The following is a 57,023-nucleotide window of genomic DNA, read 5'->3' on the forward strand; positions in this document are numbered from 1 at the left end:
TTCTCCTCGGGGGGGCGGAAGAGGCGCTGGCCCTTGCCGCGCATCCGGCCGTCGCCGCGGTGACGCTTACCGGGGGCACGGCGGCGGGCGAGGCCGTCGCGCGCGCGGCGGGCGCCAAGCCGTTCCTGGGCGAACTCGGCGGCAACTCCGCCAATATCGTCTGCGACGACGCGGATATCGAGGATGCGGCCGCGCGGATCGCGCCTTCCGCCTATGAGGCATCCGGTCAGCAATGCATATCCACCCAGCGGATCATCGTCGATCGGCGCGTGCGTCCGGCCTTCGAGGATGCGTTGCTGGCACGGATCGACGCGTTGTCCGCCGGCGACCCGGGAAAGCCGGAAACCGATCTGGGGCCCGTCGTTCATGCGCGCGCGGCCGACCGTATCATGGCGATGGTCGAGGCGGCGGCCGCCGACGGCGCGCGGCTCCTGCGGGAGCCCCGGCGCGAAGGGTGCCTGATCCATCCAACGCTGGTGTGCGATGCCCCGCGCGACGCGCGCGTGGTGCGCGAGGAGGTTTTCGGTCCGGTCGCCGTTCTGATGGAGGCCGATGGCTTCGAGCAGGCGGTCGCGATCGCGAATGATTGCGAATTCGGCTTGCAGGCCGCCTGCTTCACCGCGCGGCTGGACCGCGCGATGGCGGCGGGCCGGATGTTGCGGGCGGGGTCCGTGTGGATCAACGAGGCGAGCCGCTTCCGGCTCGACAATTACCCGTTCGGCGGGTTCGGAAAAAGCGGAACCGGCCGCGAGGGCATCAAATACGCCATGGATGAAATGACCACCTGGAAATTCCTCGGAATTCGTCTGCCGGGCGGGTATCCCGCGTGAACGGCCCGGTGAACAGCGGGGCACCCGCCGAGGGCGTCGTCACCGCCGCCGTCGACGCGGCGGCCGATGCCGGCGCGGCGATGCTGGCGGCGGGCGGGAATGCCTTCGACGCGGCCGTCGCGGCGGCCTGCGCGGAGACCGTCTGGCTTCCCATGAAATGCGGTCTCGCCGGAGATGTGGTCGCGCTCTTCTCGCGGGCGGGCGGGCCGACGCGCGCGCTGTTGTCGATCGGGCGTGGGCCGCTGGCGCTCGGCGCGGGCACGCGATTGGCGCGCACCGGGCCGCTCTCCGTCGGCGGGTTCGGCGCCCCGGAAGGATATGCCAGGCTGGCGGGGCTCGGGCAGTTGCCGCTCGACCGGTTGGTGGCGCCCGCCGTGGCGATGGCGCGCGACGGGGTTCGATGGGTGGATCAGGCGGTGCGCCTGACGGCGGAATCGCGTGACCTGATCGCACGCCATAACGATGTCACGCCTTACCTGCCCGGGGGCGGGCTTCCGGTGCCGGGCGAGGCGTTGCGCCTGCCGGGGCTCGCCGACCTGCTGGAGCGTTTCGGTCGGACGGGGGGCGCGCTTTTCCACGGCGAGGCGGGCGACGTCGTGCTGGCGCATCTGCGTGGTCTGGGCGGCATGTTGCAGCGCGACGATTTGGTGCGCGCGGTGGCGTGCGAGATGCCCTGCGCGCGGGTCGATCTGCCGGGCGGCGGTATCCTGGAGGTAACGCCGGCCCCGACTCACGGCCCCATTCATGCGGATGCCCTCGCGCGGGTTCTGTCGGGTGCGGCGGAAGTCGAGGCGATCCGGGCCGCCCGGGCCGGCTTCGATGCGCGCGCGGGCGGCGGTACCTCCGTCGTGACCGCCGCCGACGGGGCGGGGAACCGCGTGGTTCTGGTTCATTCCAATTCCTTCCCGCAATACGGCTCCGGCGTGGTCGTCCCGGAATTCGACCTGATCCTGAACAACCGGCCCGGCCGAGGGTTCGCGCTGGACGCGCCGGCCGGGCATTGGAACGCGCCCGACCCGCTGTCCGTGCCCGCGACAACGTTGAACGCCTGGCACCTCGGACGCCGGGAGATGGATGTCTGGGGTGGCACGCCGGGCGGCGAGAACCAGGCCGTCTGGAACATGCAAGTCACGGCCGCGCTGATGGGTGGGCACGATCCGCAACAGGCCATCGATCTGCCGAAGTGGCGGCTGACCTCCGACGGCGGCATCGCCTGGGAGGCCGATCACGCCGCGCGCGATCCGGCGGACGAGGCGGTCGAGGCGCGCGGCCTGCGCTCCGCCCTTCAGGCAATCGGCATCGATCGCCGCACGGGCGCATTCACGATTGGGGTGGATCCCAGAACCGGGGCCGCGGCGCGGTTCAACCCGGCACGGTGATCCGGTAAGCGAGAGAAACGAAGGAGGAACCAGAACCGATGGCCATCGCGAGACACAAGCGCCCGCCCGAACTCGAAGGAGTGGGGCTGCCGGAGATCATGGACAAATATGTCGCCCAATTCCGCAATCTGAAATCCGATTGGGAAGCGTTCGAGGACGCGAAGATCGAGGGCTTCAAGCGCGCGCAGCACCGCTTTATCGGTGCCGGCGGTTCGGGCAAGCATGGCGGAAGCGATTTCATTCCCGCGCGGGGCTTCACCCTCTCCATCATGTATGTGGAGCCGGGCCAGGGCAACGCGCCCCACACGCACGAAGTCGAGGAGGTGTTCTTCGTCCTCCAGGGGTTCCTGACCGTCTTCATCGAGGACGAGAACGGCGAGCGTCTCGCCCGTCGTCTCGGTCCGTGGGAGTGCGTATCCTGCCCGCCCGGTGTCATCCACGGCTATGTGAATGATAGCCTGGAGCCGGTCTATTTCCAGGTCATGCTTGGGCGTGGGCAACCGGATACCATGGGCTATGCCGACGATTCACTCTATGAACGTCGGAATGCGCATCTGGGCACGGAGTAACCGGACGTGCCCGTTGGGAACGGAGGAATGGGATGAAACCGGCGCCGTTTCGTTATCACGCGCCGGGCGCCTTTGATGAGGCGCTGGCGATGATGGGGGATCTCGACAACGCCAAGGCATTGGCCGGCGGTCAATCGCTGATGGCGATGTTGAACCTCCGCTACGCCATGCCGGACCATCTGGTCGATCTCAACGGGATCGAGGCGTTGCGGGGCATCTCGGACGGGCCGGATGGGATCGCCATCGGTGCCATGACCCGCCAGCGGGTGCTGGAGCGTGATTCCCTGTTGGCCATGCGCGCGCCGATCTTCGCCGAGGCCCTGCGCCATGTCGGCCACCTCCAGACCCGCAACCGGGGGACCATCGGCGGCAGTCTCTGTCATCTGGACCCGGCGGCGGAGCTGCCGGTGCTCGCCATGTTGCATGACGCGGTGTTGCGCGTGCGATCCGCCGCGCGGGGGGAGCGCAGCCTCGACATGGCGGCTTTCCCGGCCTTCTATATGACCCCCAGCCTGGAGCCGGACGAACTGCTTGTCGGCTTGAGCTTCATGCCCTGGCCGGAGGGGACCCGGCACGCCTTCCTGGAAGTCGCGCGCCGCCACGGGGATTTCGCCATCGTGGCGGTCGGCTGTCTGGTGGCGCTCGACGGAAAGGGCGCGATCGATCGCGCGGCGATCGTGCTCGGCGGTATCGGGCCGGCCCCGATCCGCCTGACGGCGGGCGAGGCGATGTTGCGGGGTGAACGCCCGGGCATCGAGCTCTTCCGCGCCGTCGGGGCCGAGGCGGCCGGGTTGGAGGCGATGGGCGATTCCGCCTATTCGGCCGGCTATCGCCAGCATCTGGCTGGCGTCCTGGTGCGTCGCGCGCTGCAACGCGCCTGTCCTTCCGAGGCGGGAGTGATTTCATGAACGACGGGACGATGACCGGGGACCAGGACGGGGGCGCGGCGCAGCGTTTCGACGTCACCATGACGGTGAATGGTATCGAACGAACAGCCAGTTGCGAGGGGCGGCGCAATCTCGTCGACTTCCTGCGTCACGACCTGCATCTGACGGGCTCCCATGTCGGGTGCGAGCATGGGGTGTGCGGCGCCTGCACCGTCCTGGTGGACGACCATGCGGTGCGCGGCTGCCTGATGCTGGCGGTTCAGGCCGAGGGCCGGCGGGTCGAGACGATCGAGGGGTTGAGCCCCGAGGACGGGCCATTGTCCGATCTGCCGCGCCTGTTCGCGGAACAGTACGCCCTGCAATGCGGTTTCTGCACGCCGGGTATCCTGATGACCCTGCGCGAGGTGATACGCGATACGCCCGATGCCGGCGAGACGGAACTGCGCGAGGCGCTTTCCGGCAATCTATGCCGCTGCACCGGCTATCAGAACATCGTGGACGCGGCATTGGCGGCGCTGGCCCTGATGCGCGACGGCGGGGAGGGCGCCTGATGGCGGAGCGACGCTATATCGGACAATCGACTCCGCGCGTGGAGGATGACGCGCTGCTGCGTGGCAAGGCGCGCTTCGTCGACGACCTGACGGCGCCGGGCGTGCTGCATGCGGCGTTCCTGCGCAGCCCGGTCGCCCATGCGCGGCTGCTCGGCCTCGATCTGGAGGAGGCGCGCGCCATCCCCGGGGTCGTGGCGATCCTGACGCTCGCCGATCTGAAGGACGTGCTGACGGAGGAGCGTCTGCCGCTGCAATTCATCAGCAAGACACTGCCGCCGGACATTACCCCCTATGTCCTGGCGAAGGACGAGATGCTTTATGTCGGCGAGCCGGTCGCCGTCGTGCTGGCGGATAGCCGCGCGACCGCCGAGGACGCGGCAAGCATTATCGGCATCGACCTGGAGGAGATGACGCCGGTCGGCGATCTGCGCGCGGCGGTCGAGCCGGACGCGCCGCCCGTCTGCAGCACGCGCGCCGGCAATGTCTGCGAGGCGTTCGAGGTCGGCTACGCCGATGTGGACGCGGCCTTCCGCGAGGCCGCGCACAGCGTCCGCCTGTCGATGAACCAGCATCGCGGCGGTGCCCACCCGATCGAGGGACGCGGTATCCTGGCGGAACCGGATGCGGGCGGCGGGCTCGTGGTCCGCTCCTCGACCCAGCTCGCGCACGAGGCGCGGGCCTTCCTGGTCGCCTTGCTGGATCTGGACGAGAACCGCCTGCGCGTGGTGACGCCGGATGTCGGCGGCGGTTTCGGAGCGAAGTTCCTGCTCTATCCGGAGGAGGTGGTGGCCAGCGCCGCCGCGCTGCTTCTCGGACGGCCGGTGAAGTGGATCGAGGATCGCCGGGAACATTTCCTGGCGGCGATCCAGGAACGCGATCAGCTCTGGGAGATCGAGGCCGCCTGCGACGCTGAAGGGCGTCTTCTCGGGGTGCGCGGTTCGATGATCCACGATGCGGGCGCTTATGTGCCGCAAGGGATCAATCTCGCCTATAACGCGGTGACGGCCTATCCGGGCCCCTATGTCCTGCCGGCCTATCACATGGATGTCCGGGTCGGGATGACCAACAAGGTTCCGACCATCCCGGTGCGTGGGGCCGGCTATCCGGAAGGCACCTTCGCGATGGAGCGCACGCTGGACGCGCTGGCCGCGCGGGTCGGCATCGACCGTGTGGAAATCCGACGGCGCAATCTGGTGCCGGCCGAGTCCATCCCCTACGCGACGCCGCTGAAATCGCGTTCCGGCGCCGGAATCACCTATGACAGCGGGGATTTCCCCGCGCTTCTCGACCAGGTGTTGGAAGCGATCGATCATGCCGGTTTCGAGGCGCGCCGCGCCGAGGCCGCGCGGGCCGGCCGCCGCCTCGGCATCGGGGTCGCCTGCGGCATCAAGGGCACGGGCCGCGGTCCCTATGAATCGGCGATCGTGCGCGTCGGCCGGTCCGGCAAGGTCACGGTCTTCACCGGCGCCATGCCGATGGGCCAGGGCTTGAAGACCGCGATGGCGCAGATCTGTGGCGACGCGCTCGGCCTGCCGCCGGACCGCATCGAGGTGATCTGCGGCGACACGGGCACGATTCCGCTTGGCATCGGCGGTTTCGCGAGCCGCCAGACGGTGGTCGCCGGGTCGTCCGTCGCGCGCGCCTCGGCGGCCGTGCGGGAAAAGGCGATCCGCATCGCCGCCCACCTGCTGGAAGCCGATGGCGGCGATATCGAACTGGTCGATGGGGAGGCCCGGGTGAAGGGCACCAATGTCGGCATCGATCTGCGCGCCATCGCGGCGAGCGCCCATGGCTCTCCCGGCTATGCCCTGCCGCCGGGCGTCGATCCGGGCCTGGAGGCGAGCGAGAATTTCATGCCGAAGGGCCTGACCTACGGCATGGGCGCGCACGCCGTGGAGGTCGCGGTGGACGAGGAAACCGGTCTCGTCACGCTCACCCGCTATGCCGTCGTCAATGATTGCGGGCGCGCGATCAATCCCCGGATGGTCGAGGCGCAAATCCATGGCGGCGTGGTCCACGGTATCGGCAACGCGTTGTTCGAATATATGGATTACGACGATCAGGCCCAGCCGGTTACCACGACGCTGGCCGATTACCTGATGGTGACGGCGCCGGAGGTGCCGCGCATCGATGTGCGTATCGCGGAATATCCAAGCCCGCTCAACCCCCTCGGCGTCAAGGGCGTGGGCGAGGCCGGGTGCCTGCCGGTGGCGCCGGCGATCGCCTCGGCGGTCGAGGATGCATTGGGTGTTCGCGAGGCGGCGATCCAGCGCGTGCCGCTCTCACCGCCGGATCTGATCGACTTGCTGCGGGCGCGGGCGGCGGACGCCGCCTGAGGGCGCCCGCAGCGCCCGCGCGGGACCGTCGCCGTCGGCTTCCTTCAGCGCCCCCCGCCGAAAAGCCGACGCAGCCGCTGGCGCAGCAGCCAGAGCATCAATCGGAAGCCCGAGATCGGGGCGCTTTGCCGGGCTTGCCGCCTTGGTTCGGGGGGGGCGTCCGCCGGGGTGGTGGCCGGCGCGTCCTCCGCTGCCGCGGATTGGTTTTCCGGCTGTTTCCCGGGCTGGCCCGCCGGCTGGCTATCCGCGATTTCCTGGCGCAGATTGTCGGCGAACTGCCCGACCAGATGGTTGGCCAGATCGTTGATCATGCCGGAGCCCCGGCCGTATTGCGCGACCGATCCGGTGAGGTTCAGATTGGTGGTGATCCGGCATTCGGTCCGCGCGCCGTCCTCGGCGGGCTCCAGGGAGAACAGCACGTCGGCGCTCGCGCCGCCGCGTCCCTTGGTGTCGCGCCCTTCCGCCTTGACGGTGGCGCGCCAGTTCTCGCGATCGAGGTCGGTGATCCGCGCCTTGCCCTTGAAGGCCAGGAGGACCGGGCCGAGGCGGACCTGCACCTCGCCGTTATAGACGCGGGCCTCATCGTCCGCGCCGGTCAGCTTCGCGCCGGGCATGCAGGGCGCGATACGAGGGATATCCAACAGGACGTCCCAGGCTTCCGCCGGAGGCAGGGGGACGGTGAATCGGCTCTCGATCTCCATGACTTTCCTCTAAAGCTTGATGTTGATGTTCTTGATGCGGGTGCTGTCGAGCAATTCGCCGATCCCTTCCTCGCGGCCCAGCCCGGATTGCTTGTAGCCGCCGAACGGGGCGCCGATGAAATGGGGGCCCGCGTGATTGACCCAGACATAACCTGCCTCGACCCGGCGTGCCGCCTTGTGGGCGGTCGCGAGGTCGCGGGTGAAGATGGCGGCGCTGAGGCCGTAGTCCGTATCGTTCACCTGGCGGAACATATCCTCTTCATCCTCCCATCGCAGGATGGAGAGAACCGGCCCGAAGATTTCCTCGCGCGCGATGCGCATCGTCATGTCGACATCGGCGAAGACGGTCGGGTCGATGAAGAATCCCTTCTCGAACCCTGGGGCGTTCGACGGTCCGCCGCCATGGACGAGGCGCGCGCCGTCCTCCTTGCCGTATTCGATATAGCGCATGGTCTTGTCGAACTGGGCCCGGTTGATCAAGGGGCCCATCGTCGTGGCCGGATCGGTCGGATCGCCGGGCCGATAGGCGGCGCAACCCGCGACGATCTTTTCCAGCACCGCGTCATGGTGGCTGGCATGCAGGAATACCCGGCTGGTCGATCCGCAGGATTGGCCGGCCCAGGTCAGATTCATGCCGGCGACCGCGCCTTGCGCGATCGCCTCCGGATCCTGGTCGGGATAGGCGATGAGGGCGTTCTTGCCCCCCATCTCCAACCCCACCGGCTTCACCGTGTCGGCGGCGGCGCGCAGGATCGCCTTGCCGGTCGGCACGCTGCCGATCAGGGCCACCTTGGCGATGTCCGGGTGGGCGGAAAGCGCCGCGCCGCAGTCCCGCCCGCCGGGCAGGACGTTATAGACACCGGGCGGCAGGATATCCTCCTCGCGGATGATCTCCGCCAGCCGCAGGGCGGAAAGCGGCGCCTGCTCCGCCGGCTTGACGATCACCGTGTTGCCCGCGGCCATTGGCGCCGCGCAGCGCATGGTGGCGAACATGATGGGATGGTTATAGGCGATGATGCGGGCGACGACGCCGAGCGGCTCGCGCGTCGTGTAATCCAGGAAGCCGTCGCCGACGGGAATGGTCTCGCCCTTGATCTCCGTCACCAGCCCGGCGAAGAGCTCCAGCCCCCGCGCGCCGCTCTCGACATCGCGGTACATCTCAGCGACCGGGTTGCCGCAATCGATGGCGTCCAGCAGGGTGAGCTCCTCGCCATGCCGCCGCAAGGCATCCGCCAACGCGCGCAGACGATCGCCGCGCAATTGCGGCGACATCGCGGCCCAGCCCGGTTGCGCCGCCGACGCGGCGGCCACGGCGGCATCCACATCGGCCGCGCCGGCTTCGGCCGCGGAACCAAGGGAGGTTCCGGTCGCCGGGTTGATCAACGCCGTTTCCCGGCCCTCGCGCGCATCGTGGAAAGCGCCGCCATAGAATAGGCGCCGTTCACGGGGAAGCCGGTCCCTTGGCGATGAATCCGTCATGGCGAGACCCTCCATGTTCCGGCCGGTGATTTCCGGCGTCTGGATTGCGATTGAATTTAACTAACAAGTTAGTACACTCATTGACCTGGGTAAAGCGTCACCGGGAGAAACGACAATGTGGGGGTCGGACCTCATCGCGGAGACGATCCGCCGGCTCGGGTTCCGCTTCGCGGCGCTCAATCCCGGCGCGAGCTATCGCGGCCTGCATGATAGTCTCGTCAATCACGAGGGCGGACGGATCGACCTTCTGACCTGTCTGCATGACGAGCATGCGGTCGCGCTCGCCCATGGCTGGGCGAAGGTGACGGACGCGCCGGCGCTGGCGCTGCTGCATTCCAATGTCGGGCTGCTGCATGCGGCGATGGCGATCCACAATGCCTGGGTCGATCGGGCGCCGGTCGTCGTGCTGGGCGCGAGCGGCGCGATGGACGCGACCCGGCGCCGTCCCTGGATCGAATGGATCCATACCATGCAGGACCAGGCGGCCATCGTGCGCCCCTATACCAAATGGGACGACCAGCCGGGTTCCGCCGTCGCGGCGGCGCGGTCATTGGCGGAAGGGACGTTTCGCGCGGGCCACGCGCCGCGCGGACCGGTTTATGTCTGCATGGATGTGGCCTATCAGGAAACCGATATCCCGGACCCGCCCCCGGCGGAGACCTTGGCGCGTCTGCCGCGCATGGACCGCCCCGGCCCCTCGGCCGAACGGGTGGCGGAGGTCGCCCGGCTGCTGCGCGCGGCGGAGCGGCCGTTGCTCGTCTTCGGGCGGGTCTCGCGCGGGCTCGACGATTGGATGGCGCGGATCGCGCTGGTGGAGAAGCTGGGGGCCCGGGTCGTGACCGATCTCCGCTCCGCCGCCGCCTTTCCCACCGACCACCCGGCCCATGTCGGTGCGCCCGGTTTCGCGCCCGACCGCGACCAACAGGCGGCCTTGGAGGCGGCGGATATGATCCTCGCGCTCGACCCGATCGATCCGGCGACATTGTTGGCCGGGCGGCCGGGGACGGCGGTTCTGGCCTCCCTCGATCACGGCGCGCACCGTGGCTTCGTGAAGGATTCCCATGCCCTGCCCGGCGCGATCGACTGGATCGCGTGCGATCCGGACGCGATGATATCGGCCCTGGCCGCGCATTGCCGTGGCGGATCGGAGGCGCCCGCACCGGGTGGAATCTGGTCCTCGGCGATGCCGGGGGGCGACGCGGGCGGGGCGGAGAAGCCGCCGGCCCACGGTCTTGCCGCCGATGGGCCTTTCGCGCGCATGGCCCGGGCCCTGGAGCAGGTGCGCCGAACCATGCCGATTACCCTGACGCGTCTGCCGCTGGGGTGGTGGGGCGGGCTTTTGCCGTTCCGCTATCCGCTCGACTATCTCGGTCGCGACGGAGGAGAAGGCTTGGCCTCCGGTCCCGGGATGGCGGTCGGGGCGGCGCTGGCGCTCAAGGACGGCGACCGGCTTCCGGTCGCGATCCTGGGCGACGGCGATTTCGTCATGGGGGCTTCCGCGCTTTGGACGGCCGCGAACAACCGTCTGCCGCTTCTGGTCCTGGTGGCGGCGAACGGTGTCTACGGCAATGATGTCGTGCATCAGCGTCGGGTGGCCGAAGCGCGGGGGCGGTCGCTCGAGTCCATATGGGTTGGTCAATGCCTGGACGATCCGGCGCTGGATATCGCCGGGATCGCGCGTGGGTTCGGTGCGTTGGAGGCGGTGCGTCGGGACGGCGAGGCCGCCGATCTGGAGGATGAAATCGCGCGTCTGGCCCAACGGGCACGGGCGGAGGACGGGGTCTGTGTGCTTGAAATCCTGATGCCGGCGCGCACGCCGGGCTGACAGCCACATGCGCGCCGACACGAAAGACGCCCGGCCGCGCCCGTTCCCAGCTCCCCGTTCCCAGTCCCCAGCTTCCGTCCGCGGGTTCCCGGCTCAGATCTTGGTGAGTTCGAGGGTCGAGGGGGCGAACATTTCCTCGACCGTCACCCGACGCTCGGACAGCCCCTGGCGGTGGTGATAGCCGAGGAAGGTTTCCAGCACCTTTCGGTTCTCCTCGGCGCCGTAGCTCCAGAAATCCTCGCCCATCAATTCGACCGTCTGGTCCCGCTCCATCACCGACCAGGGCAGGCTGACGAATAGATGGCCGATCTGGGACAATTCGTACATCGCATGCCGCTTCGCCTCCAGGAAGGCCTTGTAGAGATTGACCGCGACCCAGGGGTGATGCTCGTAGATCGAGCGGCGGATGCCGATCAGATGCATGATCGGGAATATTCCTGTACGCCGGTAATAGTCCTGCTCCGCGGCGCGGTAATCGGGGAACATCCGCGCGACGCCGGGCGTGCCTTTCAGGAAGCAGGAGGGCGCGCGCGCCGTGATGAGGGCGTCGATTTCCCCCGTCGCCAACATGTCGGAGAGGGTGCGTTCCGCCGGAATCGGCTTCAGGTCGATATCCCCGGGCAGGGCGATGGTCGAGCGTTCGGTTCGTCCGGGGTCTTCCAGCCCGCCCTGACGCCAGGCGACGGACCGGGTGTCGACCCCATATTCATCCTCCAGGATACCGCGAATCCAGACCGTCGCCGTGATCTGATATTCCGGCAGGCCGATTACCTTGCCCTTCAAGTCGGCGGCGGTCTCGATACCCCGGTCGGTACGGATATAGATGCCGGAATGCCGGAACAGGCGCGAGACGAAGGCGGGGATGCCGACATAGGGGCAGTCGCCGCGCGCGGTCAGCATGGTGAAACTGCTCATCGACAGTTCCGTCACATCGAATTCCTGGAACTTGAAGGCCCGATGGAACGCCTCCTCCGGTTCGAGCGCCGTCGGCAGGATTCGGCATCCATCGACCCGCGCGCGCCCATCCAGCACCGCCCGGCAGCGGTCGTAATCGCACACCGCGAGACTGAGTTCCAAGGCATCGGCCATCCACGCTTCTCCATCCGTTTCGAACGTCCTTATCCGACGGACGTTACGTTGGTCCCTTGACACCGTTAAGAGTCATCTATTAACTAAATGGTTAGTATAAACATCAGAACAGGGGACTCAATATGAAACTGGGATCTGCAACACGCTTCGCATTCGCCGCGGCCGCGCTCTGCATGGCCGGCTTCACCTCGGCCCAGGCCGAGCCGGTGGAGATGAAGGCCGCCATCTATACCGGCACGCCGACCTCGCCGTTCCGCACCACCTTCGATGCCTTCGTGGAGTTCGCCAATGAACAGGGCACGGACGAGCTGAATATCGCCAGCGTGGTGGGGCCGGAAGCCATTCCGACCAACCAGCAGGCCCGCGCGCTCGCCGATGGTCTGGTCGATATCGTCGCCGCTCCGCCCAGCTATTTCGAGAATCTCGTCCCCGGTCTCGGCGGCATCAGCGCGCCGCGCGTGACCACGCAGGAGATGCGGACCAACGGCGCCTTCGACGCCATCAACGAGTTCCTGGAGCCCGCCGGCATCCGGATGGTCGGCCTCTATGCGGGCGATGTATCCTTCCACATCTTCACCAACGAGCCGGTGCGCTCGCTGGATGACTTCAAGGGATTGCGTCTGCGCACGACCAACACGGTCAAGGCGCTCTTCAATGCGCTGGAGGCCGAGCCGCTTCAGATCAGCCGCGGCGAGATCTATACCGCGCTGGAGCGCGGCGTCGCCAACGGTTATTCCAACATCAACTCGGAACTCTACGGGTCGAGCTGGATCGAGGTGGCCAAGTATCGTGTCGGCCCCGGCTTCTATACCCCGAATATCGCGATCTTCATGAATCTCGAGCGTTATAACGGGTTGAGCGAGAAGCAGCGTGCCGTGATCGAGGCGGCCGGCCTCTATGTCGAGGGCGGGCCAAGCTGGGCCATGCAGGCGGCCGAGGAAGCCGCGATCGAACGCGCGGTGACCGAGGACGGGTTCGAGGTGATCGATCTGCCCGAGGAGGACAGCGCGAAGTTCCTCGATATCGCCTATGAATCGACCTGGGAGCAGATCACGGAGCGGGCGCCCGAATTCAGCGCCAAGCTGAAGCCGCTTCTGCTCGGCCACGAGTAAGATCATCCGGTATTATCCTTGACGGCGCCCGGCCTTTCCGGCCGGGCGCCGCGAGGTGCGGGGCGCGGACCCCGGCCCTGACCCCGGATCCGGTCCGGGGTGGGTTCCTCCGCGATGACGAGGGATGGACGGATGGTCTTCTGGAAGGTTTGGGACAGGGTTCTCGATGCGTTGGTCGCGTTCTCGGCCGCGCTTGTCGGCTTGATGGTGGTCGGGGTTTGCGCCGACGTCACTCTCAGAAATCTGGAACTCGGGGGGCTGCCCTGGGTCTTCGATTTCGTCGAGTACGGCATCCTCGGCGTCACCACGGGAATGGCCGCCTATGTCCTGAAACTCGGCCGTCACGTCGAGGTCGATCTCGTCCTGATGTTCATGCCGGAGCCCGTGGTCCGGGTGATGCGCACGCTCGCCATGCTGATCGTCATGGGCGCGTCGGCGGCGCTCTGCTGGTACGCGGCCCGCGCGGCGGTCCAGGCCTTCGAGCAGGGATCGATGATCTTCCGCTACGTCCTCGTGCCGGAATGGATACCTTTCGCGTCGGTCTCCGTGATGTTCGGCACGCTCGCGATCGAGGCGCTGCGCCGGTGCTTCGTCGCCGGCCGTAAGCCGGGCCCCAATACGGCCTTCTGACTTCCAACTCATCAGCGCCGGCAAGGGCGAGGGACGACATCATGGAATGGTATTGGGTCATGACCCTGCTGATCGGCACGACGATGGGCCTCATGCTCTTCGGCCTGCCGGTCGCCTTCGCCTTCTTCAGCGCCAATATCGTCGGCGCGATGGTTTTTCTGGGCGGCGAGACGGGACTGGTTCAAGTCACCCGCAATGCCGTTGATTCGGTTGTCAATTTCACTCTCGCGCCCTTGCTGATGTTCATCGCGATGGGCGAGATTCTCTTCCAATGCGGTCTCGCGGTGAAATGTATCGACGCGATCGAGCGCCTGTTCACCCGCGTTCCCGGGCGGTTGAGCCTCGCGGCTGTCGGCGGTGGAATCGTCTTCTCCGCGCTTTCGGGGTCGAGCATGGCGAACACCGCGATGCTGGGCAGTACCCTCATCCCCGAGATGACGCGGCGCGGTTATCATCCCAGCATCTCCATGGGTCCGATCATGGCGGTCGGCGGCGTGGCGATGCTGATTCCGCCCTCCAACATGGCCATCCTGCTCGGCACGGTCTCTCAGATCCCGATCAGCTATCTGCTGATCGGCGGCATCGTGCCAGGCGTGATGATCGGCCTGACCCATGCCTCGATCGTGCTGGTGCGGTGTCTGATAAATCCGAATCTGGCCCCCAATTACGAAGTGCCGCGCCTGCCCTTCTGGGAACGGTGGCGCCCCTTCGTGATCTATGTCATGCCGCTGATGCTGCTTTTCGTGGTGGTTGTCGGCAGCATTCTGGGCGGTCTGGCGACGCCGACGGAATCGGCGGCCCTCGGCGCCATGGGCGCGCTCCTCTTCAGCGTGGCCTATGGCCGCTTCAGCTTGCGGATGCTGGGCCGGTCGCTTTACGGCGCGGCCATGATCGGCGGCATGATGCTGCTGATCATCGCGGGGTCGGGAACCTTTTCGCAGATTCTCGCCTTCTCCGGCGCGACGCAGGAATTGGTCGCCCTGGTGCAGGAGATCGATCCGGACCCGATCCATGTCGTCATCGGGATGCTGATGATCCTATTGCTGCTGGGCATGATCATGGATTCGCTCAGCATGATCCTGCTGACCATCCCCTTCTACATGCCGCTCGCCCAGGCGCTCGGGATCGATGTGATCTGGCTCGGCATCCTGGTGCTCTTCGCGATCGAGATCAGCGGCATGACACCGCCCTTCGGTCTGTTGCTGTTCGCGATGAAGGGGGTCTCCCCGCCGGGGACGACGACGGTGATGATCTATCGCGCGGTCGCGCCCTTCGTGGTGGCGGAGCTGGTGCTGCTGAGCATCCTGCTGCTTTATCCGCCGCTGGTCACCTATCTGCCGTCACTGATACAGAATTAGCGGGGGGCCGGGGCTCGCCCCCTTCCCCTCCTTCGCGATACGGGGCATGGGAACTGGTCGGATGCTTTCGATTCTTCTGATCGGCTACGGGCCGATCGCCGCCTACGCGGCGGAAAAATTCGCGTCGGAGCCCGATATACGCCTGGCCGGGGTTCTGGCCCGCCCGGGACGGGAGGACGCGGCGCGCGCGCTGCTGGACCCCGGGGGCGCGGGAGGCGCGGTCTGGACCGACGCCGCCGCGATTCCGCCGGGCGCTGTCGATATCGCCGCCGATTGCGCGGGGCATGCGGGTTTGTCGATGCATGGGGCCGGGTTGCTCGCGGCGGGGATCGACGTGGTGTCGCTGTCGGTCGGCGCGTTGGCCGACCCGGCGCTCGCCGAGGCGTTGGAGCGCGCGGGGCGTGCCGGCGGCGGGTGCCTGGAACTGGCGCCGGGGGCGATCGCGGGCATCGATGCCTTGACGGCCGCGGCCGTCGGCGGGCTTTCGAGCGTGCGGTATATCGCGCGCAAGCCCCCCGCCGGCTGGAAGGGCACGCCGGCCGAGGAAATCCTCGACCTCGACCGGCTGCAAGGCCCGGCGGAGCATTTCCGGGGGCCGGCGCGGGAAGCCGCGCGGCGCTATCCCAAGAATGCCAATGTCGCGGCGATGGTCGCGCTCGCCGGTCTCGGTCTGGACGAGACGGAGGCGGTACTGATCGCCGACCCGACCCTGTCCGGCAATCGGCACGAGGTCGAGGCGGAGGGCGATTTCGGACGCCTCGTCTTGGCGCTCGACGGGCGCACCCTGCCGGATAATCCAAAATCCTCCGCGCTCGCGGCCATGAGCCTCGTTCGGACGATCCGCCGCCGGGCGCGCGTCATTCGCATCTGACGGGGCGGGCGGGTCCGGTTCCAGTGGCCGGCGCGCTCAGTGCAGCCCGTCGGTGGCGCCGCCGTCGACCGCGATCTGAACCCCTTGGATATGCCGGGCGGCGGGGTCGCACAGGAAGGCGACGGTCGTCGCCACGTCCTCGGGCGTGCCGATCCGACGGATGCCGGAGGCGGCCTCGCTCTTGGCGGTCGCCTCCTCGACGGAGATGCCTTGCGCCTCGGCTTGCTGTTCCAGCAGGCGCCGCATCCGGTCCGAGGCGGTCATGCCCGGATGGACGATATTCACATTCACATCGTCCATCAGCCCCTGCTTCGAGAGCGCCTTGGTGAAATGGGCCAGCGCCGCGTTGACCGCGCCGCCGATCATGAAGCCCGGCGCCGGTGAATAGGCCGCCGCCCCGCCGATATTGATCACGGTCCCGTGGCTTTCGACCAGCAGGGGCCAGAGCGCGCGGGTCAGCCGCACCGCCCCGTGGAATTTCAGCGCGAACCCCGCCATCCAGTCCGCGTCCGGTTGGGCGGGGAAGGCACCGGCCTTGGTATCGCCGGCGCAATTGACCAGGATGTCGACGCGGCCGAAACGCTCCCGCGCGGCCGCCGCCGCTTCCTCCACCCCGTCGAGCGCGCCGAGATCGACGGCGGCCCAGCCGGCGCGTCGTCCCGTCGCCTCGATCGCCTCGGCGACCTCCGCCAGGGCGTCGGCGGAGCGCGCGATCAGGAAGCAGTCGCAGCCGTCCGCCGCCAGACGTTCCGCGATGGCGCGGCCGATTCCCTTGCTCGCGCCGGTGACGACGGCGACCTTGCCGTTCATGCTGGACGGGCTCATGTCTTCCCCTCTTCGATGATGTCCGTTGGTTCGTTCGCAGGTGCGCCGGGGCGGTCAGGCGGAGTCCGCCCTCCCGTCTTCCGCCGCCCCGCCCGGCGTCGGGTGCGTGTGTCCCAGGCTCTCCGACAATTCGGCCGCGATCGCCGCCGTGCGCGGGATATAGGTGGCCATGTCGGAGAAGGACATGCGCCAAACCGGGCCGGAGAACCCGATCGCACCGATCACCTTCCCCCGGAAGTCGCGCACGGGCGCGGCCATGCAGCGAACTTCCGCGTTATATTCGCAATCGTCGAAGGCGACGCCCTCGTGTCGCGCCTTCTCCACCTGAAGGCGCAGTTCGGTTGGCCCCTTCAGCGTGTTGGAGGTATGGGCGTCGAAGGCGATGGCATGCGTCGCGGTTTCGTATTCCGCCTCGTCCAGGCCGGAGAGCAGCGCCTTGCCGATCGCCGTGCAATAGAGCGGGCGCAGCGTGCCCGCGCGCTCCGTCATTTGCAGCGCCTTGGAACCGGAGGCCCGCGCCAGGATCAGGGCGCTGTCGCGTTCCCATATGGCGAAATGCGTACTCTCCCCCGTTTCCTCGGCCAGGCGGTCCAGGAAGGGGGCGACGGTGTTGGACAGCTCGATCTCGTCATGGCAGGCGGAGGCCAGCAGGAAGATGCCCCGGCCGACGCGATATCGCTTGCTGTCGCCCATGGCGTGGAGATAGCCCAGCGCCGTCAATGTCTTGATCAGGTGATAGAGGGTGCTGGTATGCAGCCCGAGCGCGCGGCTCAGATGGGTCAGGGTCACCCCGTCGCGGTGCCGCGCCGTTTCCTCCAGGATCGCGAAGGCACGCTCCAGGGATTGGATTCGACCGGCGGCCTTCTCGGGCTTTTCCGTATCATCACGCATCGCTATTCCTCCATCATGATGTGAGTGGTATACTCACGATGTGAGCAAATCAAGGGGGTTTCGAAACCCCGCACATGATGCGGCGCATTCAAACCCCAGGATGCGATGGGTTTACTGGATATCAACCACCGCATGGTTTGTTTTCTCATATAGTGAAATTAAAAAAATAATATGAGAAAATTTATTGACAGAGAAATCCCCCACCTCGCATAACCTTGCCAGCGTCGGTCAAGAGACGCGGAACAAGAAACCCGGCCGTCGATGTCGGGTCTCCAAGCAGGCGAACTGCACATCCAAGGGAGATGCGAAATGTCCAAGTCCAAGAGTACGCTGGTATCGGCGGTGCGGCGGACGGTCGTCGGGGCCGGTCTTCTCGCCTCGGCCATCGGCCTATCCTCGGGTCTCGGCGCCGGTCCGGCGCTGGCCGACGACGATTGGCCCAACCGGCCGATCACCATGATCGTGCCGTGGGGCGCGGGGGGCGGGACGGATACCGTGGCCCGCACGCTGGCGGCCGCGATGGAACAGAATCTGGGGCAGCCGGTGAATGTCGTGAACCGCACCGGCGGGTCGGGCCTGATCGGCCATAACGCGATGGCGAGCGCGAAGCCGGACGGCTACACGATCGGCACGATCAACGTCGATCTCAGCCAACTCGTCTGCAAGGGACTGACCGACCTCTCGGCCGATAAATTCACGCATATCGCGCTGCTCAACGCCGAAGCCGCGGCGGTCAGCGTCGGTGGGGAGTCCGAGTTCGATTCGCTCGAAGCCGCGCTCGACGCGATCCGGAACGAGCCGGCCGGCACCTATACCGCCTCCGGTACCGGCACGGGCGGCATCTATCACCTCGCCTGGGCGGGGCTGTTGGTGGAAGCCGGGATCGACCCGGCGAAGGTCGCCTGGGTTCCGTCCCAGGGCGGCGGTCCCTCGCTCAAGGACGTGGCCGCCGGGGCGGTCACCTTCGTCACCCCGCCGTTGTCCACCGCCTTGCCGCTGGTCAAGGCGGGCAAGGTGAAGCCGCTCGCCACCATGGGGGCGGAGCGGTTCGAGAAGCTGCCGGACGTGCCGACCGTGAAGGAGGCCGTCGGCGTCGACTGGACCTCCCAGACCTGGCGGATGATCGGCGCGCCCGCGGGCCTGTCGGACGATCTGCGGGACAAGCTCGTCGAGGCGGTTCGTGCCGCCTATGACAGCGAGACCTTCACGGACTTCATGAACGAGCGTGGGTTCTCCAAGACCTGGATGGGCCCGGAGGAGGCGCGGGCGTTCCATGCGTCCGAGGATACCGCGATCTGCGAGGTGATGAAGGCCGCCGGCCTGCAATAGGCCCGGCCATCGGGGAAGGGACGGTGGCGACGTGCTAAGGCGCGCCGCCGTCCACCCCTCTCCGTCCCCGAGGCTTCCGTCCTTACCCCATGCGAGCGAATCGAGGTCTTCCCATGAAGGTCAATGATGCGATCACGGGCGCGCTGTTCCTGCTGCTGGCGATCCTCGCCTTCGTGCATGCGGGCAGCTTCGCCGCCATGCCGGGCGTGCCCTATGGCCCCAGCCTGTTTCCCCGCGTGGTCGCCGGGGTGATGGGGCTCGGCGGGTTGCTGCTGATGATCAACGGCCTGCGGGCACGCCGCGCCGCGGGAGGAGACCCCGGAAATGGGTCGGCGGGTGGTTTGGCGGATGGGGCGGCCGGCCGCTGGGTCACGCTCGCCGATTGGGCGCGGCGCGGGCGCAGTTATCTTCTCTTCCTCGCCATCGTCGGGGTCATGCTCTTCTATATTCTGGCGGCCGACATGCTCGGTTTCCTGCCGACGGTGCTGGCGATGCTGATCGCCTTGTTGAGCGTGACCCGGGGGTTGGGTCGAAGCCTTTCCAACGTGGTCATCGCGCTGCTCACCGCCGTGGGAATCTACCTCCTTTTCGGGTTGGCGCTGCGCGTGCCCCTGCCGGTCGGGCCGGTGGAGGATATGCTGCGGGGGATTCTCTGATGGAAAACCTGCTCGCCGCGATCGATCTCGTCTTCCGTCTCGACATCCTGCTGGTGATTCTGGGGGCCTGTGTCTTCGGCATCTTCGCCGGCGCCATTCCCGGCATCTCCGCGACCGTCGCGGTCGCGTTGCTGGTGCCGATCACCTTCTTCATGGAACCGGTGGCGGCGCTCGCCGCGATCGCCACCGCCGTCGCCATGGCGATCTTCGCCGGGGATCTGCCGGGCGCGCTGCTGCGCATACCGGGCACGCCCGCCTCCGCCGCCTATGCGGAGGAGGCGCACGAGATGACCCGCAAGGGCCAGGGGGCGAACGCGCTCACCATCGCGCTGTTCTGTTCCGTGCTGGGCGGGGTCGTGGGCACGCTGGCGCTCAGCTTCTCCGCGCCGCTGCTGGCCGAGTTCTCACTGGAATTCCAGTATTACGAATATTTCTGGCTCGCCTGCATCGGGCTTTCGACCGCGGCGCTCGTCTCGGCCACCAATCCGGTGAAGGGGCTGGTCTCGCTCTCGATCGGGCTGCTGCTGGCGATGGTCGGGCTGGACCTGATTTCCGGCGCGCCGCGCTTCACCTTCGGCACGTTCGAATTGATGGAGGGCATCCACTTCATCCCCGTGATGATCGGTGTCTTCGCCGTGGCGGAGGTGATGCGCAACCTGATCCATCCCCCGCGCGGCGCGGAGGCCGATACGCGTGAGCAACCGGTCGATTACCGCGCGGTCGGACGAACCGTCTGGCGCTATCGCAACAATGTCGCGCGCGGCTCGCTGATCGGGACGTTGGTGGGCGCGCTGCCCGGCGCGGGCTCCGACATCGCGTCCTGGGTTTCCTTCGGTGTCGCCAAGCGCTTCTCCAGGACGCCGGAGAAGTTCGGCACCGGCCATCCGGAAGGCATCGTCGCGGCCAGCGCGTCGAACAACGCGGCCACCTGTTCCACCTGGATTCCCTCCATCGTCTTCGGCATTCCTGGGGATTCCGTGACCGCCATCGTGATCGGCGTCCTGTTCCTGAAGGGGTTGGAGCCCGGACCGACGGTGTTCGTGGAGAACGCGCCGCTGGTCTATTCGATCTTCGTCGCCTTCCTGATCGCGAACCTGTTCCTGATCCCGGTCGGCTATGTCGCCATCAAGCTGGCCAAGCAATTGCTGCGCGTGCCGCGCGACGTGCTGATGCCGATCATCCTGGTCTTCACCATGGTCGGCGCCTACGCGATCAACAATTCGATGATGGGGATCGCCACGGCGCTCGCCGCCGGCATCCTCTCCTTCTTCATGCAGGAGAACGACTATCCGGTCGCGCCGCTGATCCTGGGCATGGTGATCGGCGTGTTGCTGGAGGAGAACTTCATGCAGGCGATGATCGCTCAACGCGGCGATCTGACCGCGTTTTTCGGCCGGCCGATCGCGGCCGTGCTGGGCACGGTGACGATCCTGATCTGGCTGGCGCCGATCGCCGCTTATATCGCCCGCCGCCGGAAGGCACCGGCCGACCCGAAGGAGGCGCGGGCCGGGTCGGGTGCGGGGCCGTCCGCCCGATGACCGGCCCGGCAACGAACACTGACTTCAAGGAACACCGCGTCGTGAGCGCGCGCTTAATGGGAGATCGATCGGATGGCTGAAACCAAGGGCGGCGACTTGATCGCCGAACATCTGATCCGCGAGGGCATGCCTTATGTCTTCGGCATTTGCGGGCACGGCAATGTCGGCATGCTGGATGCGCTCTACGACCGGCGGGACGAGATCACGCTCGTCTCCCCCCGGCATGAGCAGACGGCGGGCCATATGGCGGATGCCTATTACCGTGTCTCGCACCAGCCGGTGGCGACGCTGACCTCCTGCGGGCCGGGATCGGCCAATATCCCGATGTCGCTCGCCTGCGCCCAGGCCGACAGTTCCACCTTCCTGGCGATCACGGCGAACGTGCCGACCTCGCAGTTCAACCGTGCGCCGTTCCAGGAAACCTACATGCACAATCAGGCGAGCTTTCCGGACGTGGTGAAACCGTTCGTGAAACGCTCCTTCCAACCGACCCGGGTGGAGATGCTGCCGCTGGCGCTGAGTCAGGCCACCAGCCTGATGACCAGTGGCCGGCCGGGGCCGGTCAATCTGGACGTGCCCTATAATCTGTTCCAGGAGACCGCGGACGTGGCGCTGCGCGCGACCCCGCCGGGCCGGCTCGCCACCCGTCCCGGCGCCTCGCCCGAGGCCATCGCGGCGATCGCCGACGCGCTGCTGGCGGCGGAGCGGCCGGTGATCTTCGTCGGCCATGGCGTGACGCTGGCCGAGGCGGGAGCGGAACTGACCGCGCTTCAGCACCTATTGCAGATTCCGCAGGTCGCCTCGCCCAACGGCATGGGGTCGCTCGACATGCGCGATCCGCTCTCGCTCGGCTTCATCGGGCGCAACGGGGCGTATCCGGCGAACCAGGCGGCGCGGCGCGCGGATCTGGTGCTGTGCATCGGGGCGCGCTTCGACGACCGCTCCGCCTCCTCCTGGAAACCGGGTTATTCCTGGAATTTCCCGCCGGCGAAGCTGATCCAGGTGGATATCGACGCGGGCGAGCTGGGCCGCAACTACGAGCCCACGATCGGCGTTCAGGCGGATGCCCGGATCTTCCTGATCCAGCTTCTCGGCGAGATGGAGCGGCGTGGCGTCAGCCGTCGCGCGGAGACCGCGCCCTGGCTGGAGCTGATCGCCGGCTGGCGGGCGGAATGGGAGGCCTTCATAGGCCCCAATTTCGAGATCGACAGCAATCCGATGCGCCCGGAGCGCGTGGTGCGCGACATCCAGACCACGGCGCCCGACGATATGATCCTGGTTCCCGATTCCGGCGCGCATCACAATTGGTTCATGCAGTTCTGGGAATCGCGGCGACCGCAGAGCATGCTGAACACCTGGGGATATTCGGCGATGGGCTTCGGCGTCTCCGGTGTCCTCGGCGCGAAGCTGGCGGCCCCGGAGCGTCCCTGCGTCGCGGTGGTCGGGGACGGTGGCTTCACCATGACGCCGCATGTCCTGTGCACGGCCGTCGAATACGACATCCCGGCCGTCTGGGTGATCTGGAACAACTATGCCTGGGGCGCGATCCGCGACCTGCAGCATGGCCAGTTCGGCGGGCGGGAGCTTGGCACAAGCTTCACCGCCGGCGCCAACGCGGAACCCTATAATCCGGATTTCGCGGCGCTCGCCCGCGCGCACGGGGTCGACGGCGTGAAGGTCAGCCGCTCCGACGATTTCCGCGACGCCCTGACCCAGGCGATCGCCAGCAACAAGCCCTGGGTGATCGATCTGGAGGTCGATCCGGGCGTCAAGCCGCCCTCGGTCGGCACCTGGGAATTGCCCCCCTTGCCGACGCCGGAGCCCGCCTTCGGCCAACCCTGGCGTCCCGACGGGACCTGACGACCCCCGATATGCCTTGGTCGCCCGTCCCGGCGACCCCGACGAGACATGAAGGACCGGATCGCATGAGCAGCAAGCCCTCCCCAACTTCCCCCCAGGCCTCCCCGCAAACCCTCCCGCATTATATCGGCGGGGAGGCGGTCGCCGGCACCGACCTTTTCGAGTGCATGGACCCCTATCGGAACGAGCCGGTTTGCCGCGCGCCGACCGGCGGCGCGGCGGATGTGGCCGCCGCGGTCGCGGCCGCGCGCGAGGCGGCGCCCGCCGTGGCGGCGATGCCGGCCTATGAACGCGCGGCGATCCTGCGCCGCGTGGCCGATCTGGTCGTCGAGCGCGCGGACGAGATCGGCGCGATCATGGCCCGCGAGACCGGCAAGGCGCTGGGCGACGCGCGGGGCGAGGTTAAGCGCTCGATGGATACGCTCTCCCTTTCCGCGGAGGAGGCGATCCGGATCGAGGGCACCCACGTTCCCCTCGACGGCAGCGCCATGGGGCATGGCAAGATGGCCTTCCTGATGCGCTTCCCCGTCGGGGTCGTCGGCGCGATCACGCCCTTCAACGCGCCCTTCAACCTCGCCTGTCATAAGCTGGCGCCGGCCTTCGCCGCCGGGAACGCCAGCATCATCAAGCCGCCGCAGCAATGCCCGATGGTGGTGCACCGGCTGGTGGAGTTGTTCTACGAGGCGGGCATGCCGCGCGCCTTCATCCAGGTCGTGCATGGCGGCCCGGAGACGGGCCGGGCGCTGGTGGAGAATCCGGGCGTGGATTTGATCACCTTCACCGGCTCCAGCCGCGTCGGCGCGATGATCCGCGCGGCGAGCGGGCTGCGCCCCGTCGCGCTGGAACTGGGCGGAACCGGCCCGACGATCGTGTGCGACGACGCGGACCTGGACGCGATCGCGCCGCTTCTGGCGCGCAACGCCGTGCGCCTCGCGGGGCAGAGCTGTATTTCCGTGCAGAATATCCATGTGCCCCGCGCGCTGGCCGACACGCTCGGCAAGAAGATCGCGGCGGAGATGGAGAAGCTGGTGCTGGGCGATCCGCTGGCCGACGGCGTCGATGTCGGCACGCTGATCGACGAGGCGGCGGCCAGGCGTGTCGAAGGCTGGGTCGACGAGGCGCGGCAAGGCGGCGCCCGGGTACTGACCGGCGGCGCGCGCGACGGCGCGGCCTATCAGCCGACATTGCTGACGGACGTGACGTCGGACATGAAGGTCGTATGCGACGAGGTCTTCGGCCCGGTCGCCAGCATCGTCGCCTATGACGATCTCGACCGCGTGGCGACGGAGATTTCGGAGAGCCGCTACGGCCTGCAATGCGGCGTCTTCACCGACAGCACGAAGCGCGCGCTCTCGCTCGCCCGGCGGCTGCGCACGGGCGGGGTCATCATCAACGGTTCGTCGACCTGGCGCACCGATCAACTGGCCTATGGCGGGGTGAAGGACAGCGGCATCGGACGCGAGGGGCCGCGCTACGCCATGCGGGACATGACGGAAGAACGCCTCATCCTCTTCAATTATTGAGCCGTGCCGCCGAAGGAAGGATCGCGACGTGAAAACGGTATTGGTTACGGGCGGCGGGGGGTTCCTCGGCAAGGCGGTGTGCGAGGCGCTGGCCGCGCGCGGGGACGCGGTGGTCGCGCTCGACCGCGGGCCGAGCCCGGGGCTCGACGCCTTCGCCCGCGCCCATCGGGGCGCGCGGGCGGTCGAATGCGACATCATGGATGCCGCCGGCCTTGATGCGGTGATGGCCGAGGTTCGGCCCGACGCGGTGATCCATTGCGCGGCGATCGTGGGCGTCATGGCCTCGCTGGAGAGCCCGGCGGGCGTCTTCCGCGTCAACACGGAAGGTGCCATCAATCTGTTCCAGGCGATGGCGCGCCACGGGGTGAAGCGGGTTCTCCATATCAGTTCGGAGGAAATCTACGGCGCCTTCCGCGCCGCCCGCATCGACGAGGAGCATCCGCAATATCCGCTCTACGCCTATGGCGTCTCCAAGCAGGCGGTCGAGCATCTGGGCCGGACCTACGCGGCGAGCCATGGCTTGGCATGCATCAATCTGCGCACCTCCTGGGTCTATGGGCCGGGTTTCCCGCGCGACCGGGTACCGTGCAACATGGTGAAGGCGGCGTTGCGCGGGCAGCCGCTTCATGTTCCCCACGGGGCGTCGTCGCGCATCGACCATACCTATATCGACGACGCGGTGGCGGGGACGCTGATGGCCCTCGACCATCGCGACCATCCGTTCGACGCCTATCACATCGCCAGCGACAGCGCCCCCTCGCTCGCCGAGATCGCGGACCTGATCGGTGCGTTGGTGCCCGGCGCGCGGATCACCGTCGGCTCCGGCACTTACCGGCATAACGGCGAGGTCGAGATTCCGGAGAAGGGCGCGCTCCGCTGCGACAGGGCGCGCGAGGTCTTCGGCTACCGTCCGCGCTTCGATATCCGCGCGGGCCTGAGCGCCTATCTGGACCATGTCCGCGCGGCGGACGCGGCATGACGCGCGCGAATTCTGGGGAGATGACGATGGGACGGCTTCTGGTCACCGGCGGCATGGGACATGTCGGCTACGAGACGGTCAAGCAGGCGGCGGCCGCCGGGATTCCGGTGCTGGCGCACTATATGTCCACCTTCCGCGCGGACGACGCGCGGGCCGTGACGGGCGACGTGGTCTGGGTGCGGTGCGATCTGTCCGATCCCTATGAGGTCGGGATGCTGGCGGCGGCGCATCGGATCGACGGCTGCATTCATACCGCCGCCGTTCCCAACGACAAGATGTGCAAGCCCCAACCGCATCGCGCGGTGCAGAGCAATGTGAACGGCACGGCCCTGCTTTTGGAGACCGCGCGGCGCCAGGAGTGGCGGCGGTTCCTGCTGGTGTCCACGGGATCGGTCTTCCAGGACCTGCCGGACGCGACGACCCCGGTGCCGGAGGACCGGGTGCCGACGCCGCGCACCTTCTATGCCGGCACGAAGCGATCGGCCGAGATCCTGACCGAGATATATGCCGAGACCTACGGTCTCTCCGCTGCCTCGGTGCGGGTTTCCTGGATATTCGGCCCGCCGCTGGTGCCGAGGGAATTCGAGGGGCCGCGCGGCCCGATCCCCGAATTCCTGCGCCGCGCCATGCGGGGCGAGGCGATCGTCGAGCCGTCCGGCGGGGATTTCGCCGCCAGTTTCACCTTCGTGCCGGATTGCGCGGCCGGTCTCCTGGTTCTTTACGGGGCCGATCGCCTGGCGCATCGCGCCTATCATCTTGGATCCGGGCGCAATCAATCGACCTTCGACGTAGCGGAGGCCGTGCGCGCGGCGGTGCCCGGCGCCGCGATCGATGTCGGCGGCGGGACCGAGCCCTGGACCCAGTTCATCGTGCCGCGCGGGCCGCTTGCCTGCGAGCGGATGCGCGAGGAGTTCGGCTTCGTCCCCCGCCATTCGCTGCAGGAAGCCGTCGCCGCCTTCGCCGAATGGATGCGCGCCAATCCGCGGAGTTATCACGCGAACGGGGGGAGCTGATTCATGGGCGGTGGCGGTACGGACATCACGTGCGACCTTCTCGTCATTGGGGCGGGCGCGGCCGGGATGACGGCCGCCGCCGTCGCGGCGTGCGAGGGGCTCGATGTCGTGGTGGTCGAGAAGACCGGGTTCGTCGGCGGGAATACCAGCTTTTCCGGCGGCATGGTCTATATCCCCGACAACGCCAAGATGGCGGCGGCCGGCATGCCGGACGATCCGGCCGCCATGCTGCGCTATCTCGACCGGGTGATCCCGACGGCGGAGGGGCGTGACGCGCGCGTGCGTTTCGTCGAACGGGGGCGCGAGGCGGTGGATTATCTGGAACGCCATACCGCCGTGCGGTTGAAACCCGTCCCCTTCTATCCCGATTACTACCCCGAATACGAGGGCGCGCGGGACGGCATGCGGGTGCTGGAGCCGGTGGCCTTCGATGCCGCGACCCTCGGCCCCTGGTTCCGCAAGCTGCGTCCGCCGATCCCTGAATTCACCATCCTGGGCGGCATGATGGTCGCGCGGGAGGATCTGCCGCATTTCCGCAAGATGTGGCGCTCTCCGCGCGCCTTCCTGCGGGTCGCGGCCCTGGTCGCGCACTATGGCATGCAGCGGTTGCGCCATCATCGCGGCTCGCGGCTCGTGCTCGGCAATGCCTTGGCGGGACGGCTCCTGAAATCGCTCCTCGACCGCGATGTGCGTATCCTGACCGATTGCGTCACGACGGAAATTCTGAAGGAGGACGGCCGCGCCGTCGGCGTGCGGATCGAACGGGGCGGGGCGGCATCGACGATCCGCGCGGCCCGGGGCGTCGTCCTCTCCACCGGAGGTTTCTCCAACAATGTGGAGAAACGCCGCGCCTATCTGCCGGAGGCGACCAGTCCCGACAGCCCCTTCGCCCCGGGCAGCACCGGGGACGGCCTTGACCTCGGGGTCGCGGCGGGCGGGCGGATCGGCGACGACAATACGAACAATGCCTATTGGTCGCCGGCCTCGATCTATCGCCGGGCGGACGGGCGGAAGGTGGTCTATCCGCACACCGTGACCGATCGCGGCAAGCCCGGTTCCATCGTCGTCAACAAGGCCGGGCGGCGTTTCACCAACGAGGCGGTCTCCTACCACCGTTTCGGGGAGGCCCTGCTGCGCACCAACGCGGAAGGGGGGAACCTGCCCGCCCATATCCTGTGCGACAGCCGCTTCATCTGGAAATACGGGCTGGGCGCGATCATCCCCTTCACGCGGAACCTCGCGCCCTATCGGGCGGCCGGGTATCTCAAGACCGCCGACAGCATCGCGGAACTGGCCGCCGCGATCGGCGTGGAGGCGGCCGCGCTCGTCGAGACGGTCGATCACTTCAACGCGGATGCCCGCCGAGGCCGCGACAGCGCGTTCGGCCGGGGGGAGGATGTCTATTCCCGCTATCTGGGCGACGGCGATATCGGGCCGAATCCCTGCCTGGCCCCGATAGAACAAGGGCCGTTCCATGCGATCGAACTTACCTTGAGCGATCTCGGCACCGTCGCCGGCTTGCGCACGAACGAGGCGTGCGAGGTCTTGGACGCGGACGGCGCGGTCATCCCGGGCCTCTATGCCGTCGGCAACGACATGCAATCGATCATGCGAGGGCGCTATCCGGGGCCGGGAATCACGCTGGGGCCTGCATTGACCTTCGGTTATCTGGTGGGGCGCCATGTCGCCGCCGGGACGGGGGGCTGACACGGTGTCGGGGCGCGGGGGTGGGCGTGTCCTGATCACCGGCGGCGCCGGGTTGCTCGGCGCCCATGTGGTCACGGCGGTATCGCGCGCCGGCCGTGCGACGCGGACCCTCGACATGCGCGTCCCGGCGTCGGACCCACCGGACGGCGAGCATGTCACGGCGAGCATCCTCGACCTCGACGCGGTGACGGGGGCTTGCGCGGATATCGACGCGGTTCTTCATATCGCCGCCGCCGCCAATATCGGCGGCGGCACGCCCCGAGACATCGTGGAGCGCAACGCGCTCGGCAGTTGGACGGTGCTGGAGGCCGCGTGGCGGGCGGGTGTCAGGCGGGTTGTCCTGTGTTCCTCCGACAGCGTGCTCGGCAACACGGTCTGGCCGGACTATTTCCGGATGCCGGAGCGCCTGCCGGTGGATGAGGGGCACGAGGCGCGGCCGACCGATCCCTATGGTCTCTCCAAGCTGATGGCGGAGCAGGCGGGGCGCGCCTTCGCCGCGCGCGGACGGATGGAGGTCCTGGCGCTCCGCCCCGTCTTCATCCTCTTCCCCTCGATGATGGGGGAGGTCCGGGCGCGTGCCCTCGACCCCGATGGCTATCGCGGCCCCTCGGCCGGCGGGCATGCGCCGGCGGGCGGCGGCCTGTGCTGGCACCATATCGACCCGCGCGACGTGGCCGATGCCTTCGTCCGGGCCCTCGACGCGCCCTATGGCGGGTTCGAGGCTTTCTATCTGAGCGCGCCCTCGACCCTCCACCCGACGCCGACGCTGGATCGGGTGGCGGGGCGGTTCGGCGGCCTGCCCGACGCCGTGGACCGGGCGTGGTTCGCGGACAATCCCCATGCCCCGATGTTCGACACGCGCCGCGCCCGGGACCGGCTCGGCTGGCGCGCGCGGCACGATCATCGGACCGCGTTTTTCATGTCCAACCCGGGAGGATCGAGGGATGGTACGCTTTAACGAGAAACATCTGGTCGATGAAGCCGTAGCCTGGGAAGCGGTGGGCGACGGTGTCGCGCGCAAGATCCTGACCTTCAACGAGGCGGTGATGATGCTGCGCAACCGTTTCGAGGCGGGCGGCGTCGGCCCCCCGCACACCCATCCGCATGTTCAATGCAGCTATGTCGTAAGCGGTGTCTTCGACATCATGATCGACGGCGAGACGCGGCGCATGGGCCCGGGCGACAGTTTCCTCATCCCCTCCGGCCTGCCGCATGGCGCGATCTGCGTCGAGGCGGGGGAACTGATCGAGGTCTTTTCCCCCATGCGGGAGGATTTCTTCGCCTGATTCCGGGGGGCGGTTCTGGTCGATTTCGTCGCCGAAGGGGGCACGCACCGCGTCACGGGGCGGCCAGCACCCCGCCATCGACGGGCAGGTCGATGCCGGTGATGTAGCCGGATTCCGCCGACAGCAGGAACAGCGCGGCCGAGGCCACGTCGTCCGCGCGCCCGATACGGCCCAGCGGCACGGCGCCGGCGACCGCCGCCTGGGTGTCCGCGTCGCCGTCCCAGCGCGCCTGCATCGGGGTCATGATCGCCCCCGGCAGAATGCAGTTTGACCGGATGCCGTCCTTGGCGAGTTGGATCGCCAGCGATTTCGACAGGCGCACCACGGCGGCCTTCGATGCGCCATAGGCGTCCTGCGGGCGGTCGTCGCCGCGCATTGCGTCGACCGAGGCGATATGCACCATCGACCCGCCGCCCGCGCGCTTCATGGCGGGCGCGGCGTGGCGGGCGGTCAGCGCGAAGCTCTTCAGGTTGATCCGCAACACCTGGTCCCAGACATCCATGTCCATCTCCAGGCAGGATTTGTCCCGGTCGAACCACAGCACGCCCGTCGTGTTGACCAGATGGTCGAGCCGGCCGAAGGTCCCTTCCGCCTCCTCGACGACGGCGCGCACGACCGTCTCGTCGCTGGCGTCGCCCTGGCGGTGGAGGGCGCGGCCCGGCCCGGCGGCCAGATCGTCCGGCCGGGGTTTCAGATCCAGGATGGCGACATGCGCGCCCGCCGCGATCAGCGCGTTGGCGATGGCGAGGCCCATGCCGCCTCCGCCCCCGGCGATCAGGGCGGCATGGCCTTCGAAGGATACGGCATAGGGGCTGCTCATCGGTCGGTTTCCTCCTCGGGAAGGGTGTCCGCCCAGCGGCGGCTGAGGGCGATGGCCTCGGCGAAGCGCGCGCGCCAGGCGGCGCCGTCGGCGCGCGGCGCGATGCACTCGGCCGCGGTTCCATGGGCGATGGGGAGGCCCGCCGCCTCGGCGGCGAGTTGCGCCGCGCCCAGGCCGGTCAACTCCCCGCCGGCCGGGATCGTCACCTCCCGGCCGAGCGTGTCGGCCAGGAACTGGCGGAAATAGGGATTGGCGGCCAGACCGCCGTCGATCGAGACGGCGCCCGCGATCGGGCTCAGGGTTTCCATGGCGGCCACGACCTCCGCCGCGCGCAGCGCGACGCCTTCCAGCAGGGCCTGCATCATGTCGGCCGCCCCGCTGTCGAGGCCGAGGCCGAGCCACGTGCCCCGCGCGCCCCGCGACCAATGCGGACAGGCGAGGCCGGAGAGCGCGGGCACGAAGGCCAAGCCGCGATCGATCGCGGGGGCATGCTCGAACCCGTTGATCTGGTCGTAGGTTCGGAAGAGACCCAGGCCGCGCGCCCAATTCACCGCCGCGGCGGCCGAATAGACAGCGCCGTCGACGGCATAGTCGGCGGGCGCCGTTCCCTTCTTCCAGGCGATGGTGGGCAGAAGCCCCAGGTCCGGCGCGCGCAGCGGTTCCGTCCCCGTCACCATCAGGGCGAAGGCGCCGGTGCCGAAGGTGATCTTGGCATCGCCCCGCGCGCGGCAACCGTGCCCGTGCAGGGCCGCCTGCTGGTCGACGACCCCGGCCAGTACCGGCACGGCGCGGCCCGCGACCTCGACCGCGCCGAAATCGCCCGTCGTCGGCACGACGGGCGGCAGCGCCTCCATCGGCACGCCGAACAGGCGGCAGAGCGTGGGGTCCCACGCCCCGCGTTCGATATCGAGGAGCGAGGTGCGCGAGGCCGTGGTCACGTCCGTCGCCGCGCGCCCCGTCAACCGGTCCAGGAAGAAGGCGTCGGTGGTACCCAGGCGCAACCGCCCCCGTTCGAGCAATTCGCGCGCCTGCGGCAGGGTGCGCAGCAACCAGGCGAGCTTGCTGGCGGAGAAATAGCTGTCCAGCGGCAGGCCCGCGCGGGCCAGGACCTCGGCCTCCGCGCCCTCGGCCTTGAGGCGCGCGACATCGGCGTGCGTGCGGTCATCCTGCCAGACGATCACCTGGGAAAGCGCCTCCTTCGTCTCCGCGTCCCAGGCAAGGCAGCTTTCGCCCTGGTTGGCGATGGCGATGGCGGCGACGCCGGGGTCGGCGGGATTGGCGGCGGCGGCCTCCAGGCAGGCGCGGATGTTGCGGATCAGCTCCTCCGGGTCGTGCTCGACCCAACCGGGGCGGGGATAGGATTGCGCGTGCTCCACCGCATGGACCACATGGGCGCGTCCGTCCGCTTCCAGCCGCAGGGCGCGGGTGCTGGTCGTGCCCTGGTCGATGGCGACGATCGCGGCGGCGTCCGTCATGACGTTTCCCTTCCTTCCTCCAGGGCGAACGTGATCTCGGCCCCCGGTCCGGCGGCCAGAAGCGGCGCGATCGGCGCCAGGATGCGGCGTTCCGGCAGCGTGTCCAGCCGTCCCGTCCACAGGATGCGCGACCCCGCCCGCGCCGTCAGCAGCCCCCGCGCCGCGCGCGCCGCGCGCAACTGCACCGCGTCGAAGGCCGGTGCCGGCCCGTCCAGGGACAGGCGCGACGGTGTCACGAAGCGCAAGGCGTCGCCCGTTACGGAAAGCCGGATCGTGGGCGGTGGCGGAGGCCCGCCCCGCAGGTCGGCGGCCAGCGCGTCGGCGACCGTCAGGCCCTCCCGCCAGCTCCAGCCCGCTGTCTCGACCGGCCGCAGCAGGTTCCCGGCGGCATAGTAGGCGGGGTCGCTCATCCGTCCATATTGATCGATGACCGGCCCGCCGCCGCCCGCGTCGATCGCGAATCCGCCGAGCCGCGCGAGGCTCGCCTCCGGCGTGAAGGCGCCGCTGACGATGACCCCGTCGCAGTCGATCTCGCGTCGCGCACCGTCGGGCCCGGCAAGGGTCACGCCCTCCACCCGGTCGGTGCCGTGGATCGCCTCGACCGTCGTTTCCAGATGGACCGGAATGCCCATCAGCGCGGGCAAGGCGCGGGCGAAGGACCGGGCGGTGATCCGCGTCCCCGGTTCCACCATCGCGACGGGACGCGCGCCCGCATGCCGGCAGGTCATCAGGCTTGAGAAGGAAACCAATTCCGTTCCCAGGACGACCGGGCGCCGGAAGGGCACCAGCCCCTTCAGATAGATCATCGATTGCAGCGCGCCGGTGGAGACCACGCCCCGCATGCGCCCGCCGCCGATGAGGCGCGCGGCGCGGCTCGTCTCCCGCACGCCGGTGGCCAGCAGCACGCGCTCGGCGCGCAGGCGTGTCGCCCCCTCCGGCGTGGTGAGGTCCAGGGTTGGATGGGGACCGGGGCCGAGGCGTACCACGCTGGTCCGCGTGCGGATGTCGACGCCCGCCGCGCGCGCCCGCGCGGCCAGCCGCCGGGCATAGTCCGGGCCGCGCAGCAGGCGCTGCATCTCCCGCAGGCCGAAGGGGTAGTGACCGCAATGACGGGGGATCCCGCCGGCTTCCTCCTCCCGTTCCAGCAGGACGAGATCGCGGATGCCCTGTTCGGCCAACCGCGTCGCGGCGGCCAGTCCGGCGGGGCCGCCGCCGACGATCGCGACCGCGACATCCTCCACCGCGCCATCTTTCAGGGAGGCTTCAGTCATCGGCGCGGTCCGGCAAGGCCATCGGCGGGTCGAGGCGCCCGGCCGTCACGTCCGCCAGGGCGGCGCTGCAATAGAATCCTTGGCACCGGCCCATGGTGACGCGCGTGCGCCGTTTCAGCCCGCCCAGCCCGCGCGCGGCCAGCGGGCCGGTGAGGGCGGCCGCCACCTCCCGGCGCGTCACCAGTTCGCAATGGCAGAGGATACCGCCATTATCGGCCTCCGCCCAATCGCGGGGGGCATGCTCCGCCAGGCGCGGGGCGCGCGGCCAGTGCGGCTCCGAAAGGGGGACGGTCGACGCGGCGAAGGTCGCATGCAAATCCGCCGCGTGCCGGGCGAGGCCGAGGGCCGCGCTCAACCCCGTGGAGCGGATGCCGCCCAGCGTGATATAGCGCCGGTCGGCCTCCACGCGGACGCGGTAATCCTTTTCCTCGCTCGCCGGGCGCAGGCCGGCATAGGCGGCGGTCACCGGCTGATCGGCGAGCGCGGGCACGATGGTCGCCGCCTTGTCGATCAGCATGCGCAACGTCTCCCGGTCGGTGGCGGCGTCGGTGCGGCTTTCCTGTTCCTCCGCCGTCGGGCCGACCAGAACATTGCCATAGGCCGTGCGGCAGACCACCACGCCCTTTGTCGTCGCGCTGGGCGTCGGCAGGACGATCCCGGAGACGAGCGCCGTGGCTGCCTTGTCGAAGACCACGAACTGCCCCTTGCGCGGGCGGATCGTGAAGTGACTGTCCCCCAGGAGCATCGCGTCGATCCGGTCGCCGAAAAGGCCGGCGCAATTGATGACGGCGCGCGCCAGGACCGGCCCGGCGTCGGTCTCGATCCGCCAGAGGTCGCCGTCGAAGGCCCCGGCCGTGACGCCCGCCCCGCGCATCAGATGGGCCCCGTTGGTCAGCGCCTGCATCATATAGGCGGTCGGCGCGGCCCAGGGGTCGATTACATATTCGCGCGGGACCAGGATGGCGGCGCGCGCGCCGTCCGCCAGATGCGGTTCGCGTGCCTTGATCGCCGCCTTGTCCAGGAGCCGCGCGTCCGCCACGCCGTTGGCCCGCGCCTGATCGAGAAGGGCGGGCAGGCGCGCCTCCTCCGCCTCGGTCCAGGCGACGACGAGGGCGCCGGTTTCCAGCAGCGGCAGGCCCAGCCGGTCGCGGATTTCCATGTATTCGGCATAGCCGTCGGCGATGCAGCGCTGCTCCAGCGAGCCGACCGGCGCGTCGAAGCCGGTGTGCAGGATGCCGCTATTGCCCTTGCTGGCGCCGTCCAGGATATCGACCGCCTTCTCCAGCACGCAGACCCGCGCGCCGTCCAGCGTGAAGCGCCGCGCGACCGCGCAGCCGACGACGCCCGCGCCGATCACGGCGATGTCGACGGGCGCCTGCGGCGGGCGATCACGCTCGATCATGCGGGGGGTCTCCTTAATCGCGCCTTCCCGGGGCACCTTTCGGGGTGGGTAGCTCGGGGCGGGTGGCGATTTCCCCTTGTCCCGCTTCGCAAGGCGGGGTTAAGCTACGCGCCGATGACCGTTCGGTCAATATGGCGTGAAATATAATCAATTCGGAATATCTCCGAAAATCAGGCGTTAAGGAGAAATTTTGTTGGGTTCGGGCGTTTCGCTTGAGGTGTTATCGATGGGTGCGTGCGGACGCCCCGGCGGTGCCGGGTGAGCGTCGGGCGCGCCACCGTGACGCCGCGCGTCCGCCAGGCGCGGATCGCGGACCTCGTGCGCAAGCGCGGGCGCGTTACGGTGGAGGATCTGGCCGGATTGTTCGAGTCCTCGCACGAAACCATTCGGCGCGACCTCACCGCCCTGGCGGAGGCCGGCGCCATCCAGAAGGTGCATGGCGGCGCCAAGCTGCCGCGCCGGCGGGAGGAGGGGCCGTTCCAGGAGCGGCTCGGCCGCAACGCGGCGGCAAAGCGCGTGATCGCGGCCAAGGCCGCGCGCCTGATCGCGCCGGGGGAGACGATCTTCATCGATACCGGCTCCACGACGCTGCTCTGCGCGGAGGAGGCGGCGCGCATCGCCGACCTGACCGTGGTGACCAATTCGGCGCGGATCGCGGCCGTCTTCGCGGAGGGGGGCGGGGAGGCGCGGGTCTTCCTGGTCGGCGGGTCCTATGACGGCGACAATGCGGAAACGGTGGGGCCGATGGCGATCGCGCAGGTGCGCGCCTTCCACGCCGATCACGCGATCCTGGGGGCGGGTGCCCTCGACGCGCGGGCGGGCGCCATGGATGTCAGCGTGGACGAGGCGCAGATCGCGCGGGCGATGCTGGAGCATTCGGATCGCGTGATCATGCTGGCGGACGCGACGAAATTCGACCGTCGCGCGGCCTTCGCGGTCTGTCCGCTGGGGCGCATCGATCATCTGGTGTGCGACCGGCCGCCGGAAGGGGCGCTCGCGCAGGCTCTAGCGGATGCATCGGTAACCGTGCAATGATCGGAGGATTGATGCGCTGCAATATGCATCGAGGGAGGCGAAGCGCGGGGAGGGACCCGTCGCGTCTCGAGAAGGGGAACACGGATATGCCGGGGGACGAGGCGCGATGCCGCGGCCGATAGTTCTTTACGTCAGATATGTCGATTGGGTGTCCCACAAGTTCGGGCTACTGGCGATGTATCTGATCTTCATGATGATTGGCGTGCTGCTGCTGGACGCCTTCACCCGCAACATCGTCAACATTCCGCTGCATTGGTGCATCGAGATGGCGCAGTTCACGCTCGCCGCCTATTACACACTCGGCGGCGCGCATTCGCTTCAGCTTGGCGATCATGTCCGGATGGACCTGCTCTACGAGCGGTTGAGCGAGCGTGGCAAGGCCCGGATGGATGTGGCGACCAGCGGTTTCATGATCTTCTATCTGGTCTGCCTGCTGATCGGGGCGATTTCCTCCACGCTCTATTCGCTGGAATACAACCAGAAGCTCATGTCGGTGTGGAACCCGCCGGTGGCGCCGATCAAGATCGTCATGGTCTTCGGCATCGTGCTGATGCTGCTGCAGGTTCTATCCACCCTGTTCAAGGATATCGCGAGCGCCCGGGGCGAGACGATCCCCGGCGTGAAGATGCATGAGGAGCCGACCCTATGAGCCATGAGATGATCGCGATCCTGATGTTCGCGACCATGATGCTGATGCTGCTCACGGGTCAGCGCGTCTTCGCGGCCATCGGCGCGGTGGCGGCCGGCACGGCCCTGCTGCTTTATGGCGACGGCGCGATCGAGATGCCGTTCAGCCAGGCCTTCAAACTGTTCAACTGGTTCCCGCTGCTGACGCTGCCGCTGTTCGTCTATATGGGCTACATGCTCTCAGAATCGGGCATCGCGGACGATCTCTACCGCATGTTCCATGTCTGGTTCGGCACGGTGAAAGGCGGGTTGGCGATCGGCACGATCGGGCTGATGGTCATCATCTCCGCGATGAACGGGCTGTCGGTCGCGGGCATGGCGATCGGCGCCTCGATCGCGCTGCCGGAACTGCTGCGCCGGGGCTATGACAAGGTGATGGTGACCGGCGTCATCCAGGCGGGGTCGAGTTTGGGGATTCTCGTCCCCCCCAGCGTGGTGCTGGTGCTCTACGGCATGATCGCCCGCCAGCCGGTGGGCCAGCTCTGGCTCGCGGGCGCCATTCCGGGGCTGATGATGGCGACGCTCTTCGTCATCTACATCTATGTGCGCTGCCGGTTGCAGCCCAATCTGGGGCCGACCTTGTCGAAGGAGGAGCTGAACATCTCCTTCGCCGAGAAACTGAAGCTGCTGCGCGCCGGGATCATCCCCTTCCTGGTCTTCTTCCTGATGACCGGGCTCTTCGTCATGGGGATCACCAGCCTTGTGGAAAGCGCGGCGGTCGGCGCGCTGGCCGCGACGGCGGCGGCGGTGGTGAAGCGGCGCTTCACCTTCCCGGTGCTGCACCAGACGGTGAAGAAGACGCTGGGCGTCTCCTGCATGTTCCTGTGGATCATCCTGGCGGCCTTGGCCTTCGGGGCGGTGTTCGACGGCATCGGCGCGGTCGATGCGATCGAATCGCTCTTCATCACCCGGTGGGAACTGACCCCGTGGGAGGTGCTGATCATGATGCAGCTCTCCTACATCCTGATGGGCATGTTCCTGGACGATACCGCGATGCTGGTGATCGTGGCGCCGCTCTATGTGCCGCTGGTCATCGCGCTCGGCTTCGATCCGATCTGGTACGGCGTGCTCTACACCATCACCTGCCAGATCGCCTATATGACGCCGCCCTTCGGCTACAACCTCTTCCTGATGCGGGCGATGGCGCCGCCCGAGATCACCCTGATGGACATCTATCGCTCCATCATTCCCTTCGTCATCGTGATGACGATCGGGCTCTTGCTCGTGGTGATTTTCCCCGATCTTGCGCTGTGGTTGCCCAACACCGTCTATGGCCGGTAGGGCGATGGACGGGGCCGCGCGCGTCGGGGACGCGCGGCCGATAAGAGACACGTCTGAACAAGGAGACAGGTGCGATGAAGAAAACCAAGGACAGCAAGGTCGAGACGGCCGCCGACGACACTGTCGCGACCGATACGGCCGATACCGGCCGGCGCGGTTTCCTGCGTGGGGCGGGCCTCGTCGGCGTGGCGGCGGCGGCCTCGACGCTGGCGGCCCCGGCCGTTCACGCGCAGTCGGGCCCGATCAAATGGCGGCTGCAGACCTATTCGGGCGCCCCGCTCGGCGCGCATGTGATCAAGCCGCAGATCGAGGCCTTCAACAAGGCGGCGAACGGCGAGATGGAGATCGAGCTTTTCTACGCCGACCAGCTCGTCCCGACGTCGGAGCTGTTCCGCGCGCTTCAGAACGGCACGATCGATGCCGTGCAGTCGGACGACGCCACCATGGCCTCCCCGGCGGATGTCGCGGTGTTCGGCGGTTATTTCCCGTTCTCGACGCGCTACAGCCTCGACCTGCCGGTGCTGTTCGATCGCTATGGCCTGAACGAGATCTGGAAGGAAGCCTATGACGAGATCGACGGTGTCGAGTGGCTTTCCGCCGGCGCCTGGGACCCGCTGCATATCTTCACCAAGGACCCGATCCGCTCGCTCGCCGACATGAAGGGCAAGCGCGTCTTCGGCGTGCCGACGGCCGGGCGCTTCCTCGCGCGGTACGGCTTGATTCCGGTCACCGTGCCTTGGGACGACGTGGAGGTCGCGTTGCAGACCGGCCAGCTCGACGGCGTCGCCTGGTGCGGCTTCACCGAGGCCTACGAGGTCGGCTGGGCCGATGTCTGCAACTATGCGCTGCTCAACAACGTCACCGGCGCTTGGTGCGGTTCCTACTTCGCCAATACCGACAGCTGGGCGAAGGTGCCGGATCACCTGAAGGAGCTGTTCAAGATCACCATCGATCAGTCCCACTACTACCGCCAGGTTTGGTATTGGGGCGGCGAGGCCGATCTGCGTGTTAACGGCAAGAAGATGGAACTGACCACCATCCCGGCCGAGGAATGGGACACGGTCGTCAAGGACGCCGAGGGATTCTGGGAGGAGATCGCCTCCCAGAGCGATCGCGCGGGCCGCGTGGTCGAGACCTTCAAGGAATATAACCGCGTGATGGAGAATGTGGGCGTGCCCTACCGCTACTCCTGATCCGCCATGGCTGATGCCGGTCCCCTTCGGGGGATCGGCCATCGGATCTTCGGCGCGGCGCGGCCCCAGGCCCGCCGCGCCGATTTTTTCCGGGGTGGAGATACAGGAGCGGCGAGAGGCCGTTTCCGGGTCTTCCGGTCAGATCTGCGCGTCGCGGCCCATCGCCAGGAACTTCTCGCGCCGCTGGCGGCGCAGGGTCGCGACATCAAGCTCGCTCAGCGTGGCGAGTTCGCGCTCCACCGCCGCGCCGAGCGCGTCGATCATCTCCTTCGGCACCCGGTGCGCGCCGCCCATGGGTTCGCCCACCACCCGGTCGACGACGCCCAGCTTGGCGAGGTCGGCGGCGGTCAGGCGCAATGCCTCGGCGGCGGTTTGCGCGTTCTCCGCGCTGCGCCAGAGGATCGAGGCGCAGCCTTCCGGCGAGATCACCGAATAGACCGAATGTTCCAGCATCAGCACGCGGTCGGCCGCCGCCAGCGCGATCGCGCCGCCGGAGCCGCCCTCGCCGATCACGACGGAGACGATGGGAACCGTCAGGCCCAGGCACTTCTCGATCGAGCGCGCGATGGCTTCCGCCTGGCCGCGTTCCTCCGCGCCGACGCCGGGATAGGCGCCCGGCGTGTCGACCAGCGTGACGACGGGCAGTCGGAACCGGTCAGCCATGTCCATCAGGCGCATGGCCTTGCGATAGCCCTCGGGCCGGGCCATGCCGAAATTATGCTTCACGCGGCCTTGCGTGTCGCCGCCCTTCTCATGGCCGATCACCATGACGGAGCGGCCGTTGAAGCGGCCGATGCCGCCCTGGATCGCCTTGTCGTCGGCATAGGCCCGGTCGCCGGCGAGCGGCACGTAGTCCGTGACCAGCCCCGCGACATAGTCCGCGAAATGCGGCCGCTGGGGGTGGCGGGCCACCTGCACCTTCTGCCAGGGCGTCAGTTTCGAATAGGCCTGCCGCAACAGCTTGTCGGCCTTGGTCTGAAGCCGGGCGATCTCGTCGGCGATATTGACCTCGCCGTCGTCGCCGAGATGCCTCAGCTCCTCGATCTTGCCCTCAAGTTCGGCGATCGGTTGTTCGAAGTTCAGGAAGTTCCGCATCGGTGGCTCGGCTCAGCTATACTGGATGGCACCCTTCCGCAGAGGGGCCGAGGCGGTTGGTAGCACAGCCGGCGGAGCTTGCAAACGTCGGGGGTTACCGCCCGGGTGCCCGGCGGCGGCGTCCGGAGCAATAAATCATCCGCGCCCAGAGCCGCGTCCAGAGCCGCGCCCATTCGCGGCGCCAAGTGAAGGGGCGGCCGCATCGCGCGCATCGCTAGCCGGGAAGCCCGGATTTTTTCCGCATTTTCGCCATGCTCCTCGATACGCCCGCGCGGGGTGTCCGGATCGCCGGGCAAACCTTGCGCGGGCGCCCGCGCGGCCCTAAAACCGGCGCTGGAATCCGGTCGAACCCGCAGCGAAAAAGGGAAGTGAACCATGTCGGGCGATGTGAAGAAGGTCGTTCTCGCCTATTCCGGCGGTCTCGATACCTCGGTCATCCTGCGTTGGCTGCAGGATCACTACGGCGCGGAGGTGGTGACCTTCACCGCCGATCTGGGCCAGGGCGAGGAATTGGAACCCGCGCGCAAGAAGGCCGAGATGCTCGGCATCAAGGATATCTATGTCGAGGATCTGCGCGAGGAATTCGTGCGCGACTATGTCTTCCCGATGTTCCGCGCCAATGCGCTCTATGAGGGGACCTACCTCCTCGGCACGTCGGTCGCGCGGCCGCTGATCGCCAAGCGCCAGATCGAGATCGCCAAGGAAACGGGCGCCGATGCCGTCGCCCACGGCGCGACCGGCAAGGGCAACGACCAGGTACGCTTCGAACTCGGCTACTATGCGCTGAAGCCCGACATCAAGATCATCGCCCCCTGGCGCGAATGGGACCTGACCAGTCGCACGAAGCTGATCGAATATGCCGAGAAGCACCAGATCCCGGTGCCGAAGGACAAGCACGGCGAGCCGCCTTTCAGCCAGGACGCGAACCTTCTGCACATCTCCTCCGAGGGCAAGATGCTGGAGGACCCGTGGGAAGCGCCGGACATGGATCTCGTCCTCAGCCGCATGGTCAGCCCGGAGAAGGCGCCGGACAAGGCGGAGGAGATCACGATTGATTTCGAGAAGGGCGACCCGACCGCCATCAACGGCGAGAAACTGTCCCCGGCCGCGCTTCTGACCCGCCTCAACGAGCTTGGCGGCAAGCATGGGATCGGCTGCATCGACATCGTGGAGAACCGTTTTATCGGCATGAAGTCGCGCGGTGTCTACGAAACGCCCGGCGGCACGGTTCTGTTCCACGCCCGCCGCGCGATGGAATCGATCACGCTGGATCGTGGCGCCATGCATCTGAAGGATGAGTTGATGCCGCGCTATGCGGAACTGCTCTATAACGGCTTCTGGTTCAGCCCGGAGCGCGAGATGATGCAGGCCGCGATCGACAAGGGCTCCGAACTGGTCAGCGGGTCGGTGCGCCTCAAGCTCTACAAGGGCAATTGCATCATCACCGGCCGCAAGAGCCCGAACAGCCTCTATGACGCCGATATCGTGACCTTCGAGGAGGACACGGTCTATGACCAGCGCGATGCCGAGGGCTTCATCAAGCTGAACGCGCTGCGCCTGCGTCTGCGCGGGCGGCTGCAGGGACGCTGAGGAGTCTTCGGGTCAGCACTCCGGGTCGGGAAGGCGGCGGATGGCGCTTAGTTCCGCGTCGATCGTCGCCAGCCCGACATCGATCGACAGCCGCGCCGCGACGCCGTTGTCGTACATGTCGCTGACATAGGTGGAGAGCGGTTCGGAATCCGGCTGGTCCGGCGCATAGAAGGCGGTGACCGTCCGCAGCATCCGACCCCGCAGCAGGTCGCGGTCGCCCCGCACGCCCTCGGGCGCGGGTTCCGGCGTGCCGGCGGCCAGATCGACGGTCAGGAGCGCGCCGTCCTCCCCGCCGTCGAACAGCATCTGGGAGACCATCTTCTCCCCACCGAAGAGCCGGCGCATCGCGTTCAACGACCCGCTGACCGGGAAGGCGGTGTCGGGCGGCAGGCTCAGGGTGGTGCCGGCCGGGCGTTCGAACCGCGCCTCGCCGCCCTCGGGGCCGCGCCGCGCCTCGCCCGCCGTCGCGCTCAGCGGCGTGCCGTCCACGCTCTGCGACTGACGGAAGATCAGGCGGCCACCCGCCTCCGTCAGTATTTCCTCGTATCGGCTGCGGCTTTCGATCAGGGTAGCGCCGCCTTCCTGGGTTTCGATCTGGACTTGCAGGTCGCTATCCAGCGACCATCCGTCACAGCTTCGCGCGACGCGCACCAGGAAGATGCCGCCTGCCGAGCCTTTATTGGCGGATCGCAGTTCCAGCAGCGAGACATCATAGCGTGCCTCGTGCGGCACCATGCGCACGGTATTCGCCGCCTCCTGCGCCATGCCGGGGGAGGTCGCGATCATGGAAAGAAGCAGGGCGAACGGCGCGAGCGCGGTGATACGGGCCGGCCCGGGCCGCATGCGGCCGGGGCGCGGTCCATTGGGGATCGCGATGGACATGGTGCCCAGCATAGCGTACCCGGAGGCGGTTGTCGGCCCGGATCGAAATGCCACGGCTTTGAAGACCGGTACTTTTGGACATTGATTCCGGATCGTTTTCTTGATCGAATCCCCAGTCATGAAGGGCGCATGGTCCGTGGACCCCGAACGCCCCTCGACGATACGCCTGGGGATGGGCGATAGGTGATGAGCGAGAGTCGTCAGGATATTCACAATTCGGATGTGCCGACGTTGTGCCGTGCGTGCGAGGCGCGCCACAACGGCATCTGTGGTGCCTTGCGCACGGATGAGCTTCTGCGTCTCAGCCGGCATACCACGAGCCGCCGCGTGCCCGCCGGAACCGAACTCGTCGGCGAGGCGGAGAATATCGAGACCTACGCCAATGTATTGAGCGGGGTTGTGAAGCTTTCCAAGGTGATGGCCGACGGGCGCCAGCAGATCGTCGGCCTTCAATTCGCGCCGGATTTCGTCGGCCGTCCCTTCCAGGAGTCCAGCAAGGTCTGCGCGGAAGCCGCGTCGGACGTTACCTTGTGCATCTTTCCCAAACGCTCGCTCGACGCGATGATGGTGGAGGCGCCGGGGCTGGAACATCGCCTGTTGCGTCAGTCGCTCAACGAGTTGGACGACGCGCGGGAATGGATGCTGACCCTGGGCCGCAAGACGGCGGAGGAGAAGGTGGCGAGCTTCCTTCATCTGATCGCGACCCATATCGACCCGGAGAAACAAGTCGCGCGCACCAATCGCGCGGCTTTCGATCTGCCGATGACCCGTGCGGACATCGCCGATTTCCTCGGCCTCACCATCGAGACGGTGAGCCGGCAGATTACCAAGTTGCGCAAGGCGGGCGTGATCGAGATCGAGGGAACCCGGCACGTCACGGTGCCCGACATCGCCGAGTTGGAGGCGATCGCGAACGGCTAGAGCATGATGATATGATATGCTCCCATCCGGGACGCCGCCTTCGGTCGTTTTTTCCGGGCCCCCGGACCGCGCCGAGGCCGCTTGACGATGCCCCACATCGCCCACGCGGCCTCTACTTGCCGGAAACCCGGAAAAGCGATCTCGGGCAGGTTCATATCATCATGCTCCAGGCCGGGGATCACGCGTCGAGGAACGTCGATTCGAAGGGGAAGCGCGTCAGGTTGTCGAACCCCTGTTCGGTGATCACGCCCTGGTCCTCCAGCTTGATGCCGCAGGGGCCGCCAAGCTCGCCCAGATAGACCTCGACGCACAGGCACATGCCGGGCTCCAGCACGCCGTCATAGCCGCAGGCGTCGTAATCCTCCGGATAGCGCAGCGAGGGGTATTCGTCGCACAGCCCGACACCGTGGAACATCACGCCATAGCGCTGGGCGCGGAATTTTTCCGGCAGCCGCTGGCCCTTCTCCATCAACTCGCGGAAGCTCCGCCCGGGGGCGAGAAGCGCCATGTTCTCCCGGATATGGTCGTGGGCCGCCTTGTAGATATCCTTCTCGTAGGCGGTGGGCGGCGTCTCCCCGATCTTCCAGGTGCGCGACAGGTCGGCGCAATACCCATAGGGGCCGATCAAGTCCGTGTCGAAGGCCAGGATATCGCCGTCGCGCATGATGCGCGGCCCGCACTCCTGGAACCAGGGGTTGGTGCGCGGGCCGGAGGCGAGGATGCGCGTCTCGATCCATTCCCCGCCCCGGATGTGGTTGCCATGTTGCAGGATCGCCCAGGCCTCGACCTCCGTCATGCCGGGACGGACGGCCACGCGCATTTCCGCCATCGCCGCCTCGCACGACGCGATGGCGCAGCGCATGGCGTTCAGTTCGTTGTCGTCCTTGATACGCCGCGCATGTTCCGTCAGTTCCTGGCCCGGATGAACGGAAATGCCCCGCGCCTCCAGGGCGCGCAGACCCGCGATCTCGATCTTGTCGACGGCGAGGCGCCGGTTGGACCCCACGCGGTTGCGCAGGATACCGTCAACCTCGCCGGCGAAGCGCGCCGCATGCTCCTCCGTGCGGCTGCCGCTTTCGAAATAGAAGAAGCTCGCCCCGTGGCGCAGATCCGTCACCAGCGGCAGATGGGCGGAGAGGTGATCCCCCCCATGGAAGTCCCAAAGCGTCACCGCCCCGTCCGCCGTGACCAAGGCCGCCCGGCAGGGATTGTGCGCGATCCAGAGCTGCATGTTGGTGGTGTCGGTGGCGTAGCGGATGTTGAGCGGATCGAACATCAACAGCCCCCCGATGTCGCGGCGCTGCAATTCCCCCAGCAGGCGCGAGAGGCGATAGGCCCGCAGCCTCGGCATGTCCGGTGGGGTAAGGTCGAGGGCGGCCCATTCCTCGAAGGCCAGGTCGGTCGGCCCGATTTCCACCCGGTCGCCGTCGTTCGGCGTGCCGTCGGGCAGCAGATCGCCATTGGCGATGCGTCTTCGATAGGGATCGATCTTGCGGGCGCTTCCCACGACGAACGGATCGACCAGCATGCCCCCTGTTCCTCCTGCTTCGCGGCGCTCGCGCGCGGGTTAACTGCCACGCGGCGCTCGCGCGGGTTAACTGAAGGATCGTTTCGGGCCGGTCGCTCCCCGGAAAGCGACCTGGATGCGTCGGATTTGGCCGTGCCGGCATGGTCCCGCCTTCGCCTGATTCACGGGGCCGGGGGGTGGGGGATGACGGCCCGCCGGGGCTTTGTCTAGCGTGCCTCGATCCGCCTTATGAAGTCGCGCAGGATGGTGCGCCAGAGTTCGTCCTTCAGCACCTTGTCCTCCACGCCCGCGTCGAGATTGGGGTTGTCGTTGACCTCCACCACCATGGGGCCGCGCGGGGTCTGCTTCACGTCCACGCCGTAAAGTCCGGTGCCGATCGGCCGGGCGGCGGCGAGCGCGGCGTCGACGATGTTGGGCGGCGCCTCCTCGACGGATACGGTTTCGAACGTGCCTTCGTCATGCGCGCCGTCGGCCTCGTGCTTGACGATCTGCCAATGGCCCTTCGCCATGTAGTATTTCGAGGCATAGAGCGGCACGCCGTTCAGGATGCCGATGCGCCAGTCATACTCCGTCTCGACATATTCCTGGGCCAGGATCACGTCGGATTCCTTCAGCATCGCCGTCGCGATCTCGCGCATCTCCTCCAGGGTCCGGGCCTTCTTCACCCCGCGCGAGAAGCTGGAATCCGGGATCTTCAGGATGACCGGGAAGCCCAGCGCCTCGGCCGCCGCCGCGATGCCGCCGCGGTCGATCACCCGGGTCGCGGGGGCCGGCACGTTGTGCGCGCGGAAAAGCTCCGCCAGATAGACCTTGTTGCAGCAGCGCAGGATGGAGGTGGCGTCGTCGATGCAGGGCATGCCCTCCGCCACGGCGCGCTTGGCGAAGCGATAGGTATGGTGATCGAGATTGGTGGTCTCGCGGATGAACAGCGCGTCATATTCGGCGAGCCTCGGCAGGTCCTTGTGCGTGATCAACTCGACCCGCATGCCGAGGGTTGGCCCCAGCTTCATCAGCTTCTTGAGCGCGCGGTCGTTGGAGGGGGGCATCTCCTCCTTCGGATCGTGCAGGATGGCGAGCGCGTAGCGCGCCGGCTGGCTCGCCGCCCGCGTCGGGCGCGCGCGCCGGGAATAGTCGGCCAGCGCGCGCTCGAAGAGCGCGGATTCCTCCGCCCCGAGTTTTTTCAGCTTGGGCACGTCCACATCGAGGATCTTGCCGTCGCCGTCCGTCGAATAGCGGATGGAGAGGATCGGGCACCGGAAGGCGTCGAAGGCGGCACGGGCAAGCTCGGCCAGCGCCGGTTCCGCGCAGGCGCCGAAACAGACCAGCAGCGGTTCCGCCGGCAGCACGCCCTTCGTCTTCCTCAGCGCGCGGGCCAGCGCCGCGTCCAGGTCGCCCAGGGCGCGGGCATAGATGCGCTTCCAGCCGACCCACAGCATCGCCTCGGCGGAGGGCAACATGCGTTCCCCCCGCGCCTCCGCCATCAGCGAGCAGTAATAGGCGAGGCCGAGATAGCGTGTGTCCGCGCACAGATTGATCAACCGCGCGCGCTTCGGCACCGGTTTGGCCCGCGCGATATAGTCGCGCGCCGACATCAGCTTGTAGGCGCCCGCGTCGATCGGCACGCGTTTCGGATCGTCGACGATCAGGATCATCTCGCTCATCGGATAGGGGCCTCAACTCGTCTTCGGGTGGATTAGCAGGGCCGCGCGCTGCTTGGCGCGGCCATAGCGGCTCATGCGCTCGAAATCCGCGCGGGGGATGGGAACCAGCATGCGGTCGATCTGGGTCTGGTGTTCCTCCTCGTCCACGAAGGGGTCGTGGACATGGACGAAACGCTCGTCGATCTCCACCGGCACGACCCAGTGCGGCGTGCGCTCCCGGTCGAGGGCATAGGTGCTGATCAGCACGATCGGTGCGGCGCCCGCCTTCAACGCGGCCTCCAGCCCGTCGAGGCTGAGCCGTTCCGTCGCGATCGGAATGCCCGCCTCGGCGCATTGCGCCAGGTAATCCTCCTGGACCAGGCGCACGACTTCCTTTTTCGCCGGGGTGCGCACGCTGTCGATGAACATGATGTCGGGGTCGACGACATGCAGCGTCACGGGAAAGCCCCGGCGCCGCGCCGCCAGCGCCAGACCGTAGGGGCTGGTCCCGCCGATTCCCCGGGTCATGAAGATCGTCGTGCTCTCGCGCCAGATGCGCAGTTCCTCCATGCGGTCGACCGGCGCGGTTTCGTCGAGCGCGCGCATCGCCATCATCAGGCAGGCCGGTCCGCAGGTGAAGTTGAGCGACTGCGCCAGATAGGGGAAGCGCGCCGGATCGATCACCGGGCGCGGGGCCAGATGCTTTTGCATGCGCACGGCATCGGTCGCGTCGTCGTAATAGGCCGCGTAGGCGCCGAAGGGCTCGTAGCCCGCGCGTTCGTAGAAACGCAGGGCGCGCGCGTTGTCGGCCCGAACCTCCAGGCGCAGATGGATGATGCCCTCCGCCCGGCAGTCCGCCTCCGCCGCGTCGAGCAACGCCTCAGCCACGCCCCACCCACGCCAATCCGGCAGCAGCGCGAAGGAATAGAGCCGCGCCAGCGAGGTGCCCCGGTGGAACAGCACCATGGCATAGCCGACCGGCCGGTCGTCCGCGTCGCAGGCGACGAAGGTCGCCTGATGGCCACGCTTCAGCAGATGGCGGAAGCTGCGCCGGCTCAACCGGTCGCCGGGGAAGGCCGCCTCCTCCACCGCCAACAGCGCGTCGATATCGGCGAGTGTCGCGGGGCGGATCGCCGGGGTGGCTCCGGTCGTCTTTCGGGGGGTGGCGCGCATTATCGGAAATCCACTCGGCGGTTCCATTCGGGGAAGGATCGGCCGGGCGTCTTATCCGCGGGGAATGGTCCGGGGTGGGGCGTGCGGTCGTCTAATGCGCGGGCATATGCGCCCGATCGCGTGGGAAGTAAAGCGCTATGGTGGCGGGGCGGAACGATGGCGCGGGGCTCCTCAAGCATTAATCCGGTCCGCAGTTTAGCGTATTCCGGATCGATTGGGGCGTTCGCGCGCGGAGGCGGGCGCGACGATCCTTTGCGGGAAAGTCACGCGCGGTTATAGAGGCGGTATGACCATGGCATCGACCACCGCGCGTCCGACCGGCCCCTATCTCTCCGTCGCCAGCCTCGTGGCCGCGATGGCCTTCATCGCGCTGGGCAACGGGCTGATGGCGAGCTACGTGCCGGTTCGCCTCGATCAGGCGGGATTGGACCAGCGTTCGGTCGGTCTCGTGGTCACGGCCTATGCGGCGGGGATGTTGTTGGGCTGTCTGCTGTCCGGCTATCTGGTACGGCGCGCGGGCCATGTGCGGGCCTTCATGACGCTCGCCGCCATGGGCACGATCTCGGCCCTGCTGCTCGCCCTTCACACCGATCTGGGCAGTTGGAGCGGCCTGCGCCTCGTCAGCGGCTTCTGCACGACCGGTATGTTCATGGTGGCGCAAAGCTGGCTCAACGCCGTCACCGCCAGTGGCTGGCGCGGTCGGGTGATGGCGCTGTTCTATGTCTGCTACACGGTCGGCCTCGCGGGGGGCGCGCTGCTCATGGGGCGGGTCGATATCGCGGGGTCGTCGGCGTTGATGCTGATGGCAGGGCTCTACGCGGCCGCGGTCATCCCGGTCGGCATGACGCGATTGCGGCAACCCGCCCCGCCGGAACGGATATCGGTGCGGCCGCTTAGCGTCTATCGCATCTCGCCGGTCGGGCTGGTGGGGGCCTTCGTCTCCGGCGGACTCGGCATGACGATGATGGGGGTGGGGCCGATGTACGGCACCGCCATCGGGTTGGAACCGGCCGCGATCGCGTTGCTGATCGCGGCGTTGCAGGGCGGCAATCTGGTGATCCAATGGCCGCTCGGCGCGCTCAGCGACCGGATCGACCGGCGGCTCGTGATCCTGGCGGCGGGCGGCGGCATCTCGGTCGTCAGCCTCGCCATCGCGCTCGGCGACGATGCGCTGGCCGGCGGGTTGTTCTGGCTCTTGCTGGGGTGCTTCGCGGTGTGGGGCGGGCTCGCGGAATCGCTCTATACGATCTCGACCGCCCATACCAACGACCACACCGATCCGGACGACCATGTCATGGTGTCCTCCACGATCCTGATCGTCTGGGCGACGGGCGCCACCGTCGGGCCGGCGGTCGCGACGGTGGCGCTGGAGCTGGCGGGGCCGCCCGGCCTGTGGGCCTTCTTCCTGGCGGAGGCGGTGCTCTTCACCCTGTTCGTGCTCTGGCGGCGCGGCCGCCGGGCGGAGCCGTCGGAAAGCGATCAGGAAAGCTTCCAGGGCTGGCCCGCCGCCACGCCGCCGATCCCGGAATGGAACCCCAACGCCCCGGACGAGGGGGGCGAGGCGAAGGCGCCTAGCCCCGGTCCCGATCGGTCCTGAGCGGCCAGATCACCGCGAGGCCCGCCACCAGGAAGATCAGGATCGTCGCCATGCCGGCACGCTGGCTCATCGCCCAGGCGGTGACCCACCCCACGATCAAGGGCCCCATGAAGGCCGTCGCCTTGCCGGACAGGGCGTAGAGGCCGAAGAACTCCGTGCGCAGTTCCGGCGGGGCGATATGCGCCATCAGCGATCGGCTCGCCGCCTGGGCTGGCCCCAGGAAGGCGCCGAGCGCGAGGCCCAGCGCCCAGAAAGCCCCCTCGTCCGTCACCACCAGCATGCCGGCGCCGAGGATCGTGATCGCGCCGACCGAGATCAGGATCACGCGCTTCGGCCCCCAGCGGTCGTCCAGGAAGGCGAAGGCGACGGCGCCCAGTCCGGCGGTGACATTGAGGCTGGCGCCGAAGATCAGCACCTCCTCCTGCGCCATGCCGAAGGTGCCGGCGGCGTAGATGCCGCCGAAGGCGAAGAGGGTGTTCAGCCCGTCGGTATAGAGCATGCGCCCGATCAGGAAGCGCGCCACGCCCCGATAGTCCCGGATCCGGCGGAGGGTGTCGCGCAGCGCGGCGAGGCCGCGCACGATCGCCCGGCCCGCCGGCATTCCGCGCGTCGCCGGCCGGTCGGGCGTCATCAGGAAGAGCGGCAGGCAGAAGACCGCGATCCACAGCGCGGCGACGACGGGCACGGCGCGCACATGTTCCGCCCCCTCGCGGGAGAGGCCGAACCAGGGGTCCTCCGCGCCGACGAAGCCGACGAAGCAAAGCCCCAGCGCCGCCAACCCCCCGACATAGCCGAGTCCCCAGCCCCAGCCGGAAACCCGGCCCAGCATCGCGCGCGGCGCGATTTCCGGCAGCATGGCGTTGTAGAAGACCATGCCCAACTCGAACCCGATCGTGCCGAGTCCCGCCATCAGCAGCGCATAGAAGGCCCAGTCGGCGGAAGGCTCCGCGAACCAGAGCAGCGCGGTGGGAACGACCGTCAGCACCGTCATCGCGGCCAGCCACGGCTTGCGCGCGCCGCCGAAATCCGCGATCGCGCCCAGGAGAGGCCCGGTCAACGCGATCGCCAGCGCCGCGAGACCGGTCATCAATCCCCACTGCGCCGTGCCTTCCTCCGGCGTGTCGGCGATGCCTTGCGTGAAATAGGCGGCGAAAACGAAGGTCGCGATCAGCGTGGGAAAGGCGGAATTGGCCCAATCATAGAGGCACCATCCAAGGATTGCGCGGCGCCCGGCGGCGGGCCGCTCGCCCGGTGGCGCGGATCGGGGAGGATCGGAATGGGCCATGCGCGGTCGTCTCTCCCCTTCGATGCGGGTATGCGGTCCCTTCGGCGCGGCGTCATGGTGGTCAAGTCCGGGCGGTCGGGTCAAACTGTTGCCCTTACCGTAGACTGCGGGCGCGTCGCCCGCCAGTGCGCCCGGAACCGAATCGAAGAGGGAGGGATTCGTCCATGCTCATCACCACCACGGACGGCGTCGAGGGACGCCGGATCATTGCCTATAAGGGCATCGTCAGCGGCGAGACGATCCTGGGCGCCAATATCTTTCGGGATTTCTTCGCCGGTATCCGGGATATCGTTGGCGGTCGCTCCGGCGGGTACGAGAAAGTGCTGGCCGACGGCAAGGAAATGGCGCTGGAGACGATGCGGGAGAAGGCGGAGGCGCTCGGCGCCAACGCGATCGTCGCCGTCGACCTCGACTATGAGGTGCTGGGCGAGAAGAACGCGATGCTGATGGTGGTCGCGAACGGAACGGCGGTCGTGCTCGAATAACTGGCCGCCGTCAGAATCGGATCATGGCGGCCGCGGCGATCGGCCCGGCCGCGCCGTCCTGCAGAAAAACCGCGACGCCGCCATCGCCGGTCACCGAATCGGCCGGCACGATTCGAGAGAGCCTTCCGCCCGTCCAGGGGCCGAGCGGGACGAGCGCGCGCACGATATGGGCGCTTTCCAGGGTCCGCCCGCGATTCTCGCCGGCGCCTACCCGTGTCGCGTGGCGCCGGTCGAAGCCGATCAGCAGCAGCCGAAAGCTCTCCCCCGGGGCGGGACCGGGACCGTCGACGCGGATGCGATAGCCTCGGCCCGCCACCAGGTCCAGCGAGAGGTCGGGGGCGGTTCCCTCGGCCCGCGACAGGTCGTGGCGTCGGCGCGCCGCCGCCATTCGGGCCTCGACCGCGTCGCGACGCGAGCCGACCGCGTGATCGGCCCCGTCGATCACAATCTGCGGCGTATAGACATAGGGTTGATCGAGGGCGCGGGCATAGGCGCGCTGGCGCGCCGTGAAGGCGGGGTCGGCGAACGGGTCCTTCCAGCCGATATAGTCCCAGTAATCGACGTGGAATTCCAAGGCGATCACCCCGGGACGTCCGGCCAATTCGGCGAGGAAGTCTTCCGTCGGCGGACAACTGCTGCAGCCCTGGCTGGTGAAAAGCTCCACCGCGACCGGCCCGCTCGGTGCGTCGCCTTTCCCAATGTTCGGCTGGGTGGTGGCCGGTTTGGCGGCGGACGGTTGGATGGCGGCCAGGAAGAGCGCCAGGAAGAGAGACGGGACGGGGAACATGCGCGCCGCCGCGGCGGGGGAGGAGGGGGGCCGGTTCTTTCGGGCGAAGCGGATCATGCATTGGAGCATGATCGGTTCCCCGTTCACCCTCGAATCAAATGCGGGTGACTCGCGCGCGATCGTCTGGAGTTGCGCCCCGGCTTTCCGGAACCCGATAAAGAGAAACCCCGCGAAGGCGGTTGCCGTCGCGGGGTTTCCGAGAAAGTGGCGGGCCGGGTAGCCCGCCGAAGTCTGGTGTCGTCGTCAGTCCAGGACGATCTCCACGCGGCGGTTCTGCGGCTCGCGCACGCCGTCGCCGGTGGCGACCAGCGGCTCGGTCTCGCCGCGGGCCTGGGTCTCGATGTCGCCGTCGAAGCCGAGCCCGACCACTTCGGTCCGGACGGCATCGGAGCGACGCTGCGAGAGCGCCATGTTGTAGCTCGACGCGCCCGAGGTATCGGCGTGGCCGGTCAGCACGATGCGGGCGACGTTCCCGGTCTCGGCATAGCCGACGGCCTGACGCAGCACGTCCATGGCCTCCGGCGTCACGACCGAGCTATCCCAGTCGAAGAAGACGATGAAGTTGCGCACGATCTCCGGTTCCGGCTCCGGCTCGGGGGCCGGGGCGGGCTCCGGCGCGGGCGCGGGTTCCGGCGCGGCCGCGGGCTCCGGCGCGGGCTCGGGTGCCGGCTTCGGCTCGGCGAAATTGAAGCGCAGGCCGACGGTGAAGGTATGCGTCTCGTACTGGGCCTTGTAGGTCTGGCCAGCGGCGGAATATTCGCCGTTCGCCGCGACGAGGAAGTTGTACTGCCCCGTCAGGTCCAGGTTCTGCGTGATCGCCGCGCCGGCACCCAGGATAAGCTGACCGGCCGGCACGAGGTCGCTGTCGTCGACCGTGGCGCCGTTGATCGGGCTGACCCCGTCGACGGTGACGTGCGCGAGACCGATACCGGCACCGAAATACGGCGTCACGGAGGGGATCAGGCCCTCGATGTCGTAGAGGCCGTTGAGCATCAGGGTGGTCGCCTTGAACTCGCCGGTCGCGGTGGCGCCGCTGATCGAATCGACATCGTTCATGCGGTGGCCGAGCTCAAGCTCGCCGCGCAGCGGGCCCGCGGCGTCGTAACCGACCGAGAACAGGCCGGCGGACGGCAGGTTGTCGTCGAACTCCGCGCCGCCCTCGTAGCCGCCGCCATGGATATCGCTATCCATCGGGGCGTTGTAGCCGAGACCGATCCCGACATAGTAGCCGGGCGCGTCCTGCGCCGTGGCCACGCCAGCGAACGTGGTGAGTCCCATCACCGCGGCCGCGGCCGCGATCCCGAAAGATTTCGACGCGGCGTGCGTCGTGCTTCGCATGGTGGCCAGAAAAGACATCGTGTTCCTCGCGTTATCCCGTCTTGAGCCCATTGGCGCCGGCGCTTTCCCGGTTTCAGGTGTGCCCACGACGCCTGCCCGTTTTCCCGACCCCTCGAAGCGACCCGCGGCGGCATCCTTGCTTTAAGGACTGCGCGCCGCGCCCGCCGCAGAGGCGCCGCGTGAACCGAATGCGGGGACTATATAGATAGCGATAGTTCCCACTCCACGTTCCTTAATGCCCGATGGCCGCGTGCTTGTCGAGTATCATGCGGTGTTTCCGGCCGCGACGGACGGTGGGTTGTTGCATTTTTGCACTGCAATGCCGCGCGGGTCCGACCGGCCGCGCCCAGCAGGGGGGCGGCGCGCTCGAAAGCGGGCCGGAACGGGCGGAAATGGCGTCCGAGGCGGCTTGCCCCCGCGGGTTCGGCCCTGCTATACGGCCATGCGCGTGGCGGCACCCGGGCGCCGCGAGGCGGTCGGGGGCATGCCACCCGGAACATGACGGGCTGGCGGCGGCGGGGACGACCCGCCCCGGGCCCGCTATATCAGGTCCGATTTATCAGGTCGCTTACCAGGTCATAGTCACCGGATATCGAGATATCGAGCCGAATGGGAACCGTGAGCGCCGCCGTCGTCCGGCCTGGGACGAAATGTCGGCGTGGCGAGGAATGAGGAGCCGATAATGGCCGCCGAGGATTACGTCGTTAAGGACATGTCGCTGGCCCCGTGGGGTCGCAAGGAGATCGAACTGGCCGAGGTCGAGATGCCCGGCCTGATGGCGACCCGCGAGGAATATGCCGATTCGCAGCCGCTCAAGGGCGCGCGGATCGCGGGATCGCTGCACATGACCATCCAGACGGCGGTGCTGATCGAGACGTTGACCGCGCTCGGCGCCGAGGTGCGTTGGGCCTCCTGCAACATCTACTCCACGCAGGACCATGCCGCCGCCGCGATCGCGGAGAGCGGCGTGCCGGTCTTCGCCGTCAAGGGCGAGAGCTTGGAAGACTATTGGGAATACACCCACCGCATCATGGAATGGGGTGACGGCGGCGCGCCGAACATGATCCTCGACGATGGCGGCGACGCCACGATGCTGCTGCATCTCGGCATGCAGGCGGAAAAGGACCCGAGCGTCCTGGACAAGCCCGAGAACGAGGAGGAGCGCGCCGCCTTCGCCGCGATCAAGAAGCGCCTCGCCGAGAAGCCGGGCTGGTACGAGAAGACCGCCAAGGAAATCCAGGGCGTGACCGAGGAGACCACCACGGGTGTTCACCGCCTCTATCAGATGGCCAAGGACGGCCGCCTGATGTTCCCGGCGATCAATGTCAATGATTCGGTCACCAAGTCGAAGTTCGACAACAAGTACGGCTGCCGCGAGAGCCTGGTGGACGCGATTCGCCGCGCGACCGATGTCATGATGGCCGGCAAGGTCGCCGTCGTCGCCGGCTTCGGCGATGTCGGCAAGGGGTCGGCCGAGAGCCTGCGTCAATCCGGTTGCCGCGTGCTGGTCACCGAGGCCGACCCGATCTGCGCCCTGCAGGCCGCGATGGAAGGCTATGAGGTGACGACCATGGAGAATGCCGCGCCGCGCGGCGATATCTTCGTCACCGCGACGGGCAATGTGGATGTCATCACGGTCGATCACATGCGCCAGATGAAGGACCGAGCCATCGTCTGCAACATCGGGCACTTCGACAGCGAGATCCAGGTCGAGGCCACGAAGAACTTCAAGTGGACGAACATCAAGCCGCAGGTCGACGAGATCGAGTTCCCGGACGGCAAGAAGATGATCCTGCTGGCCGAGGGCCGGCTGGTGAACCTCGGCTGCGCCACCGGCCATCCGAGCTTCGTGATGTCGGCGAGCTTCACCAACCAGGTGCTGGCGCAGATCGAGCTGTGGAAGAACAACGCCGACGGCCAGTACAAGAAGGACGTCTATGTTCTGCCGAAGCACCTCGACGAGAAGGTCGCGGCGCTTCATCTCGACAAGGTCGGTGCCGTTCTGACCCAGCTCAACGCCAAGCAGGCGGCCTATATCGGTGTCGAGGCGAACGGTCCGTTCAAGCCGGATACCTACCGCTACTAAGCGCTTGACGAGCGTTACGGGGACCGTCGGCGCACCGTGATCGGCGCGCCGGCGGGCCTCTTCCCATCCGTGCTTTCTTCGCGCCCCTTGCGCAGCCGGCGAGAATCGCTGTTCGCGATTCGCTTCGTCCCGCTGTACAAGGGGCGCGATGCTTTCGTACCATTGTCCCGATCGTCCGCCCGATCGCCCCCTGATCGCCCGGGGGGGAATGCCGGGGGGTGCCGGGGGAATGCGCGGGGGATGACGCGCGGTTGTCGCGGTCGGACCGGTCGGGGTGGGTCGGTTATCGGTGCTGGGCCGAGGGGAGGAGAATTGCGATGGAGCCAGTCGGCGTCGCCGCTGTCGCGCTCGCCTCCGCGCTCGCCGGCGCGATGGCGGGGGCCGCCGCCTTGCGGTTGAGCGCCCGGCAGGCCGCCGCGCGCGAACGCGCCGCCGCGGCCAGACTTGTCGAAAGCGCGCCGGTCGGCCTCTGGTATCTCGACGGTCCGCGTGGGCGGCGATGGATGAACCCGGGCGCCGCCGCGCTTCTGGGCTTGGCCGAGGGGGGCGATGCCGCGCCGGCGGTCGTCCTGGCCCTGATCGAGCCGACGGATCGACGGACGCTTTCCGAGGATATCGACGCCCTGCTGGGCGAGGGACGCCCGTTCGAGCGCCGGGTCGCGACCGCCGACGGATCGCGTCATTTTCATCTGACCGGACGGCGTGTCGCCGACGATAGCGTCATCTGGTTCGTCGATTGGGCGGAAACCGCCCGCCTCACGGCCGAGGTCGAGTCGGTAACGAGCCGCCTTCGGGCCCGGACCGGCGTGATCGATGCGTTGCCCTGGCCCGTCTGGTGGCGTGATCCGGCGGCGGACCCGTTGCTCGCCGGATGCAATCGCGCCTATGCCGCGTTGATGGAAACCGACCCGCATCGGGTTCTCGCCGAGGCGATCGAACTCGGCGGCGCGCGCGGGGTCGATCTGGCGCGCCGTGCCGCGCGCACCGGTGTCGCCCAGAGCGAGAGCCTCCATGTGGTCAGCGGCGGTGAGCGGCGACTGATCGATCTGACGGAATCGCCCAACTCCCAGGACCCGGGCGGGCTCGTCGGTTATGCCCGCGACGTCAGCGCGATCGAGGCGATGCAGGAAACACTGGGCGAGCATATCGCCGCCCATGGCGAGGTGCTGGAGCGTCTCGGCGCCGCGATCGCGATCTATGCCGCCGACCGGCGCATGACCTTCTATAATTCCGCCTTCGTTTCCATGTGGGGATTGCCGCCGGACCGGCTGGATCAGTCACCCTTGCTGGGCGAGGTGCTGGAGATGAAGCGCGAGCGGCGCGTGCTGCCGGAGATGGTCGACTTCCCCGCCTTCAAGCGTCAGCGCGACCGGCTCTTCACATCCCTGATCGAACCGCAGGAGGAACTGCTGCATCTGCCGGACGAGCGCACGGTGCGGCTCTCCGTTTCCCCGCATCCGCAGGGCGGGCTGCTCTTCGTCTATGAGGACGTCACCGACCGCGTGGCGCTGGAGCGCTCCCACAACACCTTGACGGCGGTTCAGCGTCTGACCCTCGATTCGCTTTACGAGGGGGTGGCCGTCTTCGGCACGGACGGTCGTCTGCGGCTTTTCAACGACGCCTTCGCGCGGCTTTTCTCTCTCGAACCGGCGTGGCTCGCCCGGCAACCGCATGTCGGTGAGATCGCCGACGCCTCGCGCATGCAATTGCCGGATGTCGGGGATTGGGAGCGTGAGAAATCGCGGATCGTCCTGGCGGTGAGCGAGCCTAAGGCGCGTCAGGGTCGGATGGACACGAAGGATGGGCGCACCATCGATTTCGCCTATGTCCCCCTGCCCGACGGGCAATGCCTGCTGCTTTATTTCGATGTCACCGACACGGTCAGGGTCGAGCGCGCGCTGAAGGAACGCAATGCGGCGCTGGAGAACGCGGATCTACTGAAATCCCAATTCATTTCCTCGATCTCCTACGAACTGCGGTCCCCCTTGAACGCGATCCTGGGCTTCACCGAATTGCTCCGGGAAGAGCTCTTCGGTCCGCTCAACGACCGTCAGCGCGAGCAGGTCGGCCATATCCATGCCGCCAGTCAGGATTTGGCGGGGCTGATCAACGACGTCCTCGATCTCGCGGCGCTTCAGGCGGGTTATCTCGCGATCGAACGGCGTCCGGCGGCGCTCCGTTCCCTGTTGGACGAGACCGTCTCCGGGGCGAGCGGCGATGTCGAGCGG

Annotated in this window: 48 protein-coding genes and 1 pseudogene (2 of these 49 cut by a window edge); 31 read left to right on the forward strand and 18 right to left on the reverse strand. The window is 67.8% G+C overall.

Translation table 11 applies throughout. The annotated features are described in order from the left end of the window. The 6 genes in view from KAJ83_RS16290 to KAJ83_RS16315 are tightly spaced (at most 38 nt apart) and all read left to right on the forward strand, a layout consistent with a single transcriptional unit that may run on beyond the window. Positions 1-830: the 3' portion of an aldehyde dehydrogenase family protein gene (locus tag KAJ83_RS16290; protein WP_210683172.1), read on the forward strand. Its footprint begins 637 nt before the window's first position; only the last 830 of its 1,467 coding nucleotides appear in the window; its start codon lies off the left edge, out of view; it ends in the stop codon at positions 828-830. Beyond that, on the forward strand, positions 827-2,209 hold the full coding sequence (locus tag KAJ83_RS16295; protein ID WP_210683173.1) for a gamma-glutamyltransferase: 1,383 nt from the start codon (positions 827-829) through the stop codon (positions 2,207-2,209). The genes KAJ83_RS16290 and KAJ83_RS16295 overlap by 4 nt, the downstream gene beginning before the upstream one ends. Before the next feature lie 38 nt (positions 2,210-2,247). Next, positions 2,248-2,778 (forward strand): cupin domain-containing protein, encoded by a 531-nt coding sequence (locus tag KAJ83_RS16300; RefSeq protein ID WP_210683174.1) that lies wholly within the window; start codon positions 2,248-2,250, stop codon positions 2,776-2,778. Positions 2,779-2,810: 32 nt separating this feature from the next. Then, a complete protein-coding gene (locus KAJ83_RS16305) occupies positions 2,811-3,686 on the forward strand; it encodes an FAD binding domain-containing protein (protein ID WP_210683175.1) in 876 nt (291 codons plus the stop codon). Next, a complete protein-coding gene (locus tag KAJ83_RS16310; RefSeq protein ID WP_246484735.1) occupies positions 3,683-4,216 on the forward strand; it encodes a (2Fe-2S)-binding protein in 534 nt (177 codons plus the stop codon). The genes KAJ83_RS16305 and KAJ83_RS16310 overlap by 4 nt, the downstream gene beginning before the upstream one ends. Then, positions 4,216-6,552 carry a xanthine dehydrogenase family protein molybdopterin-binding subunit gene (locus KAJ83_RS16315; protein ID WP_210683176.1) on the forward strand — a complete coding sequence of 779 codons (2,337 nt, stop codon included), beginning with the start codon at positions 4,216-4,218 and terminating at the stop codon, positions 6,550-6,552. Before KAJ83_RS16310 ends, KAJ83_RS16315 begins: the two co-directional genes overlap by 1 nt. A gap of 44 nt (positions 6,553-6,596) precedes the next feature. Here KAJ83_RS16315 and KAJ83_RS16320 read toward each other — a convergent pair whose 3' ends face one another. Continuing rightward, entirely contained in the window at positions 6,597-7,253 is a 657-nt protein-coding gene (locus KAJ83_RS16320) for an SRPBCC family protein (RefSeq protein ID WP_210683177.1), read from the reverse strand. Between the two features lie 9 nt (positions 7,254-7,262). Next, on the reverse strand, positions 7,263-8,732 hold the full coding sequence (locus tag KAJ83_RS16325) for an aldehyde dehydrogenase family protein (RefSeq protein WP_210683178.1): 1,470 nt from the start codon (positions 8,730-8,732) through the stop codon (positions 7,263-7,265). A gap of 115 nt (positions 8,733-8,847) precedes the next feature. On the opposite strand from KAJ83_RS16325, the gene KAJ83_RS16330 reads away from it, so the two are divergent. After that, positions 8,848-10,557 carry a thiamine pyrophosphate-binding protein gene (locus tag KAJ83_RS16330; RefSeq protein ID WP_210683179.1) on the forward strand — a complete coding sequence of 570 codons (1,710 nt, stop codon included), beginning with the start codon at positions 8,848-8,850 and terminating at the stop codon, positions 10,555-10,557. A gap of 93 nt (positions 10,558-10,650) precedes the next feature. Here KAJ83_RS16330 and KAJ83_RS16335 read toward each other — a convergent pair whose 3' ends face one another. Continuing rightward, on the reverse strand, positions 10,651-11,646 hold the full coding sequence (locus KAJ83_RS16335) for a substrate-binding domain-containing protein (protein WP_210683180.1): 996 nt from the start codon (positions 11,644-11,646) through the stop codon (positions 10,651-10,653). Between the two features lie 122 nt (positions 11,647-11,768). Between KAJ83_RS16335 and dctP (KAJ83_RS16340) the strand changes: the two genes are divergently transcribed. The 4 genes from dctP (KAJ83_RS16340) (at position 11,769) to KAJ83_RS16355 (ending at position 15,617) form a co-directional block, all read left to right on the forward strand. Next, the gene (dctP, locus tag KAJ83_RS16340; RefSeq protein WP_210683181.1) at positions 11,769-12,758 is read left to right on the forward strand and encodes a TRAP transporter substrate-binding protein DctP; all 990 of its coding nucleotides are present in this window, start codon (positions 11,769-11,771) and stop codon (positions 12,756-12,758) included. A gap of 132 nt (positions 12,759-12,890) precedes the next feature. Further along, positions 12,891-13,388: a TRAP transporter small permease gene (locus KAJ83_RS16345; protein WP_210683182.1), complete on the forward strand. Its 498-nt coding sequence runs from the start codon at positions 12,891-12,893 to the stop codon at positions 13,386-13,388. Between the two features lie 41 nt (positions 13,389-13,429). Then, positions 13,430-14,746 carry a TRAP transporter large permease gene (locus KAJ83_RS16350; RefSeq protein ID WP_210683183.1) on the forward strand — a complete coding sequence of 439 codons (1,317 nt, stop codon included), beginning with the start codon at positions 13,430-13,432 and terminating at the stop codon, positions 14,744-14,746. A 61-nt stretch (positions 14,747-14,807) separates the two neighbouring features. Next, a complete protein-coding gene (locus KAJ83_RS16355; protein ID WP_210683184.1) occupies positions 14,808-15,617 on the forward strand; it encodes an aspartate dehydrogenase in 810 nt (269 codons plus the stop codon). 36 nt (positions 15,618-15,653) lie between these two features. On the opposite strand, the gene KAJ83_RS16360 is transcribed toward KAJ83_RS16355, so the two are convergent. Continuing rightward, positions 15,654-16,442, reverse strand: coding sequence for an SDR family NAD(P)-dependent oxidoreductase (locus KAJ83_RS16360; protein WP_210683185.1), 789 nt, complete (start codon positions 16,440-16,442; stop codon positions 15,654-15,656). A gap of 54 nt (positions 16,443-16,496) precedes the next feature. Continuing rightward, positions 16,497-17,333, reverse strand: coding sequence for an IclR family transcriptional regulator (locus KAJ83_RS16365; RefSeq protein ID WP_210683186.1), 837 nt, complete (start codon positions 17,331-17,333; stop codon positions 16,497-16,499). A gap of 309 nt (positions 17,334-17,642) precedes the next feature. Between KAJ83_RS16365 and KAJ83_RS16370 the strand changes: the two genes are divergently transcribed. From KAJ83_RS16370 to KAJ83_RS16415, 10 genes are all read left to right on the forward strand, one after another. Further along, positions 17,643-18,662: a Bug family tripartite tricarboxylate transporter substrate binding protein gene (locus KAJ83_RS16370; protein ID WP_210683187.1), complete on the forward strand. Its 1,020-nt coding sequence runs from the start codon at positions 17,643-17,645 to the stop codon at positions 18,660-18,662. A 113-nt stretch (positions 18,663-18,775) separates the two neighbouring features. After that, on the forward strand, positions 18,776-19,318 hold the full coding sequence (locus tag KAJ83_RS16375) for a tripartite tricarboxylate transporter TctB family protein (protein WP_210683188.1): 543 nt from the start codon (positions 18,776-18,778) through the stop codon (positions 19,316-19,318). Beyond that, complete coding sequence (locus KAJ83_RS16380; protein ID WP_246484737.1) at positions 19,318-20,856, forward strand: tripartite tricarboxylate transporter permease; 1,539 nt, start codon at positions 19,318-19,320, stop codon at positions 20,854-20,856. The genes KAJ83_RS16375 and KAJ83_RS16380 overlap by 1 nt, the downstream gene beginning before the upstream one ends. Positions 20,857-20,928: 72 nt before the next feature. Next, positions 20,929-22,716, forward strand: coding sequence for a thiamine pyrophosphate-binding protein (locus tag KAJ83_RS16385; protein WP_210683189.1), 1,788 nt, complete (start codon positions 20,929-20,931; stop codon positions 22,714-22,716). A 65-nt stretch (positions 22,717-22,781) separates the two neighbouring features. Further along, positions 22,782-24,239: an aldehyde dehydrogenase family protein gene (locus KAJ83_RS16390; protein WP_210683190.1), complete on the forward strand. Its 1,458-nt coding sequence runs from the start codon at positions 22,782-22,784 to the stop codon at positions 24,237-24,239. Between the two features lie 28 nt (positions 24,240-24,267). Then, positions 24,268-25,218 carry an NAD-dependent epimerase/dehydratase family protein gene (locus KAJ83_RS16395; RefSeq protein ID WP_210683191.1) on the forward strand — a complete coding sequence of 317 codons (951 nt, stop codon included), beginning with the start codon at positions 24,268-24,270 and terminating at the stop codon, positions 25,216-25,218. Between the two features lie 26 nt (positions 25,219-25,244). Further along, a complete protein-coding gene (locus KAJ83_RS16400; RefSeq protein ID WP_210683192.1) occupies positions 25,245-26,231 on the forward strand; it encodes an NAD-dependent epimerase/dehydratase family protein in 987 nt (328 codons plus the stop codon). Positions 26,232-26,234: 3 nt separating this feature from the next. Then, entirely contained in the window at positions 26,235-27,938 is a 1,704-nt protein-coding gene (locus KAJ83_RS16405; RefSeq protein ID WP_210683193.1) for an FAD-dependent oxidoreductase, read from the forward strand. A gap of 4 nt (positions 27,939-27,942) precedes the next feature. Then, positions 27,943-28,896 (forward strand): NAD-dependent epimerase/dehydratase family protein, encoded by a 954-nt coding sequence (locus KAJ83_RS16410; protein WP_210683194.1) that lies wholly within the window; start codon positions 27,943-27,945, stop codon positions 28,894-28,896. After that, positions 28,883-29,224 (forward strand): cupin domain-containing protein, encoded by a 342-nt coding sequence (locus KAJ83_RS16415; RefSeq protein ID WP_210683195.1) that lies wholly within the window; start codon positions 28,883-28,885, stop codon positions 29,222-29,224. The genes KAJ83_RS16410 and KAJ83_RS16415 overlap by 14 nt, the downstream gene beginning before the upstream one ends. Before the next feature lie 52 nt (positions 29,225-29,276). Here the strand turns inward: KAJ83_RS16415 and KAJ83_RS16420 are convergent, their stop codons facing one another. From KAJ83_RS16420 to KAJ83_RS16435, 4 genes are read right to left on the reverse strand one after another with little or no spacing between them, the layout of a single operon-like run. Then, a complete protein-coding gene (locus tag KAJ83_RS16420) occupies positions 29,277-30,044 on the reverse strand; it encodes an SDR family NAD(P)-dependent oxidoreductase (RefSeq protein WP_210683196.1) in 768 nt (255 codons plus the stop codon). Beyond that, entirely contained in the window at positions 30,041-31,519 is a 1,479-nt protein-coding gene (locus tag KAJ83_RS16425) for an FGGY family carbohydrate kinase (protein WP_210683197.1), read from the reverse strand. Before KAJ83_RS16425 ends, KAJ83_RS16420 begins: the two co-directional genes overlap by 4 nt. Next, positions 31,516-32,790 carry an NAD(P)/FAD-dependent oxidoreductase gene (locus KAJ83_RS16430; protein ID WP_210683198.1) on the reverse strand — a complete coding sequence of 425 codons (1,275 nt, stop codon included), beginning with the start codon at positions 32,788-32,790 and terminating at the stop codon, positions 31,516-31,518. The genes KAJ83_RS16425 and KAJ83_RS16430 overlap by 4 nt, the downstream gene beginning before the upstream one ends. Continuing rightward, positions 32,783-34,192 carry an NAD(P)/FAD-dependent oxidoreductase gene (locus KAJ83_RS16435; RefSeq protein WP_210683199.1) on the reverse strand — a complete coding sequence of 470 codons (1,410 nt, stop codon included), beginning with the start codon at positions 34,190-34,192 and terminating at the stop codon, positions 32,783-32,785. The genes KAJ83_RS16430 and KAJ83_RS16435 overlap by 8 nt, the downstream gene beginning before the upstream one ends. 234 nt (positions 34,193-34,426) lie before the next feature. Between KAJ83_RS16435 and KAJ83_RS16440 the strand changes: the two genes are divergently transcribed. From KAJ83_RS16440 to dctP (KAJ83_RS16455), 4 genes are all read left to right on the forward strand, one after another. Next, positions 34,427-35,227: a DeoR/GlpR family DNA-binding transcription regulator gene (locus KAJ83_RS16440; protein WP_343222037.1), complete on the forward strand. Its 801-nt coding sequence runs from the start codon at positions 34,427-34,429 to the stop codon at positions 35,225-35,227. Between the two features lie 106 nt (positions 35,228-35,333). Continuing rightward, positions 35,334-35,876, forward strand: coding sequence for a TRAP transporter small permease subunit (locus KAJ83_RS16445; RefSeq protein ID WP_210683200.1), 543 nt, complete (start codon positions 35,334-35,336; stop codon positions 35,874-35,876). Further along, entirely contained in the window at positions 35,873-37,195 is a 1,323-nt protein-coding gene (locus tag KAJ83_RS16450) for a TRAP transporter large permease (protein WP_210683201.1), read from the forward strand. Before KAJ83_RS16445 ends, KAJ83_RS16450 begins: the two co-directional genes overlap by 4 nt. A 74-nt stretch (positions 37,196-37,269) precedes the next feature. Then, positions 37,270-38,388 carry a TRAP transporter substrate-binding protein DctP gene (gene dctP, locus KAJ83_RS16455; RefSeq protein WP_210683202.1) on the forward strand — a complete coding sequence of 373 codons (1,119 nt, stop codon included), beginning with the start codon at positions 37,270-37,272 and terminating at the stop codon, positions 38,386-38,388. Between the two features lie 138 nt (positions 38,389-38,526). On the opposite strand, the gene KAJ83_RS16460 is transcribed toward dctP (KAJ83_RS16455), so the two are convergent. Further along, a complete protein-coding gene (locus KAJ83_RS16460; protein WP_210683203.1) occupies positions 38,527-39,483 on the reverse strand; it encodes an acetyl-CoA carboxylase carboxyltransferase subunit alpha in 957 nt (318 codons plus the stop codon). Positions 39,484-39,577: 94 nt separating this feature from the next. Beyond that, positions 39,578-39,682: pseudogene (locus tag KAJ83_RS19425) on the reverse strand (DUF2256 domain-containing protein); the annotation flags it as partial. Between the two features lie 176 nt (positions 39,683-39,858). On the opposite strand from KAJ83_RS19425, the gene KAJ83_RS16470 reads away from it, so the two are divergent. Next, positions 39,859-41,073, forward strand: a complete 1,215-nt coding sequence (locus KAJ83_RS16470) for an argininosuccinate synthase (RefSeq protein WP_210683204.1) — start codon at positions 39,859-39,861, stop codon at positions 41,071-41,073. A 12-nt stretch (positions 41,074-41,085) separates the two neighbouring features. On the opposite strand, the gene KAJ83_RS16475 is transcribed toward KAJ83_RS16470, so the two are convergent. Beyond that, on the reverse strand, positions 41,086-41,916 hold the full coding sequence (locus tag KAJ83_RS16475; RefSeq protein WP_210683205.1) for an EipB family protein: 831 nt from the start codon (positions 41,914-41,916) through the stop codon (positions 41,086-41,088). 225 nt (positions 41,917-42,141) lie between these two features. Here KAJ83_RS16475 and KAJ83_RS16480 point away from each other — a divergent pair, with 225 nt between their 5' ends. Beyond that, on the forward strand, positions 42,142-42,876 hold the full coding sequence (locus KAJ83_RS16480; RefSeq protein WP_210683206.1) for a Crp/Fnr family transcriptional regulator: 735 nt from the start codon (positions 42,142-42,144) through the stop codon (positions 42,874-42,876). 178 nt (positions 42,877-43,054) lie between these two features. Here KAJ83_RS16480 and KAJ83_RS16485 read toward each other — a convergent pair whose 3' ends face one another. The 3 genes from KAJ83_RS16485 to KAJ83_RS16495 form a co-directional block, all read right to left on the reverse strand. Then, positions 43,055-44,404, reverse strand: a complete 1,350-nt coding sequence (locus KAJ83_RS16485) for a M24 family metallopeptidase (RefSeq protein WP_210683207.1) — start codon at positions 44,402-44,404, stop codon at positions 43,055-43,057. Positions 44,405-44,610: 206 nt separating this feature from the next. Beyond that, positions 44,611-46,065 (reverse strand): RimK family protein, encoded by a 1,455-nt coding sequence (locus KAJ83_RS16490; RefSeq protein ID WP_210683208.1) that lies wholly within the window; start codon positions 46,063-46,065, stop codon positions 44,611-44,613. 12 nt (positions 46,066-46,077) lie between these two features. Further along, on the reverse strand, positions 46,078-47,217 hold the full coding sequence (locus KAJ83_RS16495) for a GNAT family N-acetyltransferase/peptidase C39 family protein (RefSeq protein ID WP_210683209.1): 1,140 nt from the start codon (positions 47,215-47,217) through the stop codon (positions 46,078-46,080). A 292-nt stretch (positions 47,218-47,509) separates the two neighbouring features. Between KAJ83_RS16495 and KAJ83_RS16500 the strand changes: the two genes are divergently transcribed. After that, complete coding sequence (locus KAJ83_RS16500) at positions 47,510-48,814, forward strand: MFS transporter (protein ID WP_210683210.1); 1,305 nt, start codon at positions 47,510-47,512, stop codon at positions 48,812-48,814. Here the strand turns inward: KAJ83_RS16500 and KAJ83_RS16505 are convergent. Beyond that, complete coding sequence (locus tag KAJ83_RS16505; RefSeq protein WP_210683211.1) at positions 48,789-50,099, reverse strand: MFS transporter; 1,311 nt, start codon at positions 50,097-50,099, stop codon at positions 48,789-48,791. The genes KAJ83_RS16500 and KAJ83_RS16505 overlap by 26 nt on opposite strands. A gap of 164 nt (positions 50,100-50,263) precedes the next feature. Here KAJ83_RS16505 and KAJ83_RS16510 point away from each other — a divergent pair, with 164 nt between their 5' ends. Continuing rightward, positions 50,264-50,584 (forward strand): heavy metal-binding domain-containing protein, encoded by a 321-nt coding sequence (locus KAJ83_RS16510; RefSeq protein ID WP_210683212.1) that lies wholly within the window; start codon positions 50,264-50,266, stop codon positions 50,582-50,584. 10 nt (positions 50,585-50,594) lie between these two features. On the opposite strand, the gene KAJ83_RS16515 is transcribed toward KAJ83_RS16510, so the two are convergent. Both KAJ83_RS16515 and KAJ83_RS16520 read right to left on the reverse strand, forming a co-directional pair. Then, the gene (locus tag KAJ83_RS16515) at positions 50,595-51,440 is read right to left on the reverse strand and encodes a DUF1223 domain-containing protein (protein WP_210683213.1); all 846 of its coding nucleotides are present in this window, start codon (positions 51,438-51,440) and stop codon (positions 50,595-50,597) included. A 174-nt stretch (positions 51,441-51,614) separates the two neighbouring features. Continuing rightward, positions 51,615-52,727, reverse strand: a complete 1,113-nt coding sequence (locus KAJ83_RS16520) for an OmpA family protein (protein ID WP_210683214.1) — start codon at positions 52,725-52,727, stop codon at positions 51,615-51,617. A 664-nt stretch (positions 52,728-53,391) separates the two neighbouring features. Here KAJ83_RS16520 and ahcY point away from each other — a divergent pair. Next, complete coding sequence (gene ahcY, locus KAJ83_RS16525) at positions 53,392-54,795, forward strand: adenosylhomocysteinase (protein WP_210683215.1); 1,404 nt, start codon at positions 53,392-53,394, stop codon at positions 54,793-54,795. A gap of 317 nt (positions 54,796-55,112) precedes the next feature. Further along, positions 55,113-57,023 carry the 5' portion of a PAS domain-containing sensor histidine kinase gene (locus tag KAJ83_RS16530; protein WP_210683216.1) on the forward strand. The gene runs 558 nt beyond the window's last position, so 1,911 of the gene's 2,469 nt are visible here — the first part of the coding sequence; the start codon lies at positions 55,113-55,115; the stop codon falls past the right edge of the window.

Origin of the sequence: Marivibrio halodurans, assembly GCF_017963645.1 — a bacterium.
Classification (GTDB): domain Bacteria; phylum Pseudomonadota; class Alphaproteobacteria; order UBA8366; family Aestuariispiraceae; genus Marivibrio; species Marivibrio halodurans.

Bases quoted from the DNA above. Each gene is read 5' to 3' on its own strand.
- KAJ83_RS16310 (WP_246484735.1), top strand. From the start codon at position 3,683: ATGAACGACGGGACGATGACCGGGGACCAGGACGGGGGCGCGGCGCAG.
- KAJ83_RS16460 (WP_210683203.1), bottom strand. From the start codon at position 39,483: ATGCGGAACTTCCTGAACTTCGAACAACCGATCGCCGAACTTGAGGGC.
- KAJ83_RS16485 (WP_210683207.1), bottom strand. From the start codon at position 44,404: ATGCTGGTCGATCCGTTCGTCGTGGGAAGCGCCCGCAAGATCGATCCC.
- KAJ83_RS16490 (WP_210683208.1), bottom strand. From the start codon at position 46,065: ATGAGCGAGATGATCCTGATCGTCGACGATCCGAAACGCGTGCCGATC.
- KAJ83_RS16435 (WP_210683199.1), bottom strand. From the start codon at position 34,192: ATGATCGAGCGTGATCGCCCGCCGCAGGCGCCCGTCGACATCGCCGTG.
- KAJ83_RS16500 (WP_210683210.1), top strand. From the start codon at position 47,510: ATGGCATCGACCACCGCGCGTCCGACCGGCCCCTATCTCTCCGTCGCC.
- KAJ83_RS16515 (WP_210683213.1), bottom strand. From the start codon at position 51,440: ATGCTCCAATGCATGATCCGCTTCGCCCGAAAGAACCGGCCCCCCTCC.
- KAJ83_RS16315 (WP_210683176.1), top strand. From the start codon at position 4,216: ATGGCGGAGCGACGCTATATCGGACAATCGACTCCGCGCGTGGAGGAT.
- KAJ83_RS16375 (WP_210683188.1), top strand. From the start codon at position 18,776: ATGAAGGTCAATGATGCGATCACGGGCGCGCTGTTCCTGCTGCTGGCG.
- KAJ83_RS16495 (WP_210683209.1), bottom strand. From the start codon at position 47,217: ATGCGCGCCACCCCCCGAAAGACGACCGGAGCCACCCCGGCGATCCGC.
- KAJ83_RS16420 (WP_210683196.1), bottom strand. From the start codon at position 30,044: ATGAGCAGCCCCTATGCCGTATCCTTCGAAGGCCATGCCGCCCTGATC.
- KAJ83_RS16355 (WP_210683184.1), top strand. From the start codon at position 14,808: ATGCTTTCGATTCTTCTGATCGGCTACGGGCCGATCGCCGCCTACGCG.
- KAJ83_RS16320 (WP_210683177.1), bottom strand. From the start codon at position 7,253: ATGGAGATCGAGAGCCGATTCACCGTCCCCCTGCCTCCGGCGGAAGCC.
- KAJ83_RS16335 (WP_210683180.1), bottom strand. From the start codon at position 11,646: ATGGCCGATGCCTTGGAACTCAGTCTCGCGGTGTGCGATTACGACCGC.
- KAJ83_RS16445 (WP_210683200.1), top strand. From the start codon at position 35,334: ATGCCGCGGCCGATAGTTCTTTACGTCAGATATGTCGATTGGGTGTCC.
- KAJ83_RS16510 (WP_210683212.1), top strand. From the start codon at position 50,264: ATGCTCATCACCACCACGGACGGCGTCGAGGGACGCCGGATCATTGCC.
- KAJ83_RS16405 (WP_210683193.1), top strand. From the start codon at position 26,235: ATGGGCGGTGGCGGTACGGACATCACGTGCGACCTTCTCGTCATTGGG.
- KAJ83_RS16390 (WP_210683190.1), top strand. From the start codon at position 22,782: ATGAGCAGCAAGCCCTCCCCAACTTCCCCCCAGGCCTCCCCGCAAACC.
- KAJ83_RS16505 (WP_210683211.1), bottom strand. From the start codon at position 50,099: ATGGCCCATTCCGATCCTCCCCGATCCGCGCCACCGGGCGAGCGGCCC.
- KAJ83_RS16360 (WP_210683185.1), bottom strand. From the start codon at position 16,442: ATGAGCCCGTCCAGCATGAACGGCAAGGTCGCCGTCGTCACCGGCGCG.
- dctP (WP_210683181.1), top strand. From the start codon at position 11,769: ATGAAACTGGGATCTGCAACACGCTTCGCATTCGCCGCGGCCGCGCTC.
- KAJ83_RS16350 (WP_210683183.1), top strand. From the start codon at position 13,430: ATGGAATGGTATTGGGTCATGACCCTGCTGATCGGCACGACGATGGGC.
- KAJ83_RS16470 (WP_210683204.1), top strand. From the start codon at position 39,859: ATGTCGGGCGATGTGAAGAAGGTCGTTCTCGCCTATTCCGGCGGTCTC.
- KAJ83_RS16380 (WP_246484737.1), top strand. From the start codon at position 19,318: ATGGAAAACCTGCTCGCCGCGATCGATCTCGTCTTCCGTCTCGACATC.
- KAJ83_RS16325 (WP_210683178.1), bottom strand. From the start codon at position 8,732: ATGACGGATTCATCGCCAAGGGACCGGCTTCCCCGTGAACGGCGCCTA.
- KAJ83_RS16430 (WP_210683198.1), bottom strand. From the start codon at position 32,790: ATGACTGAAGCCTCCCTGAAAGATGGCGCGGTGGAGGATGTCGCGGTC.
- KAJ83_RS16415 (WP_210683195.1), top strand. From the start codon at position 28,883: ATGGTACGCTTTAACGAGAAACATCTGGTCGATGAAGCCGTAGCCTGG.
- dctP (WP_210683202.1), top strand. From the start codon at position 37,270: ATGAAGAAAACCAAGGACAGCAAGGTCGAGACGGCCGCCGACGACACT.
- KAJ83_RS16305 (WP_210683175.1), top strand. From the start codon at position 2,811: ATGAAACCGGCGCCGTTTCGTTATCACGCGCCGGGCGCCTTTGATGAG.
- KAJ83_RS16400 (WP_210683192.1), top strand. From the start codon at position 25,245: ATGGGACGGCTTCTGGTCACCGGCGGCATGGGACATGTCGGCTACGAG.
- KAJ83_RS16450 (WP_210683201.1), top strand. From the start codon at position 35,873: ATGAGCCATGAGATGATCGCGATCCTGATGTTCGCGACCATGATGCTG.
- KAJ83_RS16480 (WP_210683206.1), top strand. From the start codon at position 42,142: ATGAGCGAGAGTCGTCAGGATATTCACAATTCGGATGTGCCGACGTTG.
- KAJ83_RS16385 (WP_210683189.1), top strand. From the start codon at position 20,929: ATGGCTGAAACCAAGGGCGGCGACTTGATCGCCGAACATCTGATCCGC.
- KAJ83_RS16475 (WP_210683205.1), bottom strand. From the start codon at position 41,916: ATGCGGCCCGGGCCGGCCCGTATCACCGCGCTCGCGCCGTTCGCCCTG.
- KAJ83_RS16425 (WP_210683197.1), bottom strand. From the start codon at position 31,519: ATGACGGACGCCGCCGCGATCGTCGCCATCGACCAGGGCACGACCAGC.
- KAJ83_RS16345 (WP_210683182.1), top strand. From the start codon at position 12,891: ATGGTCTTCTGGAAGGTTTGGGACAGGGTTCTCGATGCGTTGGTCGCG.
- KAJ83_RS16330 (WP_210683179.1), top strand. From the start codon at position 8,848: ATGTGGGGGTCGGACCTCATCGCGGAGACGATCCGCCGGCTCGGGTTC.
- KAJ83_RS16370 (WP_210683187.1), top strand. From the start codon at position 17,643: ATGTCCAAGTCCAAGAGTACGCTGGTATCGGCGGTGCGGCGGACGGTC.
- KAJ83_RS16300 (WP_210683174.1), top strand. From the start codon at position 2,248: ATGGCCATCGCGAGACACAAGCGCCCGCCCGAACTCGAAGGAGTGGGG.
- KAJ83_RS16365 (WP_210683186.1), bottom strand. From the start codon at position 17,333: ATGCGTGATGATACGGAAAAGCCCGAGAAGGCCGCCGGTCGAATCCAA.
- ahcY (WP_210683215.1), top strand. From the start codon at position 53,392: ATGGCCGCCGAGGATTACGTCGTTAAGGACATGTCGCTGGCCCCGTGG.
- KAJ83_RS16520 (WP_210683214.1), bottom strand. From the start codon at position 52,727: ATGTCTTTTCTGGCCACCATGCGAAGCACGACGCACGCCGCGTCGAAA.